The 55,052-nt window shown below is 69.8% G+C and carries 57 protein-coding genes (2 of these 57 cut by a window edge); 29 read left to right on the forward strand and 28 right to left on the reverse strand.

Translation table 11 applies throughout. The features are described 5' to 3' along the window. The 4 genes from KE274_RS01340 to KE274_RS01355 form a co-directional block, all read right to left on the reverse strand. Positions 1–1,166 carry the 5' portion of an ABC transporter substrate-binding protein gene (locus KE274_RS01340; protein WP_211540250.1) on the reverse strand. It extends 106 nt beyond the left edge of the window, so the window shows 1,166 of its 1,272 coding nt (coding positions 1–1,166); its start codon is at positions 1,164–1,166; its stop codon lies beyond the left edge, outside the window. Positions 1,167–1,290: 124 nt separating this feature from the next. Further along, positions 1,291–3,129 (reverse strand): class I mannose-6-phosphate isomerase, encoded by a 1,839-nt coding sequence (locus KE274_RS01345; RefSeq protein WP_211540252.1) that lies wholly within the window; start codon positions 3,127–3,129, stop codon positions 1,291–1,293. Continuing rightward, positions 3,126–4,016, reverse strand: coding sequence for an ROK family protein (locus tag KE274_RS01350; protein WP_211540253.1), 891 nt, complete (start codon positions 4,014–4,016; stop codon positions 3,126–3,128). The genes KE274_RS01345 and KE274_RS01350 overlap by 4 nt, the downstream gene beginning before the upstream one ends. Positions 4,017–4,154: 138 nt before the next feature. Further along, a complete protein-coding gene (locus tag KE274_RS01355) occupies positions 4,155–5,177 on the reverse strand; it encodes a LacI family DNA-binding transcriptional regulator (protein ID WP_211540255.1) in 1,023 nt (340 codons plus the stop codon). Between the two features lie 131 nt (positions 5,178–5,308). Between KE274_RS01355 and KE274_RS01360 the strand changes: the two genes are divergently transcribed. Further along, positions 5,309–5,536 carry a DUF2188 domain-containing protein gene (locus KE274_RS01360; RefSeq protein ID WP_211540257.1) on the forward strand — a complete coding sequence of 76 codons (228 nt, stop codon included), beginning with the start codon at positions 5,309–5,311 and terminating at the stop codon, positions 5,534–5,536. Positions 5,537–5,546: 10 nt separating this feature from the next. Further along, a complete protein-coding gene (locus KE274_RS01365; RefSeq protein WP_211541663.1) occupies positions 5,547–6,269 on the forward strand; it encodes a 3-keto-5-aminohexanoate cleavage protein in 723 nt (240 codons plus the stop codon). Positions 6,270–6,279: 10 nt separating this feature from the next. Here the strand turns inward: KE274_RS01365 and KE274_RS01370 are convergent, their stop codons facing one another. Both KE274_RS01370 and KE274_RS01375 read right to left on the reverse strand, forming a co-directional pair. Continuing rightward, positions 6,280–6,654, reverse strand: coding sequence for a VOC family protein (locus tag KE274_RS01370; protein ID WP_211540260.1), 375 nt, complete (start codon positions 6,652–6,654; stop codon positions 6,280–6,282). 32 nt (positions 6,655–6,686) lie between these two features. Next, complete coding sequence (locus tag KE274_RS01375) at positions 6,687–7,427, reverse strand: helix-turn-helix transcriptional regulator (RefSeq protein WP_211540268.1); 741 nt, start codon at positions 7,425–7,427, stop codon at positions 6,687–6,689. Positions 7,428–7,509: 82 nt separating this feature from the next. Between KE274_RS01375 and KE274_RS01380 the strand changes: the two genes are divergently transcribed. Beyond that, on the forward strand, positions 7,510–8,379 hold the full coding sequence (locus KE274_RS01380; protein ID WP_211540270.1) for an NAD(P)H-binding protein: 870 nt from the start codon (positions 7,510–7,512) through the stop codon (positions 8,377–8,379). A 213-nt stretch (positions 8,380–8,592) separates the two neighbouring features. Here KE274_RS01380 and KE274_RS01385 read toward each other — a convergent pair whose 3' ends face one another. Next, the gene (locus KE274_RS01385; RefSeq protein ID WP_211540319.1) at positions 8,593–9,594 is read right to left on the reverse strand and encodes an SDR family NAD(P)-dependent oxidoreductase; all 1,002 of its coding nucleotides are present in this window, start codon (positions 9,592–9,594) and stop codon (positions 8,593–8,595) included. Positions 9,595–9,669: 75 nt separating this feature from the next. Between KE274_RS01385 and KE274_RS01390 the strand changes: the two genes are divergently transcribed. Beyond that, on the forward strand, positions 9,670–10,239 hold the full coding sequence (locus KE274_RS01390; protein WP_307872113.1) for a TetR/AcrR family transcriptional regulator: 570 nt from the start codon (positions 9,670–9,672) through the stop codon (positions 10,237–10,239). A 51-nt stretch (positions 10,240–10,290) separates the two neighbouring features. On the opposite strand, the gene KE274_RS01395 is transcribed toward KE274_RS01390, so the two are convergent. Beyond that, positions 10,291–11,742, reverse strand: coding sequence for an APC family permease (locus KE274_RS01395; RefSeq protein WP_211540321.1), 1,452 nt, complete (start codon positions 11,740–11,742; stop codon positions 10,291–10,293). 267 nt (positions 11,743–12,009) lie between these two features. On the opposite strand from KE274_RS01395, the gene KE274_RS01400 reads away from it, so the two are divergent. Beyond that, positions 12,010–12,603 (forward strand): hypothetical protein, encoded by a 594-nt coding sequence (locus KE274_RS01400; protein WP_211540323.1) that lies wholly within the window; start codon positions 12,010–12,012, stop codon positions 12,601–12,603. A 90-nt stretch (positions 12,604–12,693) separates the two neighbouring features. Here KE274_RS01400 and KE274_RS01405 read toward each other — a convergent pair whose 3' ends face one another. Beyond that, positions 12,694–12,906, reverse strand: coding sequence for a hypothetical protein (locus KE274_RS01405; RefSeq protein WP_211540325.1), 213 nt, complete (start codon positions 12,904–12,906; stop codon positions 12,694–12,696). A 243-nt stretch (positions 12,907–13,149) separates the two neighbouring features. Continuing rightward, positions 13,150–13,665 (reverse strand): DUF4188 domain-containing protein, encoded by a 516-nt coding sequence (locus KE274_RS01410; RefSeq protein WP_211540327.1) that lies wholly within the window; start codon positions 13,663–13,665, stop codon positions 13,150–13,152. 71 nt (positions 13,666–13,736) lie between these two features. On the opposite strand from KE274_RS01410, the gene KE274_RS01415 reads away from it, so the two are divergent. Beyond that, positions 13,737–14,363, forward strand: coding sequence for a MerR family transcriptional regulator (locus tag KE274_RS01415; protein ID WP_211540329.1), 627 nt, complete (start codon positions 13,737–13,739; stop codon positions 14,361–14,363). Positions 14,364–14,383: 20 nt separating this feature from the next. Here the strand turns inward: KE274_RS01415 and KE274_RS01420 are convergent, their stop codons facing one another. From KE274_RS01420 to KE274_RS01435, 4 genes are all read right to left on the reverse strand, one after another. After that, a complete protein-coding gene (locus KE274_RS01420; RefSeq protein WP_211540331.1) occupies positions 14,384–17,530 on the reverse strand; it encodes a type I restriction endonuclease subunit R in 3,147 nt (1,048 codons plus the stop codon). A 70-nt stretch (positions 17,531–17,600) separates the two neighbouring features. Then, positions 17,601–18,650, reverse strand: a complete 1,050-nt coding sequence (locus tag KE274_RS01425; protein WP_211540333.1) for a restriction endonuclease subunit S — start codon at positions 18,648–18,650, stop codon at positions 17,601–17,603. Between the two features lie 56 nt (positions 18,651–18,706). After that, positions 18,707–20,278: a type I restriction-modification system subunit M gene (locus KE274_RS01430; protein WP_211540335.1), complete on the reverse strand. Its 1,572-nt coding sequence runs from the start codon at positions 20,276–20,278 to the stop codon at positions 18,707–18,709. A gap of 222 nt (positions 20,279–20,500) precedes the next feature. Then, entirely contained in the window at positions 20,501–22,291 is a 1,791-nt protein-coding gene (locus KE274_RS01435) for a GmrSD restriction endonuclease domain-containing protein (RefSeq protein ID WP_211540337.1), read from the reverse strand. A 153-nt stretch (positions 22,292–22,444) separates the two neighbouring features. Here KE274_RS01435 and KE274_RS01440 point away from each other — a divergent pair, with 153 nt between their 5' ends. Further along, positions 22,445–23,023, forward strand: a complete 579-nt coding sequence (locus tag KE274_RS01440; RefSeq protein WP_211540339.1) for a TetR/AcrR family transcriptional regulator — start codon at positions 22,445–22,447, stop codon at positions 23,021–23,023. Positions 23,024–23,119: 96 nt separating this feature from the next. After that, complete coding sequence (locus tag KE274_RS01445) at positions 23,120–24,544, forward strand: DHA2 family efflux MFS transporter permease subunit (protein ID WP_211540341.1); 1,425 nt, start codon at positions 23,120–23,122, stop codon at positions 24,542–24,544. Between the two features lie 67 nt (positions 24,545–24,611). Here KE274_RS01445 and KE274_RS01450 read toward each other — a convergent pair whose 3' ends face one another. Continuing rightward, positions 24,612–25,109, reverse strand: coding sequence for a MarR family winged helix-turn-helix transcriptional regulator (locus tag KE274_RS01450; protein ID WP_211540343.1), 498 nt, complete (start codon positions 25,107–25,109; stop codon positions 24,612–24,614). 92 nt (positions 25,110–25,201) lie between these two features. On the opposite strand from KE274_RS01450, the gene KE274_RS01455 reads away from it, so the two are divergent. Beyond that, a complete protein-coding gene (locus KE274_RS01455) occupies positions 25,202–26,131 on the forward strand; it encodes an NADP-dependent oxidoreductase (RefSeq protein ID WP_211540351.1) in 930 nt (309 codons plus the stop codon). A gap of 193 nt (positions 26,132–26,324) precedes the next feature. After that, positions 26,325–26,837 (forward strand): hypothetical protein, encoded by a 513-nt coding sequence (locus KE274_RS01460; RefSeq protein ID WP_211540353.1) that lies wholly within the window; start codon positions 26,325–26,327, stop codon positions 26,835–26,837. 12 nt (positions 26,838–26,849) lie between these two features. On the opposite strand, the gene KE274_RS01465 is transcribed toward KE274_RS01460, so the two are convergent. Then, positions 26,850–28,082, reverse strand: coding sequence for an MFS transporter (locus KE274_RS01465; protein WP_211540355.1), 1,233 nt, complete (start codon positions 28,080–28,082; stop codon positions 26,850–26,852). Between the two features lie 82 nt (positions 28,083–28,164). Here KE274_RS01465 and KE274_RS01470 point away from each other — a divergent pair, with 82 nt between their 5' ends. Then, positions 28,165–28,470: an ArsR/SmtB family transcription factor gene (locus tag KE274_RS01470; RefSeq protein WP_211540363.1), complete on the forward strand. Its 306-nt coding sequence runs from the start codon at positions 28,165–28,167 to the stop codon at positions 28,468–28,470. Here the strand turns inward: KE274_RS01470 and KE274_RS01475 are convergent. Then, entirely contained in the window at positions 28,467–28,688 is a 222-nt protein-coding gene (locus tag KE274_RS01475) for a helix-turn-helix domain-containing protein (RefSeq protein ID WP_211540371.1), read from the reverse strand. The two genes, KE274_RS01470 and KE274_RS01475, sit on opposite strands and share 4 nt — an antisense overlap. Then, entirely contained in the window at positions 28,688–29,176 is a 489-nt protein-coding gene (locus tag KE274_RS01480) for a DUF2975 domain-containing protein (protein ID WP_211540373.1), read from the reverse strand. The genes KE274_RS01475 and KE274_RS01480 overlap by 1 nt, the downstream gene beginning before the upstream one ends. Before the next feature lie 129 nt (positions 29,177–29,305). Between KE274_RS01480 and KE274_RS01485 the strand changes: the two genes are divergently transcribed. From KE274_RS01485 to KE274_RS01495, 3 genes are all read left to right on the forward strand, one after another. Further along, complete coding sequence (locus tag KE274_RS01485; RefSeq protein WP_211540375.1) at positions 29,306–29,938, forward strand: PadR family transcriptional regulator; 633 nt, start codon at positions 29,306–29,308, stop codon at positions 29,936–29,938. Between the two features lie 46 nt (positions 29,939–29,984). Continuing rightward, on the forward strand, positions 29,985–31,664 hold the full coding sequence (locus tag KE274_RS01490; RefSeq protein WP_211540377.1) for an ABC1 kinase family protein: 1,680 nt from the start codon (positions 29,985–29,987) through the stop codon (positions 31,662–31,664). A gap of 73 nt (positions 31,665–31,737) precedes the next feature. After that, a complete protein-coding gene (locus KE274_RS01495) occupies positions 31,738–33,690 on the forward strand; it encodes a BCCT family transporter (RefSeq protein ID WP_249185813.1) in 1,953 nt (650 codons plus the stop codon). A 6-nt stretch (positions 33,691–33,696) separates the two neighbouring features. On the opposite strand, the gene KE274_RS01500 is transcribed toward KE274_RS01495, so the two are convergent. After that, positions 33,697–35,259, reverse strand: coding sequence for an SDR family oxidoreductase (locus KE274_RS01500; protein WP_211540379.1), 1,563 nt, complete (start codon positions 35,257–35,259; stop codon positions 33,697–33,699). A 142-nt stretch (positions 35,260–35,401) separates the two neighbouring features. On the opposite strand from KE274_RS01500, the gene KE274_RS01505 reads away from it, so the two are divergent. The 3 genes from KE274_RS01505 to KE274_RS01515 all read left to right on the forward strand — a co-directional run bounded on the left by KE274_RS01505 (position 35,402) and on the right by KE274_RS01515 (position 37,483). Next, the gene (locus KE274_RS01505; RefSeq protein ID WP_211540381.1) at positions 35,402–36,595 is read left to right on the forward strand and encodes an MFS transporter; all 1,194 of its coding nucleotides are present in this window, start codon (positions 35,402–35,404) and stop codon (positions 36,593–36,595) included. Between the two features lie 91 nt (positions 36,596–36,686). After that, positions 36,687–37,169 (forward strand): SRPBCC domain-containing protein, encoded by a 483-nt coding sequence (locus tag KE274_RS01510; RefSeq protein WP_211540394.1) that lies wholly within the window; start codon positions 36,687–36,689, stop codon positions 37,167–37,169. Continuing rightward, on the forward strand, positions 37,166–37,483 hold the full coding sequence (locus tag KE274_RS01515; protein ID WP_307872115.1) for an ArsR/SmtB family transcription factor: 318 nt from the start codon (positions 37,166–37,168) through the stop codon (positions 37,481–37,483). Before KE274_RS01510 ends, KE274_RS01515 begins: the two co-directional genes overlap by 4 nt. Here KE274_RS01515 and KE274_RS01520 read toward each other — a convergent pair. Then, positions 37,480–38,025, reverse strand: coding sequence for a MarR family winged helix-turn-helix transcriptional regulator (locus KE274_RS01520; RefSeq protein ID WP_307872116.1), 546 nt, complete (start codon positions 38,023–38,025; stop codon positions 37,480–37,482). The two genes, KE274_RS01515 and KE274_RS01520, sit on opposite strands and share 4 nt — an antisense overlap. Next, the gene (locus KE274_RS01525) at positions 38,022–38,258 is read right to left on the reverse strand and encodes a hypothetical protein (RefSeq protein WP_211540407.1); all 237 of its coding nucleotides are present in this window, start codon (positions 38,256–38,258) and stop codon (positions 38,022–38,024) included. The genes KE274_RS01520 and KE274_RS01525 overlap by 4 nt, the downstream gene beginning before the upstream one ends. A 127-nt stretch (positions 38,259–38,385) precedes the next feature. Here KE274_RS01525 and KE274_RS01530 point away from each other — a divergent pair, with 127 nt between their 5' ends. Continuing rightward, on the forward strand, positions 38,386–38,832 hold the full coding sequence (locus KE274_RS01530; protein ID WP_211540409.1) for a MarR family transcriptional regulator: 447 nt from the start codon (positions 38,386–38,388) through the stop codon (positions 38,830–38,832). 70 nt (positions 38,833–38,902) lie between these two features. After that, entirely contained in the window at positions 38,903–39,229 is a 327-nt protein-coding gene (locus KE274_RS01535; protein ID WP_211540411.1) for a DUF7882 family protein, read from the forward strand. 173 nt (positions 39,230–39,402) lie between these two features. On the opposite strand, the gene KE274_RS01540 is transcribed toward KE274_RS01535, so the two are convergent. Together KE274_RS01540 and KE274_RS01545 are read right to left on the reverse strand one after the other, a co-directional pair. After that, positions 39,403–40,155, reverse strand: a complete 753-nt coding sequence (locus tag KE274_RS01540) for an SDR family NAD(P)-dependent oxidoreductase (protein WP_206251995.1) — start codon at positions 40,153–40,155, stop codon at positions 39,403–39,405. A gap of 108 nt (positions 40,156–40,263) precedes the next feature. Next, a complete protein-coding gene (locus KE274_RS01545) occupies positions 40,264–40,752 on the reverse strand; it encodes a MarR family winged helix-turn-helix transcriptional regulator (protein ID WP_211540413.1) in 489 nt (162 codons plus the stop codon). Positions 40,753–40,880: 128 nt separating this feature from the next. Here KE274_RS01545 and KE274_RS01550 point away from each other — a divergent pair, with 128 nt between their 5' ends. From KE274_RS01550 to KE274_RS01565, 4 genes are all read left to right on the forward strand, one after another. Further along, a complete protein-coding gene (locus tag KE274_RS01550) occupies positions 40,881–41,672 on the forward strand; it encodes an SDR family NAD(P)-dependent oxidoreductase (RefSeq protein WP_211540421.1) in 792 nt (263 codons plus the stop codon). 51 nt (positions 41,673–41,723) lie between these two features. After that, positions 41,724–42,116 (forward strand): ArsR/SmtB family transcription factor, encoded by a 393-nt coding sequence (locus KE274_RS01555; protein WP_211540423.1) that lies wholly within the window; start codon positions 41,724–41,726, stop codon positions 42,114–42,116. A gap of 1 nt (position 42,117) precedes the next feature. After that, the gene (locus KE274_RS01560) at positions 42,118–43,095 is read left to right on the forward strand and encodes an SRPBCC family protein (RefSeq protein WP_211540425.1); all 978 of its coding nucleotides are present in this window, start codon (positions 42,118–42,120) and stop codon (positions 43,093–43,095) included. 149 nt (positions 43,096–43,244) lie between these two features. Then, positions 43,245–44,597, forward strand: coding sequence for a flavin monoamine oxidase family protein (locus KE274_RS01565; RefSeq protein ID WP_211540427.1), 1,353 nt, complete (start codon positions 43,245–43,247; stop codon positions 44,595–44,597). Here KE274_RS01565 and KE274_RS01570 read toward each other — a convergent pair. From KE274_RS01570 to KE274_RS01590, 5 genes are all read right to left on the reverse strand, one after another. Next, positions 44,588–45,331 (reverse strand): Pr6Pr family membrane protein, encoded by a 744-nt coding sequence (locus tag KE274_RS01570; protein WP_307872117.1) that lies wholly within the window; start codon positions 45,329–45,331, stop codon positions 44,588–44,590. The genes KE274_RS01565 and KE274_RS01570 overlap by 10 nt on opposite strands. Positions 45,332–45,417: 86 nt before the next feature. After that, positions 45,418–46,152, reverse strand: a complete 735-nt coding sequence (locus tag KE274_RS01575) for a ribonuclease H family protein (RefSeq protein ID WP_211540429.1) — start codon at positions 46,150–46,152, stop codon at positions 45,418–45,420. A gap of 49 nt (positions 46,153–46,201) precedes the next feature. Further along, the gene (locus KE274_RS01580) at positions 46,202–46,423 is read right to left on the reverse strand and encodes a hypothetical protein (RefSeq protein WP_211540431.1); all 222 of its coding nucleotides are present in this window, start codon (positions 46,421–46,423) and stop codon (positions 46,202–46,204) included. Between the two features lie 97 nt (positions 46,424–46,520). Next, a complete protein-coding gene (locus KE274_RS01585) occupies positions 46,521–46,844 on the reverse strand; it encodes a protealysin inhibitor emfourin (protein WP_211540433.1) in 324 nt (107 codons plus the stop codon). Next, a complete protein-coding gene (locus tag KE274_RS01590; RefSeq protein WP_211540435.1) occupies positions 46,816–47,889 on the reverse strand; it encodes a M4 family metallopeptidase in 1,074 nt (357 codons plus the stop codon). Before KE274_RS01590 ends, KE274_RS01585 begins: the two co-directional genes overlap by 29 nt. Before the next feature lie 100 nt (positions 47,890–47,989). Between KE274_RS01590 and KE274_RS01595 the strand changes: the two genes are divergently transcribed. From KE274_RS01595 to KE274_RS01620, 6 genes are all read left to right on the forward strand, one after another. Further along, the gene (locus KE274_RS01595; RefSeq protein WP_211540437.1) at positions 47,990–49,201 is read left to right on the forward strand and encodes an ABC transporter; all 1,212 of its coding nucleotides are present in this window, start codon (positions 47,990–47,992) and stop codon (positions 49,199–49,201) included. Between the two features lie 67 nt (positions 49,202–49,268). After that, a complete protein-coding gene (locus KE274_RS01600) occupies positions 49,269–50,471 on the forward strand; it encodes a hypothetical protein (protein ID WP_211540439.1) in 1,203 nt (400 codons plus the stop codon). A 154-nt stretch (positions 50,472–50,625) separates the two neighbouring features. Beyond that, positions 50,626–51,933 (forward strand): ABC transporter substrate-binding protein, encoded by a 1,308-nt coding sequence (locus KE274_RS01605; RefSeq protein WP_211540441.1) that lies wholly within the window; start codon positions 50,626–50,628, stop codon positions 51,931–51,933. A 4-nt stretch (positions 51,934–51,937) separates the two neighbouring features. Then, positions 51,938–52,900: a carbohydrate ABC transporter permease gene (locus KE274_RS01610; protein WP_211540443.1), complete on the forward strand. Its 963-nt coding sequence runs from the start codon at positions 51,938–51,940 to the stop codon at positions 52,898–52,900. Further along, complete coding sequence (locus KE274_RS01615; RefSeq protein WP_211540445.1) at positions 52,897–53,844, forward strand: carbohydrate ABC transporter permease; 948 nt, start codon at positions 52,897–52,899, stop codon at positions 53,842–53,844. Before KE274_RS01610 ends, KE274_RS01615 begins: the two co-directional genes overlap by 4 nt. Continuing rightward, positions 53,844–55,052 carry the 5' portion of an amylo-alpha-1,6-glucosidase gene (locus tag KE274_RS01620; protein WP_211540447.1) on the forward strand. It continues 537 nt past the right edge of the window, so 1,209 of the gene's 1,746 nt are visible here — the first part of the coding sequence; it begins with the start codon at positions 53,844–53,846; its stop codon lies off the right edge, out of view. Before KE274_RS01615 ends, KE274_RS01620 begins: the two co-directional genes overlap by 1 nt.

Consider the following 55,052-nt stretch of genomic DNA (forward strand, 5'->3'; position numbering starts at 1 on the left):
GTGGTCACGATCTCGGTGGGCATGGCCTCGAAGAACCGGTCGTAGAGCATGTAGTCGTCGCCCGCGATCTGTTCGCCGATCTCGGCCAGGGCGGGGTCGGAGACCTTCGCCTTCGGGTTGAACGCCACGTCGCCGTGGGCGTCGTTCCACGCGGTCTGCGCGTCGGGCGACATCCACCATTCGGCGTAGGCGAGTCCGAGGTCGCGCTGCGTCGAGTTCTCGGCGGTGCAGATCGGGCCGGACTCGACCGCGACGGGGGTGGCGTCGAGGTCGTCGTTGACGGCGGGGATCGCGAACATGCCGTAGTCGTCGGTGGTCATGCCGGCGCCTTCGAGGTTGCCGGCGAAGAACGTGCCGAAGTTGATCATGGCGTAGTCGCCCTGCTTGAGCCCGACGGCGGGGTCGGTGGTGCTACCCGCGTCGCTGAACCAGCCGTTCTCCTGCTCCTCGAGCCAGACGTTCATGACGTCGACGATCTCGGGGTCGGTGTACTTCACGTCGCCCGTGGTGAGCCCGGCGTACAGGTCGGGGTCGGTCGAGGCCACGAGGTGCTGGAACCACTGGAACGTGAACAGCACGCTGGTCTGGTAGTACGGGGTGACCCCGGCGTCTTTGAGCGTCTCGGCCGCGGTGTTCAGCTCGTCCCACGTGGTGGGGACCTCGATGCCGTTGTCGGCGAACGCGGCCTTGTTGTAGAACATGATCCAGTACGCGATGTTCATGGGAACGCAGTACTGCTTGCCGTCGAACGTGTAGCTGTCGCGGAGGTCTTCGCTCACCCAGCCCTCGTCGACGGCCTTGCTCCAGATGTCGGTGGTCTCGGCCACGAGGCCTTCGTCGACGAGCTGCTTGAGCGAGTCGCCGGTGTGCCACGTGAACAGGCCGGGCGACTTGTCGGTGCGGAACGACTGCTTGATGAAGGCGTCGTACTGGTTGGCGTCGGAGTAGCCGGTGGTCTTCAGGGTGATGTCGACGGCCTCGCCGCTGACGTCGTTGAGCGACTCGAAGTCGGGCTTCCACGCCGCCTTGTCGGTGTAGAAGTTGAGCGTGCCGGTGACCTCTCCGCCGGCGTCTCCGCCTCCGGAGTCGCTGGAGCACCCGGCGAGCGCCACGGTGCCGAGGAGGAGACCGGCCGCGGCGGCGGCGATCGTGCGTCGCGAAATCATTCAGAACTCCCTTGTTCGTTGGTATCGTTACCAGAAATCTGGTCTCACGGTACCAAGGTGATGAGTGCGGTGCAAGGGATTCCTGGTCGGGATCCCCGGGTGAAGCGGTGCTGCGTGTCGATGTTCAGTTGTCGCTCGTGCGGGTTCCACGCACGGAGGCCTTCACGGTCGCGAAGCGGGCGCTCCGCGCGTTCTCGGTGCGCTCGATCCGGTAGGCGCCCACCGCGGCGGGCACGATGAACGTCTCGGCGTAGTGGACCACGAAGGGCTCGAACGCGCCGGTCGGGCTGACCACGCGCACTTCGTCGCCCTCCACCAGGTTCAGCACGTTGACCGTGCCGTCGGTGTCGTGGTCGGCACCCTGCGTGAACCAGTGGCGGCGCACCTCGATGAACTCCAGCTCGTGCAGACCCGTGCGCTCCTCGACCACGTCGCCGTCCGTGCGGATCGTCTCGACGCGATCGACCAGGTTCTCCCCGACCCACGCGGTGTCGCGGTCCCATTGGATGTTGCGCGCGCCGTGGTCGAGGTGCACCGGGCGCGGGATGCCGTCGAGGCCCACGCGACCCCAGTCCCACAGCTTGAACGTGAAGATGAACGGCGTCGCCGAGATCTCCAGCACCATCGAGTTCGAGCCGGACGCGTGCACGGTGCCCGCCGGGATCAGGAAGTGGTCGTGCTTGCGGGCCGGGAAGGAGTTGACGTACTTCTCTGCGGGGAACGGGTGCTCGCCGTCCTGCGCGGTCGCCAGGTCCTGCAGCATCTCGGCCGGGTCGATGCCCTCCTTCGTGCCCAGGTACACCACGGCGTCGTCGCCCGCGTCGAGCAGGTAGTAGCTCTCGTCCTGCGTGTAGTGCATGCCGAACGTGTTCTGGATGTAGTCCGTCAGCGGGTGCACCTGCAGGCTGAGGTTGCCGCCGTCCATCGTGTCGAGGAAGTCGAAGCGGATCGGGAACTCGGCCCCGAAGCGGGCGAAGGCCTTGGCGCCGAGCAGGTCGACCGGGCGCGTGAACACGAGGTCGAGCGCGGGGATCTCCATCACGCCGCCCTCGCCCTCCAGCAGCAGCGAGTTCTCCTCGGGTACGCAGTCGAAGCACCACGCGTAGTTGTCCTTCGAGGGGTCGAGGCCGATGAGGTTCTTCATCCACTGCCCGCCCCACACCCCCGGGTCGAAGAACGGCACCACGCGGAACGGCCGGTGCGCGGCGTCCTTCAGCGCCTGGCGGAACGCCCCGCCGCCGATCATGCCCGCCTCGGGGGAATCGGGGTGGGGCTCGGCGGGCGCGATGGCGTTGCCGTCGAGCACGAAGTCGAGCGTGCCGAACAGGTCGCGCTTGTGGCGGTCGGCCACACGCCACTCGACGAAGAAGCCGCGCTTGTACTTGCGGAGGTTGTCCTCGCCGGGGTTGTCGGCGCGCCAGTTCGTCGCCCCTGCGCGCTGCCGCAGCTGGATCTCCCAGCGCGCCATGTCGACCAGCACGGTCGCGGACGCCCCGGGCAGCCGTCGCTCGAGCAGCGCGGCACCCCACCCGATCACGACGGCGGGGGTCTGCGTGGTCGCGGCGGCGAGGGCGTCGAGGCGGTCGGCGTCGTAGAAGTCCGCGAGCGTGAAGTGGCTCATCACGCCGAACACGCGGTCGTCGGTGAGGTTCGGGGCGATCAGCCGCTCGACCTCCGCGACCGGGAGCGCCGCGGTCTCGACGTCGGTGACGGTCCAGTCGGGCAGGGCCGCGCGCACCCGGGCGGTCAGCGCCGGCACGTCGACCCCCGGGTACGTGTCCACCAGCAGCACGGGCGCGGTGCCGGTCACGCGGGCGCGGGCCTCGGCGAGCTCGGCGGCCGCGATCCAGCCCTCGGTGCCGCGGAGGATGCGCTCGCCCGGCGGCAGTGCCACGGTGGGCTGGGTGTCGTAGCGACCCCGGGTGGTGTGCCCTTCGTGCATGTCGCTGATCGGCGTGGTCACTGGTCCTCCTGGATGGAACGGGCGGTGGCGCGGGGGGCGGATGCGGCGCGGGCGAGCGTGCTGAGGCCGCGCGCGACGGAGAGCTCGGGCTCGGGTGGCACGACGAAGCGCGGTGGCGTGAGCGAGGGCCACAGGTGCGCCGTGACCCACGACTTGATGGGCGCGCTCACGGCGTCGCCCGCGCGCATCACCCCGCCGGACAGGATCACGACGGCGGGGTCGTAGGAGTGCACGAGGCTCGTGACGACCGCGCCCCACACGTGCAGGAAGCGGTCGCGGAGCGCGGGGTGCGCCGCGGTCGTGAACACGTCGCTCATGCGGACGCCCGCGGGGAGGGCTCGCGTGCTGGCGAGGGCTTCACCACAGCCGACGTTGCCGCACGGGCACACGGGCCCGGTGAGCTCGACCGTGAGGTGGCCGCCGAGGATGCCCGCGTGACCCGTGCGACCGCGCAGTGCGACGCCGTCGATCAGCGCGGCGGTGCCGATGCCGGTGCCGAGCGTGACCAGCACGGCGTCGCGTTCCCCGGCGGCGCTGCCCGTGGCGGTCTCGCCGAGGAGGGCGGCCCTGGCGTCGTTCTCGATCACGGCGGGCAGGCCGAACTCCGCACGGGCCCAGGCGGCGAGGTCGAAGCCGCGCAGGTGGTCGTACTTGGCGTTGGCGTGCCGCATGCGACCCGTCGCGGGGTCGACCACGCCGGGCACCGCGATGCCCACGGCGTCGGCTGCGGCGTCGAGTTCGCTCAGCAGGCGCCGGGCGTCGATGGCGGCGTCGGCGAGGTCGGCGGCCGTGCCCCGGACGGGGAGGCGGTTCGAGGCGAGGACGCGCCCGTCGTGGATGACGGCGAGCTTGACCTCGGTGCCCCCGAAATCGATGCACAGCTCCATCCGGCCTCCTCGTCGATGATTGGTAACGTTATCAACGCGGCGAGAGGGTGTCAACACCCGGCCGCGCTCCGGTCCCAGAGCGCGCTTCGTCTCGCTTCGCTCGCTCAGCACCCGCGCCAGCGAGACGAAGGGCGCCTGTCAGCGCACGTCGCGGAGCGACACCGGCAGCTCGATCTCGCGGGACGGCGCGTCGCGGTCGCCGCCGTCGAGCCGGTCGAGCAGGAGCCGGGCGGCCGTGCGCCCGAGCTCCCGCGGGTCGTGGTCGATCACGCTGATCGGCACCGGCGACAGCTCGGCGAGCTCGAAGTCGTCGAAGCTCACGATCTCCGGGAAGTCCCCGGGGGTGCGCAGACCAGAGCCGAGCTGCGTGCTGATCTCCTTGAGCGCGCCGATCGCGTTGCGGTTGTTCGCGCAGAAGATCGCCGTCGGCGGGTTCTTCGCCCGCAGCAGCGCCCTGGTCGCATCGCGCGCCTGCTCCACGGTCTGCTGGTTCGTGGCCACGAGGTGCGCGTCCACCGGGAGTCCGCGTGCCTCCAGGGCCCGCACGAACCCGGCGTGACGGCGCCGGCCCGTGAAGATCGACAGCGCGTTGCCGAGGTAGCCGATGCGGGTGTGACCCCGGTCGATCAGGGCCGTCGTGCCGCGGAACGCGCCGTCCTCGTCGGCGAGCACGACGCTGTCGGCGGCGAGCCCCTCGATGCGCCGGGAGGCGAGAACCACGGGCACGCCCTGGCTCTGCGAGTGCGCGAGGTGCGTGGAGGTGGCGCTCGCCGGCACCACGATGAGCCCGTCCACGCGACGGCCGAGGAAGTCGCCGACCAGTTCGGCCTCGCGGGCCGCGTCTTCCGAGGTGTTGCCGAGCAGGATGCGACGGCCGGTGAGCGCAGCCTCCTCCTCCACGCCGAGCGCGAAGGTGCTGTAGTACGGGTTGGCGATGTTCGTGATGGCCACGCCGATCAGTCCGCTGCTGTGGCCGGGGCGGATGCTGCGGGCGTTCTCGTTGCGGTGATACCCGAGCTCCGCGACCGCCGCGAGCACGCGCTGCTGCACCTCGGGCTTGACGTTGACCCCACCGGACAGCGTGCGTGAGACGGTCATCGGGCTCACGCCCGCGCGCTGGGCGACCTCTTTCACGGTCGGCCGGTGCGCCCTCTCGTTCATGCTGGGTCCTCCGAAACCGTGCGGCGTGCGACTGAGGGAACGTTATCAGCGGGGGTGCTCGAACGGGTGTCAAGGCCCTCTCGACTGTCGGTCCCCTCGCGTAGAACAGGGGCAGGAAGAAGGGCAGGCGCATGGCCGCAGGAGACATCGAGACGTTCTCGCGCAACGGGATCTGGTTCAACCGCATCCAGGGAGAGTCGCACACGCTGGGCAGCAGCTTCGAGACGATGGAGGAGGCGGTGAAGGTCGGTCGCGGCGCCGCGGTCGCGCGCCAGGTGCAGCACAGCGTGCGCACGGAGGAGGGGCCGTCCGACGACGTGGCGCCGAACGAGGCGCACCCGCGCGACCTCATGTGGTGAGCGAGCCGTGGTGCTGCTGCAGGCGTGTGTGAACGGTGCGCGGGATGTGGCGACGCATCCCTGGCTGAGCGCGGACGCCGCGGTCGTGGCGCAGGATGCGGCGGCCGCGGTGGAGGCCGGTGCGAGCGAGGTGCACGTGCACCCGAAGGATGCGGCCGGCCGTGACTCCGTGCTGCCCGAGGACGTGGCGCGATGGGTGAGCGCCGTGCGGACGGCGTGCCCCGGGGTGCCCGTCGGGGTGACGACCGGGGAGTGGGCGCAGCCCGACGTGGCGCAGCGGCTCGCGGCGATCGAGCAGTGGAGCGTGCTGCCCGACTACGCGTCGGTGAACTGGCACGAGGCCGGAGCCGACGAGGTCGCCGCCCTGCTGCGTCGGCGCGGCGTGGGCGTGGAGGCGGGCATCTGGGACGCCGCGGGGCTGGAGGCGTGGCGGCTGTCGCCCGAGCGCGACCGGGTGCGGCGCGTGCTGGTCGAGCTTCCCGACGAGGCCGCCGACGTGGTGCGCTCGCACGCCGAAGGGTTGGTCGCGCACGTGGCCCGCGAGGCGCCCGACCTGCCGATCCTGCTGCACGGGGAGGAGCGGTCGGCGTGGCCCGCGCTCGACCTCGCGGTGGAGCTCGGGCTGCCCACGCGGATCGGCCTGGAGGACACGCTGCTGCTGCCCGACGGTGTGACGGCCCCGGGGAACGCGGCCCTCGTGCGGGCGGCCATCGCCCGCGGAGCCGGGGGGTGAGTCGCGCGGCTCAGGCGCGCCAGCCGGTCCACTCCGGGCGGTCGACGATGCAGAACCGGTTGCCCTCAGGGTCTTCCATGATGATGTAGTCGGCGTCGTCCGGGCGGTTGTCCCAGTGCACCTCGCGGGCGCCGAGCGTGGTGAGTCGCCGCACCTCCGCGGCCTGGTCCTCGGCGTAGATGTCGAGATGGATGCGCGGGGGCAGCACGCGGTCGGAGCGGTGCGCGTCGAGGGCGATGCAGGGGGTGTCGGCGTCGCGCGGTTTCAGCACCACCCAGTCGTCCTCCGCGGGGTCGCGTTCCACGTAGTCGAGCGCGGCCTTCCAGAACCGCAGCTGTGCGGGCAGGTCGTCCACGCGGATCACGATCGACACGATCTTCAGCATGCGCCGAGTGTAGGCGGCGCGAGGTCGCGCGGTCAGGGGGTTGCGCCGCGGTTGTCCGTCGCGCTGTCGCCGGAGGGTGCGCGCCCGAAGTCGCTCGCGAGCCACGCCTCCACCGAGGGGAAGGGGAACTCGCGCGCCGTGAAGGTGCCGGGCACCGTCCGGGCCGCCCGCATCCGGTCGAGGCGGAACAGCCGCCAGTCGTCGCGGTCGAGGTCGAACCCCACCACGTACCACCGGTCGTGGCGTCGCACGTGCCGGTGCGGGGCGATCGTCCGCTGCGAGGCGGTGCCGTGCTGGTCGGTGTAGTCGAAGGCGATGCGGCCACCCTGCGCGACCGCGTCGGCGAGCGTGCCGACCAGGGCCCAGTCGACGGGGGCGGGAGCGGCCTGCAGGATCTGGGTGGACAGCGCGGTCGCGGCGGCCCGGCGGCGCAGGGCGGGCGGCAGGGTCTGCTCGAGCTTCGCGCGGGCGACGGCGGCCGCGGGGTCGTCCGGCGCCGCGGCCTCGAGCACGAGCAGGCCGGTGACGATCGTGGTGACCTCGTCGGCGTCGAGCAGGAGTGGCGGGATGCGGGTGCCGGGGTGCAGGCGGTAGGCGGCGCCGGGGCCCGGGCGGGAGCGCACGTCGTAGCCGAGGTCGCGGAGGCGTTGCGCATCACGGCGGACCGTGCGGGGGCTCACTCCGAGGCGCGCGGCGAGGTCGGGCACGTTCCAATCGCCGCCCGTCTGCAGCAGCGCGAGCAGCTGCAGCGTGCGGTGGGCCGGAGCGTCCATGGCTTCATGATCGCGCAGGATGCGGCCGGGATGTGGCCGCATCTGGGTCTAGCGTGGCCGCACATCGACGGAGAGGACCCTCATGCGTATTGCTGTCACCACCCCGAACGGCCACGTCGGACACCACCTTACGCGCATGCTCGTGCGGGGTGGCGTGCGGCCGCTGCTGCTCACGCGGAACCCCGATCGGATCGACGCGGAGCTGCGGCCGCTGGTCGACGTGGCGCGGGCGGACTCGTTCGACGCCGACGAGGTCGCGGCGGCGACGCGCGCGGTGGACGCGCTGTACTGGGTGGATCCGTCGGTGATGTCAGACGACCCGCTGGCCGACTACGCACGGGCGACCGAGGCCGTGGTGCGGGCGGTGCGGGAGAACGGCATCGGCCGCGTGGTGTTCCAGAGCAGCGTCGGGGCGGAGAAGCGGCACGGCGTGGGGGAGATCGACGGGCTCGCGGCGACCGAGGTGGCGCTCGATGGGCTCGACACCGACGTGACCCACCTGCGCTGCGGCTACTTCTTCACGAACCTGCTGCTCGATGCGGAGTCGCTGCGGGCCGGGCGGTTGTCGACGGTGCTGCCGCTCGACGCCGCGATGCCGTGGGTGGCACCGCGTGACATCGCCGAGGTCGCGGCGCTCACGCTGCTCCACCCCGGATGGCGCGGGCGGCGGGTGCAGGCGGTGCACGGCCCGGAGGATCTCAGCTGGGCGCGGGTCGCCGAGGTGCTGACGCAGGAGCTCGGACGCGAGGTCGTGGTCGAGCGTCTCACCGACGACCAGCTGCGCGAGGGGCTGCTCGCGGCGGGGATGCCGGAGCGGATGGCGGAGGCGGTGCTGGGGATGTCGACCGGGATGCGCGAGGACTTCGTGCCGGAGCAGCCGCGGTCGGTCGTGTCGACTACTCCGACCACGCTGCGGTCGTGGGTGCGGGACGAGCTCGTCGGCGTGGGGTGACGGCGGTCGCGTGCGATTCGGGGTGCCCTCGCGACTCCCCCCAGAACCGCGAGGACACTCCACCGACCCCATGCTTGGCGGGGTGAAGCACGGGGCCGGCGCCTGAGTGCTCGGCGGGGGCGACCGTGCAAGACGTCTGTAGCGTCGCACCCCGCACGGGCTCCGGCAATCCTTCCGGCCGCCCGTCACCCGGATGATTCTCCCGGCGTCGCGTTACTGGACCGACCAGCCGCCGTCGGAGGCGAGGATGGCCCCGTTGATGTTGACGGCGTCGTCCGACAGCAGGAAGGTGATCGACGCGGCGAGGTGTTCCGCGGTCGCGACGGTCGGAATGGCCTGCTGGAACGGGGCGAGGCGACCGGAGCCGTACTCCGACATGTGCGGCGGCATCGGGATGCCCGTGGCAACGCCGCCGGGGGCGACGGAGTTCACGCGGATGCCCTGGGGACCGTACATGAACGCGGCCGACTTGGTCACGCCGATGATGCCGTGCTTGCTGGCGGTGTACGCGTTGCCGGAGGCGTTGCCGCGCAGGCCTGCCTCGCTCGACACGTTGAGCACGGCGCCGCGGCCCGCCTTCTCCATGAGCGGCAGGACCGCGCGCATGAGCTTGAACGGGGCGGTGAGGTTGATCGCGATGACGCGGTCCCATACGGCGTCGGTGGTCTCGCCCGCGGGGGAGAAGTCGTCGTTGATGCCCGCGATGTTCGCGAGGCCGTCGATGCGGTCGCCCGCGGCGGCGATCACGGCGTCGATCGCGTCCTGCTGGGTGAGGTCGCCCGCGACCGTGACGATGTCCGCCCCCGCCAGCTCCGCTGCGAGGGCGTCGAGCTTCTCCGCGGCGATGTCGCTCGCGATCACCCGTCCGCCTTCACGGGCGATGCGCGACGCGGTGGCCTTGCCGATGCCCGACGCGGCGCCCGTGACGATCACGGTCTTGCCGGCGAAGCGGCCGGGCGTGACGGTCTCGGTCCAGCCCTCGGCGGCGTCGTCCTCGGGGATCTCGCCGTCGTTGGCCGCGCGGACCAGGTCGTCGACGACCGACTGCGGCAGCTGGCCCTGGCTCATCGCGACCAACTGCTGCAGCGGCAGCCCGAGCACGGGAGTGAGGAGTTCGGGGTCGGCGCCGGTCTGCTCGAAGAGGCCGCGGATGAGCGGGCCACCGGTGGGGTCGTTCATCCAGTCGCCGATGGTGGAGTGTGCGGTGAGGGCCATGCTCGTTCTCCTTGCTCGGGTTACGCAACGGTGCGTCTACTTATCTTCGAGTGTACTCCTGAGTACGCTCGATGGGTGCCCCGTCCTCGCAGTGAGAAAGCCCGCCGGTCCGTGCTGGATGCCATGCGGCGCGCGCTCGCCGCGGACGGGTATGAGGCGGTGACGATCGAGGGGCTGGCCGAGGAGGCCGGGGTCGCGAAGCAGACGATCTACCGGTGGTGGAAGACCAAGGCGGCGATCCTCGGGGAGGCGCTGCTGGAGGGCGAGCTGCCCGGGGCGGACGCGACCGTGCCGATGACGGACGACCTCGATGCCGACCTGCGCGCCTGGTTCACGGCGGTGTCGACGGGGCTCGCGCGACCCGAGGGTGTCGCGCTCGCCCGGGCATTGATCGAGGTGACCGCCGCCGATCCGCAGCTCGGCCTCGTGCTGAACGAGAAGCTCGCGGCGCCCATCCGGGAGTGGGTCGTGGAGCGGATGTCACGCGGTCGTGCGGCCGGTGACGTCCGGGCGGACGCAGACGCCGGGGTGATCGCGGAGCAGTTCATCGCGCTGTCGTCCTACGCCGCGCTGGTCGGGCAGCCGCTGAGCGCCGAGCGCGTCGACGCCACCGTCACCCTCCTGCTCCGCGGCATCACGCCGTAGCCGGTCGGCGGCACCCCGCGTTCGCACGGAGCGCCGCCGACCGGGCCGCGATCACGCCTTCTTGTCTGCGCGGCGGCGGGGGCTGTCGGGGTTCATGAGCGAGTGGCGACGGCCGTACGCGAAGTAGATGATCAGGCCGATCACGAGCCACACGGCGAAGCGCAGCCACGTCTCCCAGTGCAGCTGCGAGATGAGGAACAGGGAGAAGCCGACGCCGATGATGGGCACGACCGGCATGAGCGGGAGGCGGAAGGTGCGCGGAGCGTCGGGCTTCGTGTAGCGGAACACGATCACCGCGACGCACACCACGACGAACGCGGCGAGGATGCCGATGTTGGTGAGGTCGGCGACGGCGCGGATCGGGAAGATGCCCGCGAAGAACGCGGAGGCGAGGCCGGCGATCCAGGTGACGCGCTGGGGCACGCCGCGCCGGTCGACCTTGCTGAACCAGCCGGGGAGGAGGCCGTCGCGGCTCATCGAGAACCACACGCGGGTCGCGCCGAGCAGGAAGGTGAGCATCACGGTGAGGATCGACAGCACGGCGAACACGGAGATGATCGCGGCGACCACGGGCAGGCCCACGCTGGAGAATGCCGAGGCGAACCCGGCCTTCGGGTCGATGTCGGTGTAGTTCTGCATGCCGGTGAGCACGAGCGTGGCGGCGACGTACAGCAGCATCGCGATGATGAGCGACAGGATGATCGCCTTCGGCATGTGCTTGCGGCCGTCTTTGGCCTCTTCCGCGGCGGTGCTCATGGCGTCGTAGCCGAACACGGCGAAGAACACGGTCGCGGCACCGGTGAACACGGGGCCGAAGCCGCTCGGCATGAACGGGTTGTAGTTCTCCGTGTTGATGTAGAAGACGCCGAGTCCGACGATGCCGAGGATCAGCGCGATCTTGATGGCGACGGCGACGAGTTCGAACCGGCCGAACGTCTGCGTGCCGCGGCTCAGGAGGAACGTCACGAGCAGGCAGATCACGATCGCGGGAACGTTCACGACGCCGCCGGGCACATCCGCGGTCTCGGTGAGGGAGAGCGGCAGGTGGACGCCGAAGCCGGAGAGGAACGCGTCGAGGTACCCGGAGATGCCGATCGCGACCACCGCGACGATCGCCACGTACTCGAGGAGCAGATCCCAGCCGATGAACCAGCCGACCACCTCGCCGAGCGCCACGTAGCCGTAACTGTAGGCGGAGCCGGCGCGGGGTATCATGCCGGCGAACTCCGCATAGGAGAGGGCCGCGGCGGCCGAGGCGAGTCCGGCGATCAGGAAGGAGATGAGCACGGCCGGGCCGACGCCGGGGTTCGCCGCGTCGCCGTGGGCCACGAGCCCGGCGAGGGAGAAGATCCCGACGCCGATGATGCCGCCGACACCGATCGCGGTGAGCTGCCAGAGCCCGAGCGACTTGTGCAGGCCGCTGCTGGCGGCTTCTTCCGTCATGTCGCTGACCGGCTTGCGGCGCCAGATCGAGTGAGACGTGGTGTTCGAGGTGTGGGGCATCGTCGCCTTCCGGTCGGGCTCGCGCACGGTGGAGCACGAGGTCCTGAGCCGCGGATGGAGGATGCACCCGCGGGGTCGTCCTCGCTGGGGGCGGACGCCGGGTGTTGCGCCTGTCTGCCGAGGGGGCCAGTGGCACGCTACCCCGGGCGTGCGGCGGCGGCAATATACGTTGCGCGGGGGTCGCGGATGTGCAACCGGGGGTGGTCAGAAGTGCTCTGTATCGGTTCGTTCTGTCTCTCCACGCAGCGGCCGCTCTACCGTCGGTGCATGCTCGATTTCGCAGGTATCCCTTTCGGTAGTTGGTTCGAAGGACTCGGAGCGGTCGGGGCGATCGTCGCGGCTGGGGTCAGCCTCGGCGCGCTACGGACAGCTCGAGCAGCCAACGCCACGGCTGATCAGGCACGGAGGGACGCCAAGACCTTCGCGGACGAAGCGCGGGCGCGAGAGGAATCGCGAGAGCACGCGAGCATCGCGCGCCAGCTGCAGGCCTGGTGGGTCGTCTGGCACGAGGGCAGGAAGAAGTGCTTCGGCGTTTATGTGACGAACGCGGGGCAGGGTGCGACGGTCTTCCGGGGTGTGCGGATCGAGGCGCGCGGCAATTCGAATGCACGGGGAGCGGGCGGAGCGATCACGTTCACGTCGTTGCCGCCGGGTTCGTATGTGCTCAGGAGTACGGATGCCGGTGCGGCGAAGCCATGGGCAGAACCCGAGGTCGCGCGATCGGACGTCCCCTACGAGCCGCTTCTCTTTGCGGAGCGATACGGGGTCACCAGCATCACGTTCGAAGATCCGATGAAGAATGCGTGGCGCTGGACGCCGGAGCGCGGTCTTGAACAGCTTGCCGTCGCGGTCGACGGCTGAGGCGCGCGGGTGGTCACGTCTCAACCGGCATCGAAGAGCCCGTCCCGGTCTGCCCGTCGGTGAAGCGCGGAGCCGGGCCGGTGGCGGGGCTCAGGATTCGTCGGAGTGGCGTTCGCGCCACATGATGCGCAGCACCCGAACCAACGCACCCACAAGGAGTGCGAAGGCCGTGAGCCAGAAGACCCAGACAACGTCCTGGAAGAGGGGCAGGTTGGCAATCATCGGAAGTACGCAGCCGGCCACCACCATCAGTGAAATGGCTGCGCGTTCACCCGCTGTGCCACGAACAGGCTGAGTCCTCACGAGACCGTCGCCTTCGCTACGCACTCTCCCGCTGTCGACCCGATGACGCCTCCGTGGGCCACGCGGCGTTCGCTTCCCCTACGAGACAACGACCAGCTGTCGATTTCACAGGCTTGCATTGCGCTCCTTCCTCGTTCGGCCTTGACATGTAAGACGTTACAGGGGTTGAGCGACGTGTCTGTCCTCCGGAAGGGGGACGCGGACGAGCTGCGATCGCAGGCTGAAGGGGCTCAGATCCGCGCTCTACCCCTCAACCGAGGTCGACGATGAAGACCTCGCCTCGGTCCGCCCGTCGGTGAAGCGGGCCTGGGCGCGGTCGTGGCGGCGGGGCACCTCGACGTGCTGCGTGGCGGCCGCGAGGCCCATGCGCTTGGTGGAGACGTAGACGCTCTCGGCGGTGTCGACCAGGAAGGTCTCGTGCCAGACGCCGACGGCGCCGGGGGCCTTGCGTGCGGCGCGGTTGAAGGCGGTCCAGGCGGGGCGGTGCTCCTGGGTGGGGTTGGAGGCGTAGGCGTAGAGCTTCTCGACCGACGACCAGAACTGCACCACGTAGGGGCCGCCCGATCCGAAGAGCAGCTGGTAGCCGAGCAGCCCGGAGTCGCGGTCGGTGCTGAGCTCGCGGAGCATGCGCGGCATCGCGAAGAACGCGGGCATCCACAGGTCGGGCCGCCACCAGCGGTTGATCTGCATCCCGATGTGGAACACGACGAGCTCGCCGTCGTGGCGGTGGGTCATGCGACCCGTGACGACCTTGGACATGGTGTCTCCCTTGATCGGATAGCGTCACTATCCATACTGGATAGCGCTACTATCGATGTCAAGGGGTGACCATGAGGATTTCCGAACTGTCGGCGCAGACCGGCGTGACCGTGCCGACGATCAAGTACTACCTGCGCGAAGGGCTGCTGCCCGAGGGCGAGCGGACGTCGGCGACCCAGGCCGCGTACGGCGAGAAGCACGTCGAACGGCTGCGAGTGATCCGGGCGCTGCTCGACGCCGGCGTGAGCATCGCCGAGACACGGCGGGTGCTCGGGGCGCTCGACGATCCGCCCGGAAGCCCGCACGAGCTCCTCGGTGCAGCGCATGCGGCGATTACCCCGGCGGTCGAGGGCGGGTCGGTGGATCTGGCGGAGGCGGAAGCCCTGGTCAAGGGGCTCGGGTGGACACCCGGTGCATGCGACCCCGCCGTGCTGCACGCGGTCGCCCGGGCGCTCGACGGATTGCGCCGCGCGGGCTTCGTCGTGCCGGACGAGCTGATGCGCGAATACCTCACGAGCGTGCGGAGGATCGCGGATGCCGAGATCGCGGGGGTTCCGGGCGAGTCCGCCGAAGCCGCCGTGCGGTACGTGGTGCTCGGGTCGGTGCTCGTGGAGCCGCTGCTGCTGGCGTTGCGGCGCGTGGCGCAACAGGTTGCGTCGGGGGAGCGGTTTGGGGGTGTTGGCGCAGATCGCGGGTAGCCACCCTGTTGCTGCCGACCTTATGCAGCGGCTACGTCGTCTGCCAGGAGCGCGGCTTGAGCAATCACTTGCTCGATGGCCTCGTCGCGTGCATCTGGCGGGTACTTGTATCGCGCCAGGATTCGCTTGATCTGGGACCGCATCTGCGCCTGGACCGACTGTTTATTGCGCCAGTCGATCGTGACGGAGTTACGAATTTTCGCCACCAGTTCGCGGACGATCTTCTTGAGCGTCTCGTCTCCGAGCACAAGGACCGCGGACTCGTTCTCGGCCACGGCATCGTAGAACGCGACTTCATCGACCCGAAGCCCAAGTTCCGTGGCTCGCATCGCGAGGTCGGTCTTCCCCTTCATCTCCTTCGCCATCTTCACGAGCTCGGCGATGATCTCCGCGGTCGAGAGGGCGCGGTTCGTGTACTTCGTAAGCGCGCCGTCGAGCATCTCGGAGAAGCGCTTGGCCTGAACGATGTTCGACCTTCGGAGCGATCGGATCTCGTTGTTGATCAGTCGCCGCAGCAGCGCCTGCTGCAGGTTCGGCTGCTCGGTGTGCTGCAGCGACTCGAGGAACTCATCAGAGAGCAGCGAGAGTTCCTGCGAATTGAGGCCGGCGCGGGCGTAGATGTCGACCACCTTGTCCGCTGCGACCGCCGCATTCATCAACTGCGTGAACGCAGTGTCGAGGTCGGCCCCGCCACGGCCGTCGCGCCCGGAGTCAGGATTCTGCAGCTTCATCACCGCTACGCGTGCGGAAGTGAAGAGGCGCACGTCATCAGCGATCGCGCGGGCACGATCGTCGGCCCCCGCGAGGGAGTGCGCCTTGATCAGCGCGAGCACCTGGTCCTGATATCGCTTCGCACGGTCATCGTCGGCGAGCACAAAGTTTGCCAGACCGGCGATCTGCTGCAGTTGCTCGGCACCCGCGAGCGCGGGCGACGAGTCGTACGGATGCTGGTGCAGGAGGGCCTTCACGATGTCGTGCTTCTCGAGCATCAGGTCGATGACCTCGTCGATTGGCACACCGGCCTGTTCGCGGTCTGACGGCGAGTACACCCCCAGGGCTTCTTCGAGGCTCGGGAGCAGCCCGATGTAGTCGACGATAAGTCCGCCGTCCTTATCGCGGAACCGTCGGTTGACGCGAGCGATAGCTTGCATGAGGCCGGCGCCACGCATCGACTTGTCGACGTACATCGTGTGAAGCACCGGCGCATCGAACCCGGTCAGCCACATGTCGCACACGATGATGATCTCGAGCGGGTCGGCCGGATCCTTCGCACGCGCCTGCAGTTCCTTGCGTACAGTCTTCGAGTAGATGTGCGGCTGCGCCCACGCCTCACTCGCCGCCGATCCGGTGATAATGACTTTGATCTTGCCCTTCTTCGGGTCAGGATCGTGCCAGTCGGGGTGCTTTGCGACGAGCATGTCGTACAGGCGTACCGCAATGCGCCGGCTCATCGTCACGATCATCGCCTTGCCGAATGCGCCGACCTTTCGACGCTCCCAATGCTCGTCGATGTCGTCGGCGATGCGCTCCAGCCGCGGCTCGGCGCCGACGATCGCCTCCATCCGTGCCCACTTCGATTTCGCGTCGTTGCCCGCGTTCTCATCGACCCCTTCGACGATCTCGTCCGCGAGCTCATCGAGCGCCGAGCGGTCTTCCCGAGAGATGTCGAGCCGCGCCACGCGGGCCTCGTAGTAGATCTTCACGGTCGCACCGTCTTGCACAGCACGGGTGAGGTCGTACACGTCGATGTAGTCGCCGAACACTGCGCGCGTGGACTTGTCGGCATCGTCGATCGGGGTGCCGGTGAACCCGAGGAACGTCGCCCCCGGCAGCGCATCTCGCATGCTCTTCGCCAGGCCCGGCTTCACGCGCCCGAGCGCATCGACCCGATCCTTGAGGCCGTACTGCGACCGGTGCGCTTCGTCAGCGATCACGATCACGTTCCGGCGGTCGGTGAGCACCGCATCCTGGTCGTCATCCTCCCCGGGGGCGAACTTGTGAAGAGTTGTGAAGACGATGCCGCCCGATGCGCGTGTGAGTAGACGGCGCAGGTCAGTTCGCGACGTCGCCTGAACGGGGGTCTCGGGAAGGATGTGCGCAGGTGCGAAGGTGTCGCCGAACAGCTGGTCGTCGAGGTCATTGCGGTCCGTGATGAACACGAGTGTCGGGTTAGCCATTCTCGGGTCTTGCATGATCTTCGCGGCGAAGAACACCATCTCGAAGCTCTTGCCCGAACCCTGGGTGTGCCAGACGACACCTCCACGCCGGTCGCCGTCCGGGCTCGACGCGCGAACGGTGGATTCCACGGCTGCGTTCACAGCCCAGAACTGGTGATACTTCGCCACGCGCTTGATCAGGACGCGCTTCGCCTGGCCGGTGCTCGCGTCGTTCGTGGTTTCGTCGCTGAACACGACGAAGTTGCGCAGCAGATCCAGAAAGCGCTTCTTCTCGAAGACGCCCTTGATCAGCACCTCGAGGCTCAGCGTGCCGTCGACAACGGGCGTCGGCGAATCGATCGACTTCCACGGAGCATAGTGCTCGAAAGCCCCGGTGTAGGTACTCATTGCGGCCGCGAGGCCGTCAGAGATGACCGTGACGACGTTGGTGCGGAACAGTGTCCGAATGTCGTCACGGTACGTCTGGATCTGGTTCCACGCGGAATGCATGGTTGCGTTCTCCGCGACCGGATTCTTCAGTTCGAACAGCGCAACAGGGAGCCCGTTCACGAACACCAAGACATCGGGGCGACGGTTCTTGTTCTCGATGATCGTGAACTGATTGGCAGCGAGCCAGTCGTTGTTGTCGGGGTTATCGAAGTCGATCACCCGCATAAGTCGAGTGCGCACGACGTAGTCGGAATCGCGGTACTCGGCACCGACACCCTCGGTCAAGATCTTGTGGATCCGCAGGTTCTCGTCAATCAGGCTCTGCCCGCCCATCGACGTAATCGCGAGCACCGCGCTGTCGACCATCTCCGCGGTCGCGCCAGGATTGATTCGGGTGATCGCATCGCGCAGGCGGCCTTCGAGGATCGCCTCTCGGTACGTCATCCGCTCCGCGTCGGGCTCGCCAGGCGCGATCGTTGACGCGTTGAGCGTGTGGAAGCCGAGCTCGGCGAACCACCCGAGGGCAGTCTCCTCCAGTACGGCCTCATCCATCAGCGACAAAGGGTCCTCCTGTCGGGCAGAAGATCAATATTCCTCTCAAGACATGGATACACCACGAATCAAGCGCGTCTCACGCCAGGTGCAACGCCGACACGCGTAGGCGCCCCGAAAGCAGCTCGGGGAGTAGCGCATTACGGAGCGCGGCGAGGCGCCGGGACTCGTCGCGTAGTACTGTCATGCGTTCGAACAGCGGCATGGCGAAAGCATTGAAGGCACCGAGGACCTCCGCTGCAGGTGTCTCGATGCGGTACTCGTCGAACCCGACCGCCTGAAATCGCTGCCGCCCTGAGGACCCCGTCATACGCCGAATGGCCCAGTCGCGAACCGTGTCATTGCGTACGAGCGCATAGATCCAGGGCGTCGAGTATTCGCCTGAAGGGGACATCACGACATACTCGGTTGAACCCCAACCGACTTCGCCGTCCTCAAGCATGTCGACGACCGCCGTTTTGCCATTCTCCAGGCACGGCGTGATCCTCGCCATCAACACATCTCCGTTTATAAACTTCTGCCCGCTTCCGAACGCCCGAGTCTGCCAATCGAGAACCTCTGGCGAAAACTCAGGCAGCGCAGACATCCCCACGTACGTGGCTTCGGCGCCACGGTGCAGCTTCCGGTTGGCATTGATGCTTAGCAGGCTCGACAACGGTGTTCCGTCGAGCGACTGCTCAACGCTGAAGTCCCTGTTGAATCGCGTGCGTACGAGCTCGTCGATGAGACCGATCGCCCGCCCATTCGACTCGATCTTGTCATCGAGCGCGCCGAGCGTCGCAGCGATCGCCTGCTGCTCGGGAACGGGGGGGACATCGATAGGTACGTTTGCGATGTAGTTTCGGTTAAGCATTGGCTGCACGCTGCCGGAATTGAACGCAGACAGATCTGTCCCGAGAAACCAGAAGTACGCAAACTTTGGGTCGTTCCCGTGGAAGTTCTTGGCGTAGAGCGTCGTGTTCAGCGGCCAATAGTCCTCTTCGCTCCACGTGGGCCTCCCGAGGTTTGTAGCACGGCCCACGACAAACCCTGGTCCCTTTACAGGGCCTTCGTCGTGCCACCCATGAGCCTCGCCTGAAGAGAGCACTTTGAAACGACCCGGGCGGCGCTTCTTCGCAGGCAGATCCATGCCTCGCTGGAGCGTGATGAACTTCGCAAGCGGCTGCCTTGTCCAGCCATGCGGAGTCACCGCAGCCCGCCCAGCTTCTCGCGCACAATCCGCTCAAGTTCAGCCCCACGGTCGAACTCCGCGAGCAGCTCGCTCGTGAGGCGCTCGATCTTCTCGGCGATCGGCTCGTCGTCGGCTTCTGCTTCCGCGACGCCAACGTAGCGTCCAGGGGTGAGCACGAAGTCGTGCTTCTCGATCTCGTCGAGCGGGACAGCTTTCGCGAAGCCGGGGACGTCTTCGTATCCGCCGTCGTGGTTGCGCCACGCGTGGTACGTGTTGGCGATCGTGGCGATGTCGCCGTCAGGCCCGTCGCTGAGCACGCGGAGGCGTCGAGTCTCCATCGTGCCGAGCTTGCGAGCATCGATGAAGAGCACCTCGTCGTCACGCTTGCGGTGCCCGTTTCCGCCGCGATCCTTCGAGACAAACCAGAGGGCGACGGGGATACCGGTGTTGAAGAAGAGCTTGTCGGGCATCGCGACGATGCAGTCGACGAGTCCTGCGCGCACAAGATTCTCGCGAATCTGCCCCTCGCCGCTCTGCTTCGACGACAGAGACCCGTTCGCGAGCACGAAGCCAGCGGTGCCGTTGGGCTTGAGGTGGTGGATGAAGTGCTGCACCCACGCGAAGTTCGCATTGCCTTTGGGTGGAGTCCCGAATTTCCAGCGCGGGTCGTTCGCGAGCTTCGGGTTCCACCAGTCGCTCACGTTGAACGGCGGGTTCGCGATCACATAATCGGCGCGAAGGTCGGGGTGGAGATCGTTGACGAACGAGTCGTCGGACTTCTCACCCAGATCGGCCTCGATTCCGCGCAGCGCGAGGTTCATCTTCGCGAGCTTCCAGGTGGTGTCCGTGAACTCCTGCCCGTACACGGAGATGTCCGATCGCTTACCACCGTGCGCCTGCACGAAGTCTGCTGACTGGACGAACATGCCGCCCGAGCCACAGGCAGGGTCGTACACGCGACCGCTGTACGGCTCGAGCATCTCGACAAGCGTTTTAACGACACTTCGCGGCGTGTAAAAGGCGCCTGCGTCCTTACCCGTCTCCTTGCCGGCGAACTGGCCGAGGAAGTACTCGTACACGCGGCCGAGCACGTCGTCGGCACCGTGGTCGTCGGTGCTGGTGAAGCCGATGGATCCGATGAGGTCAACGAGCTCGCCCAGGCGCCTCTTGTCGAGCCCATCGCGAGCGTAGTTTCGCGGCAGTACGCCGCGAACGGTGGGATTCTCTGCTTCGACCGCGTCCATTGCTGCGTCGATGTCCTGGCCGATGGATGCGAGCTTGGCGCGGCCGAGCACGTACTCCCAGCGGGCGTCAGCTGGAACCCAAAACACGTTATGAGAGGCGTACTCATCGCGGTCCTCGAGGAAGTTCGCGATGTCTTCGGCGTCGAGACCGTCGCGCTTCAGCTCCGCCTCGAGCGCGGTGCGTCGTTCGGTGAAGCGGTCGGAAATGTACTTGAGGAAGACTAGTCCGAGCACGACGTGCTTGTACTCGCTGGGCTCCTGGTTGCCGCGAAGTTTGTCTGCGGTCTCCCAAAGGGTCTGTTCGAGCGTCTTCGCCGGCTTGGCCTTGGCTACGCGCGCCATCAGAGCACGATCTCCGCGACCGGGAGGGCGGGCTGTTGCGGCGCGACTTGCCGCTCGGGGTTAGTCATGTGAACCACTTCTTTCACCACAGCAGAGACTCCCGCTTGATCGATCTCAGACGCGACGCCGACAGTGACACGCGCTCCCCATCCTCCCCCACAAGCGCCCCAGTCGTGGGCGGTGTCGCACGCTGCGCCTCGCGTCGTGCGCCGGTCCCGCGGTCTACAGATTCTCAAAGTAGCGGCGGACCGACGCGGCCATGAGGCGGCGTCGGTGCGCGAGGAAGTCCGGGTAGTTGTCGCTCGTCACCTCGGCGAGATTCGACGGAACGGCATTTTCCGCCAGATTCCGTGCGAGGTCAGTTTGGTCTGTGATCTCACCGAGGGTGAGCTTCTTGGAGCTAATCTGCTCTGCAAGCGTCGCCATGTAGACGGCTGGCGGGTGGTTGCTGATGCTGATGTTGATGGGGGTCTCGGTAAGCGCAAAGTTCGCGACTTGGTTATAGTCCGATCGATCGGGATACCCGTTCTTCTGGAGGTAGTCCTTCGGGACGATGTGGTGGATGTCGCCCGACTGTTGGTGCATCGCCGCAACCGTGATGCTCTTCGAGAGGAAGCCGCGGGCGCCGCTCGCAACCTGTGCGGCGAGGAACGTCTGGAAGAACGGACTTGATGGGCTTGTCGTCTCCAGGGAGTTCGGCAGCGAGACGGCCCAGAACCCTTCGGTGAGTACGGAATCCTCAATCTGCTGCAGATACTCCGCCGCCCCCTGCGCGGCGATGCGCCGGATGTCCTGCTCCCATGTGGATTCGAAGCTGCCCGAGTGCCGCGCGGTGAGCATCGACATGACGAACCACCGGCGCACGATCCGCTTGCGATCCCCTTCCGATATCGTGTTGTCCGCCCTTAGTCGCAGGTACAGCGCGTAGGCAAAGTTCAGTGCGTTCTTCGAGCCGATCATGTCGGGCGTGATGAAGCCCGCCGATTTGATGATCATGATGAAGTTCTCGTAGTGATACTTCTTCACGATCTGAAGGAGCGCGCTCTCAAGGCGGTCGTACGCGACGGGAATGCGCTCCTCGTCGACTTTTCGCGTCTCAGGGTCCCGGCCCGAAAGTTCGCTGACGATCGACGAAGCCTTGCCGCGACTGAATCCGACGAGACCGGCGACGCGAATGATGTCGCTGTACGCCGGGTCGTAGAGGTCCTCCGAGTCGTCCTTAAGCCACGAGATGCTTCCGAGGTAAGCGGAGGCCGCAAAGTCCGCGTCGTTTTCGCTGATGTCCGCGTAAGCGTGAGGCGCCACTGCAAGGTGGCAGAAGTAGTCGATCAGTTTCCGGATGTTGCGGCCGCGCTCGCCGTACGTTGCGATCTTGCTCATGGCGAAGTCGGCGCTGCTAAGCGGGACGCCCTTCGAATTGATGCGGATGAAGATCTCCGAGACAGTCTCGACATCGAGGTCGTCGTTGAGCGAAATGATGCCGATCTGCGCGTTCTTGATCTCCGCGAGGCTGGCGATGCTGGACTCCACTCGGGTGTGGTCAATGCCGGCGTTCGCCTCCAGATAGTCCTTCACAAAGCCGTACGTCGAGGCCGCGGTGAAGAGCTCACTGATGTCGGAGATCCACTCCGAGCTCTTGCGGATCACGGGCGTGAGCGTCGCGAACTCTTCCGTCACCGGGTTGAAGGCGATGGTGATTCGAACCTGTCGGTAGCGCTTGTCAACCACGGGAAGACCGGCTACCGCCGCGCGCAGCGCAGTGATCCGCTGCTGGCCGTCGATCAAGATCTGCTGGTGCGCGGCAACTGCGCCGCCTCTCAAATGTGCTCCCACCGACTGCCACGTGATCAAGTAGCCGACGGGGTAGCCCTTGTAGAGGGAATCCATGAGGTCGCGGACTTTGATGCTGTCCCAGACGAAGGGGCGCTGAAGTTCAGGGATCGCGATGTTCTCGCGCCGGACGTCCTCAAGGAGCTGGGTCACTGCCGATTGAGTGACGCGGTATTTTGCCACGGTTGCCTCTCTGTGAACCGTCATGCGTGCCTAGGGCTCGCCCCAACGCGAAAGCTTGAGCCGCGCGCGACCATTAATCGATCATGGCGCTCGTGACGAAAGCAAGTGTGCCACCTCTTGCCCCCGCCCAGGAGTGAGTGTACAGTCACTCTCATGTCCTCCACCGGCTCCGCATCCCGCGCTTCCGTCCTCTCCACGGCCGACGCGCGCCGTCCGCTCGTGGCGGCAGCGGCGATGCGCGGGTTCGCGCGGGGCGGTTACCACGGCACCACCGTCGCGGATGTCGCGCGCGAGGCGAAGATCTCCCCGGCGTACGTGTTCAAGCTGTACTCCGGCAAGGAGGCCCTGTTCATCGCGGCGCTCGAAGCCTGCTTCGATGCGATCCTCGTCGCCCTCGAGGAGGGTGCCGACGCCGCGACCGACCAGAAGCCCGAGACCGTCCTCGACGCCATGGGCGACGCCTACGCGCACCTCATCTCCGACCGCACGCTCCTGATGTTGCAGGTGCACGCGCAATCCGTCGCGGACATCCCGGAGATCGGGGCTGCGCTCCGCGCGGGGCTCGGGCGCATCACGACCTACGTGCAGTCCCGCTCCGGCGGCAGCGACGACGACGTGCAGCGCTTCATCGCGTACGGGCAGCTCTGTCACCTCATCGTCACCACACAGCTCGACGGGCGACCCGAGGAGTGGGTCCCCGTCCTGACCAAGGGCATCACCCACCCCGATTGATCCCACGGGCGAGCGATGCCCGTTCGCATGCCCACAAGAGTGAGTGAGTAATCACTCTCCGCTCGCCATCCACCTAACCACAGAAAGAGAACGCTCATGACCACTCTCACCACGCCACCCGCTCGCCCGTCCGTGGCGCCGCGCAGCACCCGCCGTTGGCTCGCCCTCAGCGTCCTCGCGCTCGCGCAGTTCCTGGTCGTGCTCGACGCGTCCATCGTCAATATCGCCCTTCCCGTGCTCGGGCAACAGCTCGGCATGGACACGGCCGCGCTCGCCTGGGTCATCACCGCTTACGTACTTGCGTTCGGCGGACTGCTGCTCCTCGGCGGACGCCTCGCCGACCGCTACGGACACCGCCGGGTGTTCCTCATCGGCACCCTCGGCTTCGTGGCGGCCTCGGCCCTCGCCGGGCTCTCGGCCGCACCCGAGATGCTGCTTGCCGCCCGCGCGCTCCAGGGGGCATCCGCGGCGCTGCTCGCGCCTGCTGCCCTCGCGCTCCTCACGCACCTCTTCCCCGACGACACCGAGCGCACGCGGGCGCTGGGGGTGTGGGGAGCGGTCGCCGGCATCGGATCCGCGGCCGGCGTACTGCTCGGCGGCATCCTCACCGCGACCCTCGGCTGGCAGTCCGTGTTCTTCGTGAACGTGCCCGTCGGTGCCCTCGTCCTCGTCGCGATCCCGCTGCTCATCACTCGCGACACGGTCAGCGCCTCCGGCCGCCTCGACGTCCCCGGTGCCCTGACGGTGACCGCCGCCCTGGTCGCCCTCGTCGGAGCGTTCAGCGCCGTCGAGCGGGGCGGCTTCCTCCACCCGCTGCCCCTCGTGCTGTTCGCCGCAGCGCTGGTGCTCGGAGGGGCCTTCCTGGTCATCGAGCGCCGCACCCCGGAGCCGCTCCTGCCGCTGTCGGTGTTCCGCAACCGCGACCTCGCCCTCGGCAATATCGTGATGCTCCTCGGCGGCGCCGCCATGGTCGCGCTCTTCTTCGCCCTCTCTGTGTTCATGCAGGCTGTCCTCGGCTACGACGCGCTGGCCACCGGCCTTACGCAGCTCCCCCTCGCCGGAGCTCTCGTGATCGTCGCCGGTGTCGTCCCGGCGCTCATCGCCCGCGCCGGAGCCCGCCGCGTGCTCGCCGTGTCGCTCCTGGTGCTCGCCGGCGGACTCGTCTGGCTCGCCCTGGCGCCCTCTGACGCCCTGTTCCTCGTGCACCTGCTCGGCCCGACGCTGCTGATCGGTATCGGCCTCGGGGGCGCCTTCGTCGCCACGACGCAACTCGCGGTGGACGGTGTCGAAGGCGGAGAGGCCGGACTCGCCGGCGGCCTCATCAACACGAGCCAGCAGATCGGCGGGGCCGTCGGCCTCGCGGTGCTCGGCACGATCGCCGGACTGCGGACCTCCGCGCTCGCCGAGGCCGGTGCCACGCCCGCCGACGCTCTCACCGGCGGATTCGCCTGGCTCTTCCTCGGGGCGGCAGCGCTCGCCGTGGTGGGCGCGGGTGTCGTGACGCTCTGGCGTCGCGACTGATCCGCCGGACCGTGCCCTGCGCGCTGACTACTGATCGGCGCGCGGGGCACGCATCTGTCGGACGGACTCAGGCCCTCCGCTTGCGCGGGGCGGCGCTGCGCGGGGGATTCGCGCGAAGGTGGGCGCTGACCTTCGTCATGACGCGGGCGAGCAGCTCCACCTCGCCGTCGTCGAGGGAGTCGAGGAGGTGCGTCTTCACGGCCTCGATGTGTCCGGGGAACACGGTCGCCAGCACCTCGCGTCCCTCCGGGGTGATCGCGACGATCGTGCTGCGTTCGTCGTCGGGCGACGGCCCGCGGGTGACCAGGCCGCGGTCCTCGAGCAGCTGCGCCTGGTACGTGAGGCCGCTGCGGCTGTAGACCACGCCATCCGCGAGATCGGTCATCCGCTGGCGGCCGTCGGGTGCGTCGCCGAGCCGTGCGAGCAACTGGAACTGCACGTAGCTGAGCTTGCCGGCGTCGCGGAGCTGCTGCTCGACGGCGTGACGCAGGAGGCTGCTCACCTCGGTGAACGCGAAGTAGGCGGCGAGCTCCGTGGCGGAGAGTTGGGGCGGCGGCGTGGTCATGAGTCAACTCTAGCTGTTGCTTCGAATTCGAAGTAGTGCTACCGTCGCCTCAATGCTTCGAATTCGAAGCACATGACGAGAGGAAAGACATCATGAAGGCAGTGCGGTTCCACGAGGTGGGCGGACCCGAGGTGCTCCAGTACGGCGAGATCGAGCGACCCGAGCCGGGCGCTGGTCAGGTGCGCCTGCGCGTCGCGGCGTCCGCGTTCAACGCGGCCGACAACGGTATGCGCGCCGGCTTCCTGCCGATCCCGATCCGTCTCCCGCATATCCCCGGCTACGACGTGTCGGGCACGATCGATGCGCTGGGCGGCGGCGTCGACGGATTCGCGGTCGGCGACGAAGTCATCGGCTTCCTGCCCATGACCGAGGACGGCGGAGCCGCCGAGTACGTCATCGCGCCGGCGGAGGCCCTCGTCGCCGCACCGACCGCGGTGCCCCTCGCCGACGCCGCAGCACTGCCTTCGGTCGCGCTCACCGCCCGCCAGGCGCTGTTCGACGACGGCGGCCTCGTCGCCGGGGAGCGGGTGCTCATCGTCGGTGCCGGCGGGGTCGTGGGCAAGTACGCGATCGCACTCGCCCGGCGTGCGGGCGCCACGGTGATCGCCACCGCGAGCCCCCGCAGCACCGCTGCCGTGCGCGCCGCGGGTGCAGACGAGGTCATCGACCACACGACGACGTCGGTGCAGGACGCGGTTGCCGCACCGGTCGACCTGCTGCTCAACCTCGCCCCCATCGACCCGGACGAATTCACCGACCTCGTGCGACTCGTGCGCGACGGGGGAAGGGTCGTGAGCACGACCGCGTGGATGCCGGCCCCCGACGATGCGGACCGGAACGTCCGCTCGACAGTCGTGTTCGTGCGAAGTGACGCCGATCGGCTGCGCCAGCTCGTGGCACTCGTCGACAGCGGCGACCTGACGCTGGAGGTCACCCGCCGCGTCCCCCTCGCCGACCTCCCGGCGGTGCATGCGGAAGCGGCCGCGGGTCGGATCAGCGGCAAGGTCATCGTGCTCCCGTGACGGCGGACGGGGTGTGCCGGGGCCGGTCGATCAACCCGGGTTGATCGACCGGCGCACCCGTATCTCGCGACGTCTAAGCCGTCTCGAGAACGAGCAAGAAGATCCGGACCTGAATCGACCCTCCCGGACCCCCGCCCTTGCTCTTCGCCCCCGCCCACGCCACGATCGGAGGAACGACCTCGAAGGAGCACCCGTGTCGCTCACGCCCCCGCCCGCACTCGCCGAGCCCCGTGTCTCCGCGCTCCCCGGAGCCTCGGTCATCGCTGGCATCCGGCGGGCTCTCCTCTGGTCGGTCATCGTGGGCGTTGTGTACTCCTTCTTCATGGTGGGCAGCACGAGCTACTGCCCCGGTGGTTTCGATGGCAGCGGCGGGTTCGTCGATTCCGAGGGCCGGTCGGTGGACCAGGCGCCCGTCTGCGTCTCGATGCAGCTCCAGCCCAGCGTGCTGGTCTACGTCGGTATCGCGGCGATCTTCCTGATCGCGCTGGGTCGCGTGACGAAGGCTGCCGACGAGCGCGCGGCCCTGCGGACGCTGGAGCGTGCGATGTACGGAGCCGGCGTGCTCGTCGCGATCGCCCTGGTCGTGTCGCACGTATGGTTCCAGTCGATCGACCTCGAGCAGTTCACCTCGGGGTCCTGGTCCGTTGTGAGCCCCTTTCCGCTCGGGGTCATCGACGTCTCGACGGAACCGCTGACGGCGTCCTGACAGCCCCTCGAGCTACCGCCCCGCCCGCATCCGGAGGCCGAACGCGACCGCGGCGAGCCCGATCACTACCACCCCGTAGCCGAGGCACACCGCCTCTAGCCCGACGACGCCGACGAGCGACCCGGCGACCACGGCGGGCACGCCGAACGCGAGGTAGGCGAGCACGTACAGGACCGCGAAGGTGTCGGCGCGCTCGGTCGGGGGGATGCGGGGCGCGAGCGACGCGACCACACCGGAGAACGCGGTGCCGAAGCCCATGCCGGTGACCGCGGCCGCCCCGAGGTAGAAGGGGAGCGAGCCGAGGCCGAGCGCGATGAGCGACAGCAGCGTGCCGATGCCCAGCGCGGCCGTGCCGAACAGCACGCTCGTGCGCGCCGTGCGTGTGCGCATCACGAAGGCGGTCGCGGCGCCCACGCCCGCCAGCAGCACCACCCCGAGGCCCTGCCACACGTGGTCGGTGCCGCCGAGCTCGTGCGCCACGATGTTCGCACCGAGCGACAGGAACAGCCCGCCCGTCGCCCACCCGGCGACCACGGCCGGGGCGCCGCGCCAGAAGTCGCCGCGGATCGCCGCGGGGATCGACAGCCGGAAGCGCAGCGACGCCCATGCGCCCGGCCGCCGCGGAGCCGTCTCGGGCACCACGAGGAACAGCGCGGCGAGCAGCACGTACAGCGTGGTCAGCGGGGCGAACACGTCGAGCAGCGCCTCCCCGCTCACGTCGAGCATCACCGCCGACACGAGCGCGCCGAGCGCCAGTCCGATGCCGGGGCTCAGCGCGTTCCACAGCGCCGCGGTCCTCGCGCGACCGCCCGGCGCGAAGTCCAGCACCGTCGCCGACAGCGCCGAGATCAGCACCCCGCTCGCGACACCCTGGAGGATCCGCGCCACGAACAGCACCCAGACGGCGTCCGCGTGCCAGAACAGGAACATGCTGCCCGCGAGCAGCAGGAACCCGACGACCGCGACGGGCCGGCGCCCGACGTGGTCCGACAGGGAGCCCGCCGTGAGCAGCGTCAGCAGCAGCGCGACCGCGTACACCGCGAACACCGCGCTGATCACTACCGCCTCGAACCCGATGTCGTGTGCAAGCACGGGGTAGAACGGCGACGGCGCACTCGCCCCCGCCATCATCAGGATCTGCGCGGCGACGACGAGCACGAACCCGAGCCGGGTGCGCGCCCCGGTCGGACGCGATGGCGACGGCGCGACGGGCGGGGCGGTGACGATGGGCTCGGTGGTGGTCATGCGCGGCTCCTTGATGGTTCGAGAATCATCGAACTCTCGGAGCGTACTCGCGATGCAGCGATTGTTCAACTATTATCGAACCATGCCCGGCGACCTGCCCCACCCGGAGCGCTCCGAGATCCAGCTGACCGAAGTGCTCTTCGCCCTCAGCGACCCCGAGCGCCTCGCCATCGCCCGCCAGCTCGCCGACGGTCCGCTCGACATGGCCTCGTGCCACGCGACCGACCCGAACCTGCCGAAGTCCACCAAGTCGCACTTCATGAAGGTGCTGCGCGAGGCCGGGGTCATCCGCAACGAGCCCAACGGGCGCCGCCGCATCCTCACCCTCCGCCGCGACGACCTCGACGCCCGCTTCCCCGGACTCCTCGACTCCGTGCTGCAGGCCTAGTCTGCCCGAGCCTCCTCCGGCACCCACCGCAGCAGGTCGCCGGGCTGGCAGTCGAGTGCGGTGCACAGCGCGTCGAGCGTGGTGAACCGCACGGCCTTCGCCCGTCCGTTCTTCAGCACGGCGAGGTTCGTCGGGGTGATGCCGATGCGCTCCGCGAGTTCGCCGACGCCCATCTTGCGCCGCGCCATCATCACGTCGATGTCGACGACCACCGGCATCAGATCACCTCGTCGTCGAGTTCGGAGCGCAGGGCCCTCGCCTCGGCGTCGCGGTCGATCGCCTGCCGCAGCAGCGCCTTCATCACCACCACCAGCAGCGCCATGCCGGCGAGCAGCACGCCCGCGCCGCCGATCAGCGCGACCAGCCCGGGTGCCGCGGAACCCGGCACCAGGAGCCCGGCGAGCACCCACGCCAGCACGGCCGCCGCCAGGATCGCGCCGATGATCGTGTTCACGTAGCCGAACGACGACGCCGAGAAGATCGACCCCCGCCGCACTCGCGTGAGCAGTGCCCACACGCACACGCCGAACACCTGCAGCGTGACCACGCCCAGCACGGCGATCACCACGAGCGCGATCCGCGCCCACGGCGCCTCGCCCTCCAGGTCGTTCCACACGAGCGGCACCATCACCGTCTGCACCACGAGCGACCCCGCCAGCGCGAGCGCGATCACCGCCTTCAGCACCACGATCGTCGACCGTCCCATGCCGCCACCCTTCATCGAAGAACAGCAGGAATCTATCGTTAATCGTTTGATCTGTCCAGGCGAAACTCCCACCCCACGCCCAGCGTCAGCGATATATCGTTAACTATCGTTCACGACTGGGAGGTCATCATGAGCAACGCAGTCCCCTCCAACCCGTTCGGCGGAACCGGGAACACCGGTGGCGGCGGGAGCGGCGACGTGACCGGCGGTCTCGGCAGCCTCTTCGGCGGACCCCACGGCCCCGCCGGCGCCATCTTCGAGGCCATGGACCAGCTGCGCAAGTCGTTCGAGTCGCGCCCGTCCGGCGGCTCCCGCATGGCCCGCGGCGATGTCCGCGCCGCCGTGCTGTCGCTCCTCGCCGAGCGCCCCATGCACGGCTACCAGATCATCAACGAGATCGCCGAGCGCAGCGGCGGCACGTGGAAGCCCAGCGCGGGCTCCGTCTACCCGACGCTCCAGCTGCTCGCCGACGAGGGGCTGATCGAGGCCGAGGAGCAGAACGGCCGCAAGACGTACGCCCTCACTGAGGCCGGCCGTGCCGTGGCCGACGAGAGCTCCGAGACGCCCGCACCGTGGGTGTCGACCTCGGAGAAGGACCGCGGTCGCGACCCCCGCTACAGCGCGCTGCCCAAGGCCGGGGTCGACCTCGCCGCCGCGGCCGCGCAGGTGGGGCGCAGCGGCTCGGCGGAGCAGGTGCAGCAGGCCATCGAGGTGCTCGACGACGCCCGCCGTAGGCTGTACACGATCCTCGCCCAGGGGTGACCCGCGTCGTGCGGCGTCCGGCGCGGAACGGCGGAAGGATGACGCGATGACGGAGGCGGCGGCTCAGGGCGTGCATCGCGCCAGATACCGTCGCATCCTGTCGTTCGCGAGCCGCGAGTTCGTGAAGATCTGGTGGTTCGAGCTCGTCCTTCCGCGGTTCGGTCTCGGCCGCATCTCCGAGCGCACGCGGCCGCAGCGCATGCAGCGCTTCGCCCGCCGCTTCCACGCCCTGGCGGTCGAGCTCGGCGGGCTCATGATCAAGGTCGGGCAGTTCATGTCGTCGCGCCTCGACGTGCTGCCGCCCGAGATCACGAGCGAGTTGGAGGGTCTGCAGGACGAGGTGCCTGCCGTGCCCACCCCGCAGATCCGCGCGCTCGCGGAGGCCGAGCTGGGCATCCCGCTCGACCGCGCCTACGCCTGGTTCGACGACACCCCGGTCGCGGCGGCCTCGCTCGGCCAGGTGCACCGGGCGCGGCTGTCGGCGCTCGACGCGCAGGACACCGGGCTCGACGAGGTCGTGGTGAAGGTGCAGCGCCCGGGCATCGACGAGATCGTCGCGGTCGACCTGGCCGCCCTGCGCCGCGTGGCGCGCTGGCTCACGCGCGTGCGGATCGTGGCCGACCGGGTGGATGCTCCCGCGCTCGTGGAGGAGTTCGCCGCGACGAGCCTGGAGGAGATCGACTACCTGCACGAGGCGCGCAGCGCGGAGCGGTTCCGGGAGAACTTCGCCGACGACCCGCGCGTGGCCGCGCCCGACATCGTGTGGGAGCGCACCACCCGCCGGGTGCTCACGCTGTCCGACGTGACCGCGATCAAGATCAACGACACGGACGCGCTGCGGGCCGCAGGGATCGACCCGTCCGCGGTGGCCGACGCGTTCGCCGAGGTCATGTTCGACCAGGTGTTCACGCATCGCTTCGTGCACGCCGACCCGCACCCGGGCAACATCTTCGTCACCCCGGTCCCCACGGAGGCCGGGTTCCGCCTCACCTTCATCGACTTCGGCATGATGGCGGAGGTCCCCGACAACCTCCGCGAGGGGCTGCGCATGCTCCTGATCGCGGTCACCGCGCGCGACAGCCGCGGACTCGTCGCCGCCGCGCAGGAGATCGGGGTGCTGTTGCCCTCGGCCGACACCGCGGAACTGGAGCGCGCCCTCACGGCCCTGTTCGCGCGCTTCGGCGGCATGGGCTTCGCCGAGCTGAGCCGCGTCGACCCGCGCGAGTTCCGCGACTTCGGCGAGGAGTTCGGCGACATGGTGCGGCGCCTGCCGTTGCAGTTGCCGGAGAACATGCTGCTGCTGATCCGCGCGGTGTCGCTGACCTCGGGCATGTGCAGCGGCCTCGACCCCGCGTTCAACGTGTGGGATGCGGCCGAGCCCTACGCCGCCCGGCTGCTGCGAGACGAGTCGGGCAACCTGATGCAGGACATGGCCGAACAGGCGATGGCGAACGCGGCGACCACGTGGCGCCTCCCGGGGCGCATCGACCGCATCATCACGCGCATCGACGACGGCACCGTGTCGTTCGACACCTCCCGCCTGGAGCGACGCCTCGACCGGCTGGAGGGCATCGCGCGCCGCATCGCCTCCGGGGTGCTGTTCGCCGCGATGCTCGTGGGCGGCGCGCTGCTCGTCGCCGCGGTGCCGCCGCTCGGGATCACGCTGCTGTGCGTTTCGGTGCTGCCCCTGCTGGGCGCGCTGTTCGCGGGGCGGCGCCCCCGCTAGACCTCGGCGTCGTCCGGCTGCCATCCGCGCAGGACCCACGGCGGCGGTGGCGCGCGTGGGAGGATGGACTCTCATGGAGACCCCCCGCGAACAGCCTCCCCGCACGACCGCCTCCAACATCGTCCCCAAGGCCGGCGAGACCGCGCGCAAGATCGTGCGCGACATCACCACGGTCCCGCCGCGCAGCGTGCACCCCGCGCTCGTGCCGGGCGTCTCGGTGGAGGAGACCGGGCGCACGTACCGCACCGACCCGCTCGTGTTCGGTGTGGCCGCGGCGTTCGCCCTCGGTTTCATCGCGTGGGGGGTGTTCGCCGGCGACAACCTCGCGGGCACCACGAGCACGGTGCTCGCGTGGGTGGTGGAGTACTTCGGCTTCTTCTTCACCACGATCGCGACGATCATCCTCGTGTTCATGCTGTTCGTCGGGTTCAGCCGCTACGGCCGCATCCCGCTCGGCCGCGACGACGAGGAGCCCGAGTTCTCGATGTTCTCGTGGATCTCCATGCTGTTCGCCGCGGGCATGGGCATCGGCCTGGTGTTCTGGGGTGCCGCGGAGCCGCTGACGTTCTTCGAGAACCCGCCGCCCGGCACGGTCGAGGCGAACACGCTCGAGGCGATGCACACCGCGCAGGCGCAGGTGCTGTATCACTGGGGCCCGCAGGCGTGGGCGTTCTACGCGCTCGTGGGCGGTGCGATCGCGTACGGCGCCTACCGCCGAGGCCGCACCCCGCTGATCTCCTCCATCTTCGCGCCGCTGCTGGGCGAGAACCGCACCACGGGACCGATCGGCCGCACGATCGACATCTTCTCGATCATCGTGACGCTCTTCGGCACGGCGGCGTCGCTCGGTCTCGGGGCACTCCAGATCGGACACGGCGTCGAGCTCGTGAGCGGCATCGGGCCGCTCGGCAACGGCATCCTGATCGCGGTCATCGCGGTGCTCACGGCCTGCTTCATCGCGTCGGCGGTGTCGGGTGTGTCGAAGGGCATCAGGGCGCTGTCGAACATCAACGCGGTCGTGGCGATCCTGCTGGCGTTCTTCGTGTTCTTCGTGGGTCCGACCCTGCTCATCCTGAACGTGATCCCCTCCGTCGCCGTCCAGTTCCTCGGCGACCTGCCCACCATGATCGGCCGGTCCGCGTCGCAGGGCGAGGCCGCGGAGGCGTTCCTGTCGAGCTGGACGATCTTCTACTGGGCGTGGTGGATCTCGTGGTCGCCCTTCGTCGGCATGTTCATCGCGAAGATCTCCCGCGGCCGCACGCTGCGCCAGTTCGTGTCGGTCGTGATCGTGGTGCCGTCAGCGATCTCGCTGGTGTGGTTCGCGATCTTCGGCACGACCGCCATCCAGCAGCAGATGAACGGTGCCGGGCTCGTGGTCGACCCGCCGGAAGAGGTGCTGTTCGGCGTGCTGGAGAACCTGCCGTTCCCGCTCGTCACCAGCATCGTGCTGATCCTGCTCATCGCGATCTTCTTCATCACGGGCGCCGATTCCGCCTCGCTCGTGATGGGCACGCTGTCGCAGCAGGGGCGTCCCGATCCGTCGCGCTGGGTCGCGGTGGTGTGGGGCGTGCTGGTCGGCGTGATCGCCGCGGTCCTGCTCGTGAGCGGTGCGGAGGGCAGCGGCCTGCAGTCGCTGCAGAACGCGACGATCATCGCGGCCCTGCCGTTCGCGATCATCATGGCGTTCATGATGATCGCGTTCATGAAGGACCTGCGCCGCGACCCGCTGATCCTGCGCGACCGCTACGCCCGCGCGGCCGTGCGGCACAGCGTCATGGCGGGGCTGGAGGAGTACGGCGACGACTTCGCGCTCGTGCCCGTCGAGTACGACCACTCCGAGGACGACCTGGCGTGGATCGACGAGGACACGGTCGACGACACGCTCGCGGAGGTGTACGAGGCCGCGACCGAGGCGATCGACATCGTCCCGCCCGCGGAGGTCGAAGCCGCGGTGGACGCCGCGCTGGATCAGCCGGACGAGTCCGCGCAGCCGGGCGCCGAGGGCCCGCGCACGCCCGCCGGCTGACCCGCGTCACGCGACCGGGGGAGCCTCCACGGGTGCCGGGGTCTCGGCTGCGGCCGTGATGCGCGCGGCCATGCCGGAGAAGATGAGCCCGTGGAAGGGCAGCACCGCCAGCCAGTAGAGCCGACCGGTGAGGCCGCGCGGGAAGAAGATCGCGCGCTGCTCGTACCGCGCCCCGTCGCCGTCGGGCACGGCGCGCAGTTCGAGCCACGCCTCTCCCGGCACCTTCATCTCGGCGCGCAGTCGCAGCAGGTGTGCGGCCTCGGTCTGCTCCACGGCCTCCACGCGCCAGAAGTCGATCGCGTCGCCGACCCGGGCGCCCGTGCGGCTGCGGCGTCCGCGCCGCAGGCCGACGCCGCCCACCACCCGGTCCATCCAGCCTCGGACGGCCCACAGCAGCGGCGAGGAGTACCAGCCGTTCTCCCCGCCGATCCCGAGGATCACGCGCCATAGTTCCGCGACCGAGGCGTGGGTGCGCACGGAGCGGGCGTCGGTGAACACGGTGCGCCCCGCCCAGTCGGGGTCGCTGGGCAGCGGGTCGCTCGGTGCGCCTGACACCTCCGCGTCCTGCCAGCTGGTCTCGATCGCGTCGGCGTCCACGCGGCCGAGCGCGAGGGCGACGGCGCGGCGGTACGGGGTGAGGCCCCCTTCCGGGCGCGGGATCAGCTCGTCGATCGCGTGGTCCTTCATGATGCACTCGTTCTGCAGCGACGCGACGAGCGGGCGGGCGATCGACCGCGGCACCGGGGTCACGAGGTTCACCCAGTGCGACGCGAGTTCGGGGGTGAGCACGGGGAGGGCGGCGATCGCGCGCTGACGGAGCCCGGCCTCGACCGCGTAGCCGTTCATCATCTGCCCGTAGCGCAGCACGTCGGGGCCGCCGATGTCGACGGCGCGGTTCACGTCGGGGTCGATGCGGGCGGCGCCGAGCAGGTAGTGCAGCACGTCGCGCACGGAGATCGGCTGGATGCGGTTGCGGACCCACTTCGGCGCGGGCATGTAGGGCAGCACATCGGTCAGGTGCCGGATCATCTCGAACGAGGCGGAACCGGAGCCGATCACCACGCCGGCTTGGAGCACGAGGGTGGGCACGCCGGAGTCGAGGAGGATCTCGCCGACGCGCACGCGCGAGCGCAGGTGAGGGGAGAGGGTCACGTCGTCGGGGTGCAGGCCGCCGAGGTAGACGATGCGCCGCACTCCGGCCTGTGCGGCGGCGCGGGCGACGGTGTGGGCGGCGCGCTCGTCGCTCTCCTCGAAACCCTTGCCGGCGGACATCGAGTGGATCAGGTAGTAGACGACGTCGACGTCGTCCATCGCGGTCTCCACGGCGGCCTGGTCGTCGGCGGATCCCTCGACGATCTCGCACTCGTCTCCCCACGGGAACGATCGGGCGCGGGCGCCGTCGCGCGCCAGGACGCGCACGCGGTAGCCGGCGTTGAGCAGGCGGGGGGTGAGGCGCCCGCCGATGTAGCCGGTGGCGCCGAGCACGAGCGCGCGCGGCGCGGTGCCGTCGGGGCGGGGGACCGCGCGCAGCATCTCCTCGCGGCCGGTGGGCTGGGTGAGCTCGCTCATGTTCCGAGCGTAGGCCGCGGTCGCGTGCTCGGGAACTGCGGACCGTGCCTCGTGCGCCGCGGCCGCCGAGCGATCGGGTCGCCGGGAGGGCGTCGGTCGCGGTACGGTCGTTGTCGTGACCTCAATCGAATCGATTCGACAAATGCGGCCGGATCAGCGGACGCGCCGCGCCAGGATCGCCGTCTCCGCCCTGTTCCTCACCAACGGTGCCCTCTTCGCGAACATCCTGCCGCGGTACCCGGAGATCAAGTCCGCGCTCGGGCTCGACAACCTCGGCTACGGTCTCTCGATCGCGGCGTTCCCCGCGGGAGCGATCGCCGCCGGCCTGTTCGCGGCCGTGCTGATCCGGCGCTTCGGCTCGGCCAGGGTCGCCGTCATCGGCACGGTGCTCACGAGCCTGGGGCTGCTGTCGGCCGCGCTCGCGCCGTCCGGGCTGCTGTTCGCCCTCGCGCTGCTGCTGGGCGGGGCGTCCGACGCGATCACCGATGTGGCGCAGAACGCCCACGGTCTCCGCGTGCAGAAGCGCTACGGTCGCTCGATCATCAACAGCTTCCACGCGATCTGGTCGATCGGCGCCGTGCTGGGCGGGGTCATGGCGGCCGGGGCCATCGCACTGCACCTGCCCCTCGCCGTGCACCTGGGCGTCTCGACGGCGGTGTTCGCGGCGGTCGCTCTGGTGGCCCTCGGGTTCTGCCTGCCGGGACACGACGACGACGCAGAGGAGGCTGCGGCCGAGCCGGGCGAGCTGGCCGGGCAGGTGCGCCGTGGGGTGTCGCCGCGCACGGTGGTCGCGATCGTCGCGCTCACGCTCATCGCGATGGCGGGCGCGATCGCGGAGGATGCGGGCAACTCCTGGGCCACGCTGTACCTCGGCGACTCGCTGGGCGCGGCCGCGGCGATCGCGCCGCTCGGCTTCATCGCGCTCGTGGGGGCGCAGTTCGTCGGGCGGCTGTTGGGCGATCCGCTGACCGACCGGTTCGGGCAGCGCGCGGTGGCGGCGGTGGGCGGGCTGATCGCGGCGGTCGGCATGACGCTCGCGCTGGCCTTCCCGAGCGTGCCGGGCACGATCCTGGGGTTCGCGGCGGTCGGCTTCGGCATCGCGACGCTGATCCCGGCGGCGATGCACGCGGCGGACGAGCTGCCTGGCCTGCGCCCGGGAGTGGGGCTGACGCTGGTGTCGTGGCTGCTGCGTGTCGGCTTCCTGCTGTCACCGCCGTTCGTGGGCTTCCTCGCCGAGACGCAGAGTCTGCGGGTGGGCCTGATCGTCGCGCCGGCGGCTGCGGTCGTCGCGGTGCTGCTGTCGGGCTTCCTGGACGGACGGCGACCGCGCGACTGAACTGCAACTCAGAGGTTGCGCTGCGGACCTATTGGTGCAACTCTGTAGTTGCAGACGTCGTCAGATCGACGACGACCGGAGAGGACACATCATGAGCGACATCACCCGCGACGACGCCGCCGTGGTCGACGAGGCGGGGTTCTCCGTCCGTCGCACCATCCGCATCGACGCCCCCATCCGGGCGGTCTGGCAGGCCGTGACGGAGCCCGAGCACATCTCCCGCTGGTTCGGCCGCACCGCCCTCACCGGCACCGGCGTCGGCGCCACCGGCACGATGGCGTTCCCGGATTACGACGTGATCCCGCTGCGCGTCGAAGAGTTCGACGCCCCGCACCGCATCACCTACCGGTGGAACAACGACGACGCGCTCGGCACGCTGCCCGACGAGGTCGACGAGGAGACCTCGACCGTCTTCACGTTCACGCTCGAGGAACGCGACGGCGGCACCGAGCTGACGGTGGTGGAGAGCGGCTTCGAGCGCACGTCCGACCCGCGCGCGAACCTCCAGTCCCACCGCACCGGCTGGGAGCTCGAGCTCGACAAGCTCGTCACGCTGGTCGAGGGTCGCGCGTGACGGCGTCGACCCTCATGCCCGTGCTCTCGGCACTCGCCGACGAGACGCGGTGGAGCATCCTGACCGCGCTCGGCGAGGGCGACGCCTCCGCGTCGGCCCTCGCCGGCCGGCTGCCCGTGTCGCGCCAGGCCATCGCGAAGCACCTCGCGGTGCTGCAGGAGGTGGGCCTGGTCGAGCCCGTGCGCGTGGGCAGGGAGGTGCGGTTCCGTGTGATCGGGGCCGAGCTCTCCGCCACCGCGGCCGCGCTCGACGCCATCGGGCGCGAGTGGGACCGCCGCCTCGCCGCGATCAAGCAGATCGCGGAAGGGCTCTAGGCCAGCTCCTTCGCGCCCTCGACGTCGCCGTGCTCGGCATCGGCCTCCGCGGCCTCTTCGATCGCGGCGGTCATGCCCACGAGGAACCGCATGACCACGGCGCGCTCGGGGTCGGAGAGGTCGTCCACGAGGTTCAGCATCCGGCGGTGCATGGCGCCCAGGGTCGCGCGCACCTCCTCGTCGCTGCTGACGGTGGGCACCACGATCCCGGCGCGGCGGTCGGTGGGGTGCGGTTCGCGGCGCGCATGACCTCCGCGCTCCAGGCGGTCGATCAGCGTGGTGGTCGATGCCGTGGAGATGTCGAGCATGCGGGCGATGTCGATCGGGCGGACGATGCGCCCTGCCCGCTGTTCGCGCAGCAGGAAGCGCAGGGCCACCAGGTCGGTCTCGTTCATGCCCATCGACGCGCGGGTGCGGGCGCGCATCGCGGTCTCGGCGCTGCGGTACCGGCGCAGCATGTTCAGCACGTCGACGGTGGAGGCGGTGTCACTCTCGGGGTACCAGTATCCGGATGCGTGGAACTCGCCCCTGCTGTCGGTCACGCGACCTCTCCTTCGTCGCTGGACCCGGCCTCCCGCTCGAGCATCTCCATGGCGCCCGTCTCGACCTCGGCCGGGACGATCCGCAGGAGACCGCCCGTGATGGCGTCGGTCTCGGCGCCGATGATCTGCTCGATCCGGCGTCGCGGGACGGAGGGGAAACGCTCCTCCAGGCGTTCGAGCAGATCGGCGTATCTGATGTACGACGCATCCTCGAGACTGAGTCGCTCGGGCATGGCATCCTTTCGGGGGCGATATTCCCATCATCGCACTCCTGAAGTGCCTGATCTGACCGAATTATCGCTAGTCTGTCTCGTTGTCAGACTGCCGAGGTACCATGTCTCCGGGGAAGGAGTACTCGGCATGAGCAAGACCGGCACGGATGTGGCAGCCTCGGCGCTGTCCCGCGATGTCGACGACTTCCGCCGTGCCGACGCTCAGCTCAACCGCCGTCTCGCCGCCCGTCGCGCCCCCAACGATACCGACCGCGCGGCGATGCACTTCATCGGCACTGCGCCCGCAGAGCGCCCGATCACCCCGCGTGACCTGGCCGGCTTCCTCGGCATCAGCACCGCGGCCGTGACGAGTGTGATCCGCCGTCTGTCCGAGCGCGGGCAGATCGTCGTGGCACCGCATCCGCTCGACGCGCGCTCCAAGGTGCTGCGGCCCTCGCTGCGCGACCTGCACTCTCCGGGCGACGATCTCTCGGCGCGCGTGGCCGCTCTGGCCGAGGAATTCACGGAGGAGGAGGCGGCCGCGATCTCGCGTTTCCTCCGCCGCCTGACCGAGGAGATCGGCGATCTTCCCTGACCGACTTGATCTAGTTAGTTAAACTAGTAAACTACTTCTCGTCCAGCTTTCTGTCACGAGGAGAGAGATCATGGGAACCCTCACGTACGCGAGTGCCACCGCCCCGATCGAGATCGACGACGAGGTGCTCGCGCATCTTCGTGCTGTGACCGTCACCAAGCTCCGGCGCAACGAGCCGTTCGCTCTGACCGTGCCCACGGGCGGCGGTCAGTCCGAGACGCTGTGGATGCACGCGTCCATCCCGGTGCGCTTCGTGGTCGATGCGGCCGTCCCGCTGCACCGGCCGCTTCTCGCCCGGCTCATGGGTGCGGCCAGTTCCACCGGAGGGCTCGACCTCACCGATCCGGAGCTGTCGCTGGAGACCGAGGAGCTGCGACTGCACGCGATGAGCGCGTGATTGCACGGAGGATGCAGGCCCGCCTCACCGACCGTCGTGGTTCTCTCGAAGGGCTCTCGAACCACGAGCGGTGATGGCCTCGGCGAGTACGGAGCGGGGGCTCCGCCTCGCCACCGAGCGGCATCCGGCGGCCAGGGATTCGGGTTCCCGGCCGCCGGATGCCGCTTCGTCTTTCACAGGGCGGTGTAGCCGCCGTCCACCAGGTGGTAGCTGCCGGTGATGAAGCTGGCGGCGTCGCTCGCGAGGAACACCACGAGGTTGGCCACCTCGTCGGCCTGGCCCAGTCGCCCGATCGGGTGCTTCGACACGAGGAACTCCTTCGCCTCGTCGCCCATGTTCGCCAGCAGCGGGGTGTCGATGAAGCCGGGGCCCACCGAGTTCACGCGCACGCCCTGCGCCGAGTACTCCAGTGCGGCGGTCTTGGTCATGCCGACCACGCCGTGCTTGGCGGTGACGTAGGCGGGCGAGCCGGCGAAGCCCACGCTGCCGAGGATCGAGGCGATGTTGACGACCGAGCCGCCGCCGTTCGCCAGGATCGAGGGGATCTGCGCCTTCATGTTGCGGAACACCGCGTTGAGGTTGATCGCGATGACCTTGTCCCACGCGTCCTCTTCGTAGTCGGCCGTGGGGGCGGTCGCGCCACCGATGCCGGCGTTGTTGACGCCGATGCGCAGCGGGGCGAGGGAGTTGGCGAGCTCGACCGACGAGGCGATCCAGGCGGGGTCGGTCGCGTCACCGACCGAGGCCTCGGCGGTGCCGCCCGCGGCGCGGATCTCGTCGACCACGGCCTGCGCGTGCTCGGCGTTGAGGTCGTTCACCACCACGGATGCGCCGTTCTGCGCCAGCAGCAGCGCCACCGAGCGGCCGATGCCGCTGCCTGCTCCCGTCACGATCGCCGAGCGGTTCGAGACGTCGTACTGAGCCACGAGAGACTCCTCCTCCGGGCGGGCGCGGTGCCGGGAGATCTTCTCGGACGGTCCGTCCTTGCCTCCAGCCTACGCCCGAATATCGGAGGTGGATTCACGTGAATGGAATTATGCGGATGGTGTCCAGGTCTGTTCCGGCCCGACGGCGGACGACAGGCGACGACTGATCGTGCCGAGCTGTCTCGCCTGCGTCGGAGTGAGGGTCTCGAACACCACCTGCCGCACGAGGGCGTGGTGGCCGGGGGTGGATGCGGCGACCTTCCGGCGTCCCTCGTCGGTGAGGATGCCGAGCGTGAAGCGGCCGTCGGCGGGGTCGGTCTCCCGGCGCACCCAGCCGTGCGACTCCAGTCGAGTGACGGCGCGCGAGAGGCGCGAGAGCGTGCAGCTCGCATACGCCGCGAGGGTGCTCAGGCGCAGCCGACGATCGGGCGCGGAGTCGAGGGCGAACAGGATCCCGTGCTCGAAGTGGCTCAGGCCGCTGTCGCGCTGCAGCTGCGCGTCGAGTGCCGTGGGCAGTCGCTCGAGGAGCGTGGCGATCGCGGACCAGATCTCCAGCTGCTCGTCGCTCAATGGTGCGGCGCTCTGCTGCTCTGGCATGAGGCCAGGATAGGGCACCGCATCGCCCTTTCGCCGCGCCTTGACTTTCCCAGGCAAGCTAATTCGCGCTACAGTGACTTGCCTGAGCAAGTAATCAGGTCAGGTGAGACCGAAGGAAGGGGCAGGTGATGGAACTGGGGCTGCAGGGCAGGACGGCGTTCGTCAGCGGGTCGACGCAGGGGATCGGGTACGCCGTCGCGTCGGCGCTCGCCGCGGAGGGTGTGCGCGTGGTCGTGAACGGGCGCACACCGGCGGGCGTGGAGGAGGCGGTGGCCAGGCTGCGGGCGGCGCACCCGGACGCGGAGATCTCGGGGCTGGCGGCCGACTTCGCGCGGGCCGACCAGGTGTCGCGGCTGCTCGGGGCGCTCGGCGACGTCGACATCCTCGTCAACAATGTCGGGCTCTTCGGGCTTGCCGAGTTCGACGACCTCCCCGACGACGAGTGGGACCGCTACTTCCAGGTGAACGTGATGAGCGGCGTGCGGCTGTCGCGCGGACTGCTCGGCGGCATGATCGAGCGCGGCTGGGGGCGGGTCGTCTTCATCTCCAGCGAATCGGGGGTCAACGTTCCCGCCGACATGGTGCACTACGGCGTGACCAAGGCGGCGACCATCGCCCTGGCCAACGGCCTGGCCAAGCGCACCAGGGGCACTGCCGTCACGGTGAACACGGTGCTCGGCGGCCCGACCTACTCGGACGGGGTGGCTGCCGCCGTCGCGGCGGTCGCGGATGCCCAAGGGCTGCCGGTGGAGGCCATGAAGGGCGCCATCATCGGCCAGAACCGCACCTCACTGCTGGAGCGGTTCCTCGAGCCGCGCGAGATCGCCGATCTCGTGACCTACCTGTCGAGTCCGCGATCGGCGGCGACCAACGGGGCGGCGCTGCGGGCCGACGGGGGTGTGCTGACGTCGATCCTGTAGCGCGACATCCCCTCTTGACACGCCCTCGCCGCGGGAATAACGTACAACCAAATGGTTGCACGAACAGAACTGAGCGAAGCGGAGGTCGACCGTGTGTTCCACGCACTGGCGACGTCGACCCGGCGCGACATCCTGCGCCGGACGATCGAGCGGGAACAGTCCGTCTCGACCCTCGCCGCCGAATACGAGATGTCGTTCGCAGCGGTCCAGAAGCACGTCGCCGTGCTGGAGGCCGCGAACCTCATCGTCAAGCGCGCCGAGGGACGCGAGCGGCTCGTCCGCGCGAACCCCGAGATGATCGCCCGCGCCAGGGCGCTCCTCGCCCGCTACGAAGAGCTGTGGCGGTCGCGCATCGCCCGGCTCGACGACCTGCTGGCCGAAACGCCGACCGGTCGCACCGACAGCGACAGCACCGACAACGCACGACAGAACCCAGGAGACTGACATGCCCGTCACCGACGTCATCACCGATGCCGACACCCTCACCATGACCGTCACGGCCGACTTCGCCGCGCCGATCGACCGCGTGTGGAACGCCTACAGCGACCCGCGCCAGCTCGAGCGCTTCTGGGGTCCTCCCGGCTGGCCCGCCACCTTCACCGCATGGGACCACACCGTCGGCGGCCGCGCCGTCTACACGATGACCGGTCCGCGGGGCGAGAAGTCGACCGGCACCTGGGAGTTCCTCGCGATCGACGAGCCGCGCGGCTTCGAGGTGCTCGACGCGTTCGCCGACGAGGACGGCACCCCGCTCGACGGCTTCCCCGCGCAGCGCATGACGTTCCGCTTCGAGCCCACCCCCGACGGCACCCGCATGGTCACCACGAGCCACTTCGACTCGGTCGAGGCGCTCGAGCAGGTCGTGTCGATGGGCCAGGTCGAGGGCCTCAAGCTCGCCATGGCGCAGCTCGACGCCGTGCTGCAAGACCTCCGCGACTACGCGCAGGGCAAGGGCACCCGTGTCGAGCTGCTCGACGACACCCACGTGCGCATCACCCGGCTCGTCGAGGGCCCGCGCGAGCTGGTGTGGCGCGCCCACTTCGAGCCCGACCTGATCCGCCAGTGGATGCTCGGCCCCGACGGGTGGGAGATGACGGAGTGCGTCGTGGCGACCGAGGTCGGCCAGTCGTACCGCAACTCGTGGGCACCGGTCGGTGACACTGAGGGCGAGCCGTTCGGCTTCGAGGGCGAGGCGCTGCTGATCGACGCCCCGCGCCGCGCCGTCACCACCGAGCGCATGCAGGGCATGCCCACCGAGACGCTCAACGACCTCAACCTCTACGAGGAGGACGGCGCCACCCTCGTCACGGTGCTCATCGAGTACCCCGACAAGGACACGCGCGACATGATCCTCGCCACCGGTATGGCCGACGGCATGGAGGCCTCGTTCGCCCGCCTGGAGCGTCAGCTGCTCGCGGTCTGACCGCGCGCCCGTTCCTCCGGACGATCGGCCGGGTCCGCACGGACCCGGCCGATCGCTGTGTTCCGGGCCGCGGCGTATGTCGGCAGCCCGCTCCCACCGGGCACGCCCGGAGGCCGAAGTCCGCGCGGGCGGGATAAAGTGGCGGCACGATGAGGATCACCCGCCGCACGCTGCTCCTCGGCGCCGGAGCCGGTGCCGTCTCGGTGCTTCTCGCCTCCTGCACACCGGAGCCGAAGCCCACACCGACCCCGACGCGCACGAGCGAGCCCGAGCCACCGCCCGGCGTCCCGGCGCCCGCGGGCAGCATCCGCAGCACCTGGACCACCGACGCCTTCTCGCTCGGCGCCGCCAGCTTCACCCCCGTCGGCGTGCTCGCCGACGCCCGCTCCGCCCTCGCCCGCCCGGTCGACGACCGCCTGTTCTTCGCGGGCGAGGCGACCGACGAAGACGCGCCGGGCACCGTGCGCGGCGCGATCGCCTCGGGGGAGCGCGCCGTCGACGAGCTGATGGACGCCGCGGGATCGGGTGAGCGGGTCGCGGTGATCGGCGCGGGCCTCGCCGGAGCCACCGCCGCGGCACTGCTCGCCGACCGCGGCATGCAGGTGACCGTGTTCGAGGCGCGCGACCGGGTGGGCGGCCGGGTGTACACCCGTAGCGACGACACCTGGCCCGTGCCAGTGCAGCTCGGCGCATGGTTGTTCGGCGAGGACGACGCGGAGGTGCTCGACCGCCTGAGCAGCGGCGACGTCGGCATCGTCGAGCTCACCGGTTCGCTGTGGCGCACGCCGGACGGCGACATCGAACCCGTCGACCCCGTGCCCGTCACCACGGCCCTCGCCGCGGCGCAGAACGCCCCGGAAGACCTCTCCGTCACCGATGCCCTGACCGCCGCGGGCGTCGACCCGACCGACCCCTCGACCGCCGCCCTGCTCGACATCCTCGCCGCGCACACGGGCGCCGGAGCCGACGAGCTCTCCAGCTGGTTCGCGCCGCCCCTGCCCACGGGCGACCCGACCGCCACGCGCGACAGCCTCGTGCCGTTCGTCGAGCACGCGCTCGACGGGGTGCAGGTGGGGCTGAACTCCCCGGTCGCACGCCTCGCCTACGACGACACCGGCGTGAGCGTGCGCCTCGGCACCGGGGAAGCGCTGTCGTTCGACCGCGTCGTCGTGACCGTGCCGCTCGGCGTGCTGCAGGACCGCAGCATCGAGTTCGACCCGCCGCTGCCCTTCGCCAACCGCGGCGCGATCTCGGCGCTCGGCATGGGGGCCATCGAGACCGTGTGGCTGCGATGGGACGAGGCGTTCTGGGACAGCGACGAGGCCGTGTGGCACGCGGTCGGCACCGACGCGACGATCCCCACCTGGATCAACCTGCGCCCCGCCACGGGTGAGAACGTGCTGGTCGGCATCGTCGGGGGCGCGGCCGCCGCCGAGTTCGCCGAGCTCAGCGACGACGACGCGTTCGAGGCCGCCCTCGCCTCGCTCACCGTCTACGTCTGAGCTGCGGACCCCGCCCCGACCCGCTCCCGCGCGTCCACCGCGGTGCCGGTGGGGGTTCCGGGATCGTCCGGGGGATCGTCGGACCCCGGATCGGCGTCGGAGCGCAGGCGGCGCGGCAACGGCATCCGGCTGATCAGCACGAGCGCGGACGCCACGATGCTGAACGCCGCCAGCGCGATCGCGCACGACACCACGAACTCCGCGGGCCCGCTCACCTGTCGCGGGTCGAGGAAGTAGTACGGATACCAGCCGATCAGGGGGCCGCGGATGAGTGTCGCGATTCCCCACAGCACCGGGTACACGAGCGTCACCGGCACCACGCGCCACGGGACGGAGCGATGACCGGGCGCCAGTGCCCACGCCGCCACCGTGACCGCCGGCAGGTAGAAGTGCAGCACCTGATCCGACCACGGCACATCGATGCGGATGCCGCGGACCCCCGCCTGCCACACCAGGATCGCGAACACGAGCCCCGCCGTGATCGTCCAGGTCAGCACGAGCGCCAGCGCCACCGTGAGCCAGCGCGGATCCCGCGCCCGGCGCAGCGCCAGCACGCCCGCGATCGTGAGCAGCACCACGAACGCGATGTTCGACTGGTTCGTGAGGTAGGCGAAGAAGTTCTGGCTCGCGATCGTGTGCGACGCGAGCCCCCAGCTCAGGCGGTGGATGAGGGCGATCAGGCAGATGGCGGCCGCGCTCAGACGGAGCAGGCCGAAGACCGTGCGGGTCCTCACCGCCGCGTCACCGTCCCCACCATCATCCGCCGAGTCTACGGAGTCGTCCCGTGCCCTCGCCCCACGCGCGCGGGCACGGCGCGCGCTCAGATCAGCCGGCGCAGCGCCTCTTCGAGCGTGACGCCCTGCGCCTCGGCACGGTCGCGGAGCCGGGCGTGCTCGTCGGCCGACAGCGGGAGGCGCAGTTCGATCGGGTCGTCGTCGCGGCGGTCGAGTCCGTCGAGCAGGTCGGACGGCTCGGCCCACAGCGGCTCGGCGTACGCGTCGCGCGCCGAGGAGGGGGAGGTGGGGGTGGCGGCGACCGGGGCGGACGCGGCGACCGGGGCGGACGCGGCGACCGCGGCGCCCGCGTCGGTGCCCAGCGTGAAGCCCGGGCCCCGGCGCGGCTCCTGCCCCTGCTGGTAGGCCTTCGCGGCGGCGTTCGCACGCTCGTCCGCGGCCTCGTTCAGCGGATGCCCCGCGTGGCCCTTGACCCACGAGAACTCCACGTCGCGACCGCGCATCGCTTCGTCGATGCCCTCCAGAAGATCGCGGTTGAGCACCGCGCCGCCGTCGGACTTGCGCCACCCGCGACGCTTCCACCCGGGCATCCACTTCGTCACGGAGTCGATGACGTAGCGGCTGTCGCACTCGATCAGCAGCTTCTCGTCGGTGCCCGCCGTCGCGCGCAGCAGTTCGAGCACGGCTCGCAGCTCGCCCTGGTTGTTGGTGCCGTGCGGGGAACCACCGGCCGCCCAGTTGGCGTCGTCGATGTACCAGGCCCAGCCGTTCGGGCCGGGGTTGCCCAGGGCGGAGCCGTCTGCGGCGGCGGTGATGGTCATCCTTCCACCGTATCGGTGGGGGCGGACGCGGCCGTGCGCGGCTGCGGCGTCAGTCCTCGGGTTCGGCGTTGTCGGTCGACGCGGCCTCGGGCGCGGGCGGCGCGACCGGGAACACGATCGAGCTCACCGACGCCGGCGCGCCCAGCCCGAGCGTGAGCGGGTCCACCGCGGGGGGCGTGTCGAGCAGCTCGGCCTCGGAGCGCTCGAGCGGCTCGGACGGCAGAGCCCACTGCTGCTCTTCTTCTTCGGGTCGCTGCTGGAAGAGTCCCATGGAGTCCATCATGACCCCGGTCGCGCGGACCGCGGTCGCATTCACACGGGATTGATCGGTGGCGCGGGCGGATCGGTGCGTTCGTGCGGACGTGGGGTCAGGAAGGGTCGTTGTCGGTCGAGGCGGAACGCACGGCCTCGACGAGTTTCCGCCACGGCCCCTCCAGCGCCGAGTCGGGCAGTTCGCGCTCCCGGCGCTCGGAAGGGGTACGGGCGCGGATGCTCCACACGAAGCGGTCGGCTCCGGGAGAGGCGTCGGGGTCCTGGTCCCACGGGCAGAGGTCGATCAGCGCGATCCACTGCTCGGCCTCGGGCGGCTCGGCTTCCACACGCCACTGGCGGCGGATGCCCGCGATGCCGCCCGTTCGCACGACGGCGATCACGACGGGGGTGTCACTCGGAGGTGCCGGGCCGTCGCTCATCTTCATAGACTCCCACGGTGCCCCACGCCCGTCGAGCCGCGGTCGCGGTCTCCTCGTCGATCGTGGCCGCTGCGGCGACCGTCGCGTCGGCGAACGCGGTGAACGTGGCCGTGCTCGACAGTCCGCCGGTGAGCGCCCGGTACCAGACCGTTCCCGCGCGCTCCCAGGCGTTGCCGCCGAGGTCGCGCGCGAACAGGGCGAACGCGCGGTTGGGGATGCCGGAATTGATGTGCACGCCGCCGTTGTCCTCCGTCGTGCGCACGAAGCCGCTCATGTGGTCGGGCTGCGGGTCTTTGCCGAGCTCGTCGTCGTCGTAGGCCGTGCCGGGCGCGAGCATCGACCGCAACGCCGAGCCCTCCACGGCCTCGGTGAAGATCTCGGCCCCGATGAGCCAGCTCGCCTGCTCCGCGCTCTGGCCCAGCGCGTACTGCTCGGTGAGCGCGCCGAACACGTCGGCGATGGACTCGTTGAGGGCGCCGGGCTGCCCCTGGTACTCGAGGTTGGCGGTGTGCTGCACCACGCCATGCGCGAGCTCGTGACCGATCACGGTGAGCGACCCGGTGAAGCCGCGGAAGACCTCGCCGTCGCCGTCGCCGAACACCATGCGCTCGCCATCCCAGAAGGCGTTGTCGTAGTCGACGCCGTAGTGCACGGTCGCATCAAGCGGTGCTCCGGCATCGTCGAGGGAGTTGCGCTGGAAGGCGGCGAGCAGCATCTCGAATGTGGCGCCCAGCCCGTCGAACGCCTCGTTCACCGCGGTGTCGTCGACCGGGGCGTCGTCTTCGCTGCGGACGACGGCGCCGGGGAGCTGCTGCGTGTTCCCCGCATCGCTGATGGTGCGGTTGGGGGCGTCGGACAGTTGTGCCACGAGGTCGCCGTTCTCGTCGATCGAGAGGTCGATCCGGGCGCGGAACGGCGGGCGGCCCGCGGTGAGCGTCTGCCGCGCAGCCGCGGCGGCCCTCGGGAACCGCCCGGACTCGGCCAGGCGGGCGAGCAGATAGGAGGGGACGACGCCGTGACGCTGGGGGGATTCTGCGCTGCTCATGCTGCGACCCTACGCCCGGGCACCGACGTTGGCGCCGCCGCCTCCGATCCAGTCGAGGCGACTTGAGATTGAGAATCGTTCTCAATAAGGTGGCAGAGTCATGAACCTCGCCCTCCTCCGCCGCGCCGCCCTCGCGCCGTCCGCCCTCGTCGTCCTGCTCGCCGCGGCCGCGTGTGCGCCGAGCACCACGCCCGCCGCGACCCCCGCCCCGACCTCCGACGCCCACGGCCTCGCCGAGGTCGGAGCAGCCGAGGTCGCCGCGCCCGCCCTCGCGCTCGTGATCGGCGACGACGCGGGCGCCCTCACCCTGCTCGACCTGGAGACCGAGGAGCGCACGGCCCTGGCGCCGGCACGGCCCGGGGTCTCCGGGGTGTTCGCCGACGGTCGACTCGTTTTCCGCGCGCTCGGCAGTGGCGAGGCGACGACGGTCGAGGTGTTCGACGGCGGCCGCTGGACCATGCCGCATGGCGACCACACCCACTCGTTCCGCGGCGAACCGCAGGCGTACGGCACGCTCGAGGGTGTCGGGCCGGTGCGTGTCGCGAGCACCGGGCAGCGCACCGCGGTCGCGTTCGGCGACGGCGAGGTGCGGCTGCTCGCGCACGAGGAGCTCGACGGCGGCGAGCCCGAACCGCTGACTGTGGCGCACGCGGGGCCGGTCGTCCCCCTCGCCGAGCACCTCCTGGTTCCCACGGGCGACGAGGTCGTGCGCGTCGTCGACGCCCGCGGCGAGCCCACCGACGCCGCCCCGGTGCCGTGCGGCGCGGTCGCGGACGCCGACGTCACCCGGGTCGGCGCGGTCTTCGCGTGTGCCGAGGGCGCGGTGCTGTTCACGCGCCAGGTCGGCGGTGCCGTGACGGGCGAGGTCGTGCCGTACCCGGGAGGCGCACCCGCGGCCGCGCGGCTCGACGGTCGCACCGATCGCCCCGACCTCGCCGGAGTCGCGGGCGACCGCGGGGCGTGGCTGCTCGACGTGCGCGCCCGCGCGTGGACCCTGATCCCGTCCGAGGTGCCGCTCGTGCACGCGGTCGCCCTCGGGGACGACGACAGCCGCACGGTCGCGCTCGATGCCGACGGCCGCGTGCGCGTGCTCGCCCCCGACGGCACCGTGCTCGCGCGCTCCGAACCCCTGCTCGCCGACGCGCTCGCCGATCCCGAGCTCCGCGACCGCATCGACCTGCGGGTCACCGCGACCCGCGCGTACGTGAGCGACCCCGTCGCGGGGGCCGTGATCGAGCTCGGCCACGACGACGCCCGCGTCACCCGCACCTTCCCCGACCTCCAGCCCCGGTTTCTCCACCTGGTCGGCTGACGCCTGCGGCGACCGCGGTCGCCAACGCGCACCCGCGCACCCCCCGAGAAGAAAGAGAGACGAATCCATGTCCCGACCCCGCAGCAGCCTCGCGCTGGGCGCCCTCGGCGCGATCGCCGCCGTCGCCCTCGCCGGATGCGCCGGCGCCGCGCCGGCCGCCGACCGCGACACCGCCGCCCTCGACCCGCACGAGGCGGACACCCGCGTCGCCCTCACCTACGACGGCGGCGTGATCGTGCTCGACGGCGACACGCTCGACACGGTCGGGGAGGCCGAGCTCGACGGGTTCCTGCGCGTCAACGCCGCCGGCGACCACGACGGCCACGTGTTCGTCACCGCGGAGGACGGCTTCCACGTGCTCGACACCGGGCTCGCGTCCGGCGAGGTGGCCTTCACGGGAGAGGTGTTCGAGGCCGTGGCCGCCGGGCACGCGACGCCCCACGCCGGCCGCACGGCGCTGTTCGACGACGGCACGGGCGAGGTGCGGGTGTTCGACACCGACGCCGTGGGGACGGGCACGCTGCCCGCGTACGACACGATCACCTCGGAGGCCGCGCACCACGGTGTCGCGCTCGAGCTGTCCGACGGCACGGTGCTCTCCACGATCGGCACGAGCGAGGCGCGCAGCGGTGTGCGTCACCTGGCCGCGGACGGCGCGGAGCTCGCGCGGAACGAGCAGTGCCCCGGGGTGCACGGCGAGGGCGCGCTCAAGGGCGAGGTGGTGATGTTCGGGTGCGAGGACGGCGTGCTGCTGTTCCGCGACGGCGCGTTCACCAAGCTCGACGCCCCGCACGAGTTCGGGCGCACGGGCAACGCCTACGTGACCGACACGAGCGCGGTCGCGGTGGGCGACTACAAGACCGACCCCGACCAGGAGGGCTACTTCCTCTCGCAGCTCGTGTTGGTCGACACCGCGGCGGACACGCTCTCGGTGGTGGAGCTGCCGGACGGGGTGGAGTACACGTGGCGCGGCGTGGGTCGCAGCGCGCACGACGACATCGTGGTGCTGGGTGCCGACGGCAGCCTGACCGTGCTCGACGAGACCGGCGAGGTGCAGGACTCGTGGAGCGTGATCGACGCGTGGGAGAGCCCCGCCGAGTGGCAGGACGCGCACCCCGGGCTGCGGGTGGTCGGTGACATCGCCTACGTGACCGAGCCGTCGAAGAACCGGGTGCTCGCGGTCGACCTGCGCTCCGGGGAGATCGCGGCGGAGGCGACGCTCGACGTCGTGCCGAACGAGTTCGTGGTGGTGGGTGCCGCGGGGCACTGAGCGCCGCGCGAAGCAGAGGGGGCGGACCCGGGTGGGGGCCGCCCCCTCGTCGTGCCCTGGCACTCTTGACACGATTGCGTTCTGTATACAGAATACTGATGAGCCCCGAGGGGGTGATCCCGACCCGAACTTCAACGATGAAAGAGGTAGCGAGATGGCACGTGCTGCGACACGGTATCTGGCACTGGGCGCCGCCGGAGCGCTCGCACTCGGACTCGCCGCATGCAGTGGCGGCGGCGGAGGCGGGGGAGTCGGTGCCGACGGGAAAGCGACCGTCGTCTGGTCCACCTGGGGCACGCCTGAGGAACTCACCCGCTACGAGGAGTTCAACAAGGACTTCATGGAGCGGCACCCCGACATCACCGTCAAGCTTCAGCCCGTCGCCGGCTACGGCGACTACCACTCCAAGCTCCTCGCCCAGCTCACCAGCAACACCGCCCCCGACGTCTTCTACGTGGGCGACGACATGATCGGCCAGTTCGTCGACTCCAACCGACTCCTGCCGCTGCGCGACCTGATGGACTCGAAGGACAGCAAGACCGCCTACGACGACTTCTTCCCCGGGCTGTTCGGCGCGGCCGAGAAGGACGGCGAGGTCTACGCGGCCCCCAACGACTCCAACCCCGACGTGTTCTGGTACGACAAGCAGGCGCTCGCCGCGGCCGGCATCACCGAAGACCCGGCGACCCTCGCAGAGAACGGCGAGTGGACCACCGACACGTTCCTCGAGATGAACGCCGCCCTGCACGATGCGGGCCTCACCGGCACCATGTACTGGAACTACTGGGCGACCCACTGGAGCTGGCTGTCGTCCCAGGGCCTGGACGCCCCGTACGACGACAAGGGCGCGTTCGTCGCGAACGACGACGCCGACACCGTCGAGGCCATGCAGCAGTTCGGCGACCTCTTCCAGGACGGCACGTTCGTCGTTGCGGACACCCTGCCCGACGGTGCGGGCGCCGACAGCGTCTTCGTCACCCACAAGGCCGGCTTCTTCGTGCAGGGCCGCTACACGATCGGCACGGTCAGCGCGGCGGGCGAGCAGGACAGCTACGACATCGTCCGCTGGCCCACCCCCGACGGCGCGGAAGCCCCGACCGGTGTGGCCACGTCGTTCCTCGCCATCAACGGGAAGACCAAGGTGAAGGACGCGGCCTTCACCTTCTGGACCGAGTTCCTCTCCGCCGAGGGACAGACGTTCCGGCTGCAGGGCGGCGGCAACGCGGTCCCCTCCATCAAGGGCGCCGACGAGGTCGTGCTCGAGGGCGACTACCCCGCCCACGCGCAGACCTTCCTCGACATGCGCGACATCGGCTTCGAGGACTACCCCGCCGAAGCACGCATCCCCGGGCTGCCCGTCGCCATCGCGGAAGAGTTCCAGAAGCTCTACGAGGGCAAGGTCGACGCGCAGACCACCCTCGACACGATCGCCGACGTGGTCGCGGAACGGTCGGAGAAGTAGGACGGTGACCACGCTCACCGAGAACGGGCGGATGCCGCAGGGCGACCCTGCGGCATCCGCCCCGCCCCTGCGCGCCGAAGCCGCCTGGCGACGCCGCGACCGCCGCTGGGGCTACGTCTTCGTCGCCCCGCAGCTGCTCGGGATGGCCGTGTTCGTCATCCTCCCGTTCGCCGCCAGCCTCGTGCTCGCCTTCGCCGAGTGGGACGGCCTCAGCGACCTGGAGTGGGTCGGCTTCCAGAACTTCGCCGAACAGCTCACCGATCCGCTGCTCGGCCGCGCCATCCTCAACACCCTGCTGATCGCGCTCATCACCGTGCCGATCGGGCTCGCGCTCGCCGTGGTCGTGGCGGTCGCGCTGGAGAAGCTGCGCACCAGGACGCTCTACCTCATCCTGTTCTTCGCCCCCGTCGTGACCTCGACGGTCGCGGTCGCCATGATCTGGCAGCAGATGTTCCGCGCCGACGGCCTGCTGTCCACCACGATCGCGAAGGTCTTCGGCGTCACGCCGCCCGACTGGCTGCAAGACCCGAAGCTCGCGCTCCTCGCGGTGTGCATCGTGACGATCTGGTCGTCGATGGGGCTGAACGTGGTGATCTTCCTCGCCGGACTGCAGAACATCTCCCCGTCCGTCATCGAGGCCGCCCGCATCGACGGCGCCGGCGCGTGGCGGCTCTTCACGGCCATCCGCCTGCCGCTGCTCTCCCCGATCGTGTTCTTCTCGTCGGTCATCGCGTTCATCTCGTCGCTGCAGACGTTCGACACGGTGTACGTGCTCGTCTCCGGCGGCGGCCCGGACAACGCGACCCGCACGATCGTCTACCACATCTTCGATCTGGGCTTCGGGCGCTTCGAGTTCGGTCCGTCGAGCGCGGCCAGCGTGATCCTGCTCGTGCTCACGCTCGTCATCACCGCGATCCAGTTCGGCGCGCAGAAGAAGTTCGTCCACTACGAGGATGACCCGGCATGACCCTCCAGACCCCCTCCCTCGTCGAGCCGCCCGCACCGGCGACCGACTCCACCGTCGCGATCACCGCGCCGGGCTACCGCCGTCGCGGACGCGGAGGACCGGGCGCCGACCGCGCGCGCCGCCGCCTCGGGGTCACCGCGCTGCACGTGGTGCTCACGATCGCCGGCATCTCGATGGTGTTCCCGTTCGTGTGGATGCTGCTGACGTCGTTCAAGACGCTGCCGCAGCTGCTGAAGAACCCGCTCGAGTTCCTCCCCAACCCGTGGACCGTGCAGAACTACGCCGACGCGTGGAACGCGGTCCCGTTCGGGCAGGCGTATCTGAACAGCGCGTACATCGCGGTGCTCGTGGTCGTCGGCACGCTGCTGACCGCATCGATGGCCGGATACGCGTTCGCCCGCATCCGCTTCCGCGGCAGCAGGGTGCTGTTCGTGGTGTTCCTCGCCACCCAGATGATCCCCGCGCAGGTGACGCTCATCCCGTTCTACCTGCTGATGGCGCAGATCGGCTGGGTCGACTCCCACCTGGCGCTCATCGTGCCGGGCATGATCGCGAACCCCTTCGCCGTGTTCCTGATGCGGCAGTTCGTGCTCGCGCTGCCCCGGGAACTGGAGGAGGCCGCGCTCGTGGACGGCGCGGGCCGCTGGCGCATCTTCTGGAGCATCGTGCTGCCGAACCTCAAGCCCGGCCTCGCGGCGCTCAGCATCATCACGGCGCTCGGGGTGTGGAACGCGTTCCTGTTCCCGCTCGTGCTGCTCAACACCCCCGACCTGTTCACCGTGCCGCTACTGCTCACCTCGTTCCAGGGCCAGTTCGGCTCGATCAACTACGGGCTGGTCATGGCGGCCTCGGCCATCGCGACCGTGCCGATGCTGATCGTGTTCGTGATCGGGCAGCGCAAGATCCTCAACAGCATGGCCGCCTCGGGACTCGGAGGGCGATGATGACGGACGCCCCCGACCTCGCCGCTCTCGCCGCACGCCACCTCGACCTGGAGTCGGCGCCGTTCACGCTGCCGCGCTCGCGCGTGCTCGTGTTCCGCGAGGGCGACGCCGTGCGCGTGCACACCTCGGAGTACGAGCGGCGCCTGTCGGAGTGCCGCGTGCTCGACCGGCTGGAGGTGCTCGACACGGACGGGGCCGTGCTCCCCGTGGCGGACGTGCGGCCGGAGCGGATCGCCTTCGGGGCCCTTCGTCTCGCTGCGCTCGCTCGGGAACCGGGGGTGGGTGCCGGTGCGGTGCTCGCTCAGGAACCGGGGGTGGGTGCCGGTGCGGTGCTCGCTCAGGAACCCGAGGTGCGCGCCACGCTCACGTTCGCCGACCCGGCGACGCTCAGCCTCGGCGGTGACCCGGACCTGCGCGTGCGCCTCACGCGTCCGGACGGGCGGGCCGAGGAGCATCCGATCGGTGCCGGACTCCGGCTCCGCGTCGGTCCCGACCGGTCGGTCACGGTGGAGCAGGGCGATCATGCCGCCGCGCTCGCCGCGACCGCCGCGACCTGGGGCGACTGGTTCGCACGGTGCCCGATCGTGCGCGACGACCTGCAGGAGATGACCGCGTTCTGCTGGTGGGTGCTCGGCGCGAACATCGTGGAACTGCCCGCCCTGGGCGACGCGCGGGCCATCGTCCCGTCGAAGATCGGCTACGTCGGGCTGTGGCAGTGGGACGCGTACTTCATCGCGGTCGGCCTGCGGCACGGCGACCCGGCGCTCGCGCGCGAGCAGCTCGACATCGCGTTCCGCTTCCCGCAGCCGAACGGCCAGCTGCCCGACGTCGTGCACGAGGAGGGCCTGCTCGCCACGAGCGACGACCTCCCGGAGAGCGACCGGGCGAACCTGCGCCGCGCGGGCTCGCAGATCGCCGACCCGACCGCGCCCGTGCCGCTGACGAAGCCCCCGCTCGCCGCGTGGGCGCTGCGCAAGGTGCTGGAGGCGGAGGACGCGCCCGACTGGGCGCGGCGGCAGCTCGCGACGGTGATCCGCTCGCAGGACTGGTGGTTCACGGACAGCGACCTCGACGGAGACGGCATGCCCGAGTACGGCCACCCCTACTCCTCGGGGCTCGACGACAGCCCGATCTTCGACGGCCCGTTGCCCACCGCCGCTCCCGACCTCGGGGCCTACCTCGTGACGCAGGATCGCACGATCGCGGAA

Source organism: Microbacterium paraoxydans (assembly GCF_018224615.1).
Taxonomy (GTDB): domain Bacteria; phylum Actinomycetota; class Actinomycetes; order Actinomycetales; family Microbacteriaceae; genus Microbacterium; species Microbacterium paraoxydans_B.

What these genes read in the sequence shown, in the direction of transcription:
- KE274_RS01360 (WP_211540257.1), top strand. Translation starts at nt 5,309, where the DNA reads ATGGCCGCAGGAGACATCGAGACGTTCTCGCGCAACGGGATCTGGTTC.
- KE274_RS01425 (WP_211540333.1), bottom strand. Translation starts at nt 18,650, where the DNA reads ATGGATCTGCCTGCGAAGAAGCGCCGCCCGGGTCGTTTCAAAGTGCTC.
- KE274_RS01370 (WP_211540260.1), bottom strand. Translation starts at nt 6,654, where the DNA reads ATGCTGAAGATCGTGTCGATCGTGATCCGCGTGGACGACCTGCCCGCA.
- KE274_RS01410 (WP_211540327.1), bottom strand. Translation starts at nt 13,665, where the DNA reads ATGTCCAAGGTCGTCACGGGTCGCATGACCCACCGCCACGACGGCGAG.
- KE274_RS01560 (WP_211540425.1), top strand. Translation starts at nt 42,118, where the DNA reads ATGCCCGTCACCGACGTCATCACCGATGCCGACACCCTCACCATGACC.
- KE274_RS01450 (WP_211540343.1), bottom strand. Translation starts at nt 25,109, where the DNA reads ATGACCACGCCGCCGCCCCAACTCTCCGCCACGGAGCTCGCCGCCTAC.
- KE274_RS01530 (WP_211540409.1), top strand. Translation starts at nt 38,386, where the DNA reads ATGAGCAAGACCGGCACGGATGTGGCAGCCTCGGCGCTGTCCCGCGAT.
- KE274_RS01400 (WP_211540323.1), top strand. Translation starts at nt 12,010, where the DNA reads ATGCTCGATTTCGCAGGTATCCCTTTCGGTAGTTGGTTCGAAGGACTC.
- KE274_RS01565 (WP_211540427.1), top strand. Translation starts at nt 43,245, where the DNA reads ATGAGGATCACCCGCCGCACGCTGCTCCTCGGCGCCGGAGCCGGTGCC.
- KE274_RS01535 (WP_211540411.1), top strand. Translation starts at nt 38,903, where the DNA reads ATGGGAACCCTCACGTACGCGAGTGCCACCGCCCCGATCGAGATCGAC.
- KE274_RS01490 (WP_211540377.1), top strand. Translation starts at nt 29,985, where the DNA reads ATGACGGAGGCGGCGGCTCAGGGCGTGCATCGCGCCAGATACCGTCGC.
- KE274_RS01355 (WP_211540255.1), bottom strand. Translation starts at nt 5,177, where the DNA reads ATGAACGAGAGGGCGCACCGGCCGACCGTGAAAGAGGTCGCCCAGCGC.
- KE274_RS01350 (WP_211540253.1), bottom strand. Translation starts at nt 4,016, where the DNA reads ATGGAGCTGTGCATCGATTTCGGGGGCACCGAGGTCAAGCTCGCCGTC.
- KE274_RS01555 (WP_211540423.1), top strand. Translation starts at nt 41,724, where the DNA reads ATGGTTGCACGAACAGAACTGAGCGAAGCGGAGGTCGACCGTGTGTTC.
- KE274_RS01510 (WP_211540394.1), top strand. Translation starts at nt 36,687, where the DNA reads ATGAGCGACATCACCCGCGACGACGCCGCCGTGGTCGACGAGGCGGGG.
- KE274_RS01580 (WP_211540431.1), bottom strand. Translation starts at nt 46,423, where the DNA reads ATGGGACTCTTCCAGCAGCGACCCGAAGAAGAAGAGCAGCAGTGGGCT.
- KE274_RS01445 (WP_211540341.1), top strand. Translation starts at nt 23,120, where the DNA reads ATGACCACTCTCACCACGCCACCCGCTCGCCCGTCCGTGGCGCCGCGC.
- KE274_RS01525 (WP_211540407.1), bottom strand. Translation starts at nt 38,258, where the DNA reads ATGCCCGAGCGACTCAGTCTCGAGGATGCGTCGTACATCAGATACGCC.
- KE274_RS01485 (WP_211540375.1), top strand. Translation starts at nt 29,306, where the DNA reads ATGAGCAACGCAGTCCCCTCCAACCCGTTCGGCGGAACCGGGAACACC.
- KE274_RS01455 (WP_211540351.1), top strand. Translation starts at nt 25,202, where the DNA reads ATGAAGGCAGTGCGGTTCCACGAGGTGGGCGGACCCGAGGTGCTCCAG.
- KE274_RS01615 (WP_211540445.1), top strand. Translation starts at nt 52,897, where the DNA reads ATGACCCTCCAGACCCCCTCCCTCGTCGAGCCGCCCGCACCGGCGACC.
- KE274_RS01505 (WP_211540381.1), top strand. Translation starts at nt 35,402, where the DNA reads ATGCGGCCGGATCAGCGGACGCGCCGCGCCAGGATCGCCGTCTCCGCC.
- KE274_RS01430 (WP_211540335.1), bottom strand. Translation starts at nt 20,278, where the DNA reads ATGGCGCGCGTAGCCAAGGCCAAGCCGGCGAAGACGCTCGAACAGACC.
- KE274_RS01605 (WP_211540441.1), top strand. Translation starts at nt 50,626, where the DNA reads ATGGCACGTGCTGCGACACGGTATCTGGCACTGGGCGCCGCCGGAGCG.
- KE274_RS01595 (WP_211540437.1), top strand. Translation starts at nt 47,990, where the DNA reads ATGAACCTCGCCCTCCTCCGCCGCGCCGCCCTCGCGCCGTCCGCCCTC.
- KE274_RS01465 (WP_211540355.1), bottom strand. Translation starts at nt 28,082, where the DNA reads ATGACCACCACCGAGCCCATCGTCACCGCCCCGCCCGTCGCGCCGTCG.
- KE274_RS01600 (WP_211540439.1), top strand. Translation starts at nt 49,269, where the DNA reads ATGTCCCGACCCCGCAGCAGCCTCGCGCTGGGCGCCCTCGGCGCGATC.
- KE274_RS01575 (WP_211540429.1), bottom strand. Translation starts at nt 46,152, where the DNA reads ATGACCATCACCGCCGCCGCAGACGGCTCCGCCCTGGGCAACCCCGGC.
- KE274_RS01470 (WP_211540363.1), top strand. Translation starts at nt 28,165, where the DNA reads ATGCCCGGCGACCTGCCCCACCCGGAGCGCTCCGAGATCCAGCTGACC.
- KE274_RS01440 (WP_211540339.1), top strand. Translation starts at nt 22,445, where the DNA reads ATGTCCTCCACCGGCTCCGCATCCCGCGCTTCCGTCCTCTCCACGGCC.
- KE274_RS01545 (WP_211540413.1), bottom strand. Translation starts at nt 40,752, where the DNA reads ATGCCAGAGCAGCAGAGCGCCGCACCATTGAGCGACGAGCAGCTGGAG.
- KE274_RS01395 (WP_211540321.1), bottom strand. Translation starts at nt 11,742, where the DNA reads ATGCCCCACACCTCGAACACCACGTCTCACTCGATCTGGCGCCGCAAG.
- KE274_RS01550 (WP_211540421.1), top strand. Translation starts at nt 40,881, where the DNA reads ATGGAACTGGGGCTGCAGGGCAGGACGGCGTTCGTCAGCGGGTCGACG.
- KE274_RS01480 (WP_211540373.1), bottom strand. Translation starts at nt 29,176, where the DNA reads ATGGGACGGTCGACGATCGTGGTGCTGAAGGCGGTGATCGCGCTCGCG.
- KE274_RS01495 (WP_249185813.1), top strand. Translation starts at nt 31,738, where the DNA reads ATGGAGACCCCCCGCGAACAGCCTCCCCGCACGACCGCCTCCAACATC.
- KE274_RS01375 (WP_211540268.1), bottom strand. Translation starts at nt 7,427, where the DNA reads ATGGACGCTCCGGCCCACCGCACGCTGCAGCTGCTCGCGCTGCTGCAG.
- KE274_RS01415 (WP_211540329.1), top strand. Translation starts at nt 13,737, where the DNA reads ATGAGGATTTCCGAACTGTCGGCGCAGACCGGCGTGACCGTGCCGACG.
- KE274_RS01590 (WP_211540435.1), bottom strand. Translation starts at nt 47,889, where the DNA reads ATGAGCAGCGCAGAATCCCCCCAGCGTCACGGCGTCGTCCCCTCCTAT.
- KE274_RS01385 (WP_211540319.1), bottom strand. Translation starts at nt 9,594, where the DNA reads ATGGCCCTCACCGCACACTCCACCATCGGCGACTGGATGAACGACCCC.
- KE274_RS01500 (WP_211540379.1), bottom strand. Translation starts at nt 35,259, where the DNA reads ATGAGCGAGCTCACCCAGCCCACCGGCCGCGAGGAGATGCTGCGCGCG.
- KE274_RS01475 (WP_211540371.1), bottom strand. Translation starts at nt 28,688, where the DNA reads ATGCCGGTGGTCGTCGACATCGACGTGATGATGGCGCGGCGCAAGATG.
- KE274_RS01585 (WP_211540433.1), bottom strand. Translation starts at nt 46,844, where the DNA reads ATGAGCGACGGCCCGGCACCTCCGAGTGACACCCCCGTCGTGATCGCC.
- KE274_RS01380 (WP_211540270.1), top strand. Translation starts at nt 7,510, where the DNA reads ATGCGTATTGCTGTCACCACCCCGAACGGCCACGTCGGACACCACCTT.